The sequence below is a fragment of the Aliiglaciecola sp. LCG003 genome (assembly GCF_030316135.1).
In the GTDB taxonomy this organism is placed as follows: domain Bacteria; phylum Pseudomonadota; class Gammaproteobacteria; order Enterobacterales; family Alteromonadaceae; genus Aliiglaciecola.
This window is the reverse complement of the sequence record NZ_CP128185.1, coordinates 1,903,159-1,960,829: the sequence shown is the minus strand read 5'-3', so window position 1 is coordinate 1,960,829 and position 57,671 is coordinate 1,903,159. Positions and strand designations below refer to the sequence as shown.

The 57,671-nt window shown below is 42.1% G+C and carries 57 protein-coding genes and 2 tRNA genes (2 of these 59 only partly in view); 27 read left to right on the top strand and 32 right to left on the bottom strand.

Annotated features, from left to right (window positions below; translation table 11 throughout):
• The 3 genes from nusA to QR722_RS08420 form a co-directional block, all read right to left on the bottom strand.
• Window positions 1-127: the 5' end (the start) of a transcription termination factor NusA gene (nusA, locus tag QR722_RS08430; protein WP_286287091.1), read on the bottom strand. The gene continues 1,367 nt to the left of window position 1, outside the view; 127 of the gene's 1,494 nt are visible here — the first part of the coding sequence; its start codon is at window positions 125-127; its stop codon lies beyond the left edge, outside the window.
• Window positions 128-174: 47 nt separating this feature from the next.
• Window positions 175-630, bottom strand: coding sequence for a ribosome maturation factor RimP (gene rimP, locus QR722_RS08425; protein WP_286287089.1), 456 nt, complete (start codon window positions 628-630; stop codon window positions 175-177).
• A gap of 348 nt (window positions 631-978) precedes the next feature.
• Complete coding sequence (locus QR722_RS08420; protein WP_286287087.1) at window positions 979-3,126, bottom strand: prolyl oligopeptidase family serine peptidase; 2,148 nt, start codon at window positions 3,124-3,126, stop codon at window positions 979-981.
• 396 nt (window positions 3,127-3,522) lie between these two features.
• Between QR722_RS08420 and QR722_RS08415 the strand changes: the two genes are divergently transcribed.
• Window positions 3,523-3,669: an entericidin A/B family lipoprotein gene (locus QR722_RS08415; protein WP_286287085.1), complete on the top strand. Its 147-nt coding sequence runs from the start codon at window positions 3,523-3,525 to the stop codon at window positions 3,667-3,669.
• 259 nt (window positions 3,670-3,928) lie between these two features.
• Here QR722_RS08415 and QR722_RS08410 read toward each other — a convergent pair whose 3' ends face one another.
• From QR722_RS08410 to QR722_RS08400, 3 genes are all read right to left on the bottom strand, one after another.
• Window positions 3,929-4,822: a GGDEF domain-containing response regulator gene (locus tag QR722_RS08410; protein WP_286287083.1), complete on the bottom strand. Its 894-nt coding sequence runs from the start codon at window positions 4,820-4,822 to the stop codon at window positions 3,929-3,931.
• 89 nt (window positions 4,823-4,911) lie between these two features.
• Complete coding sequence (locus tag QR722_RS08405; RefSeq protein ID WP_286287081.1) at window positions 4,912-5,076, bottom strand: hypothetical protein; 165 nt, start codon at window positions 5,074-5,076, stop codon at window positions 4,912-4,914.
• Window positions 5,077-5,156: 80 nt separating this feature from the next.
• Window positions 5,157-5,708 carry a BON domain-containing protein gene (locus tag QR722_RS08400; protein WP_286287079.1) on the bottom strand — a complete coding sequence of 184 codons (552 nt, stop codon included), beginning with the start codon at window positions 5,706-5,708 and terminating at the stop codon, window positions 5,157-5,159.
• Window positions 5,709-5,964: 256 nt separating this feature from the next.
• Between QR722_RS08400 and QR722_RS08395 the strand changes: the two genes are divergently transcribed.
• Complete coding sequence (locus QR722_RS08395; protein WP_286287077.1) at window positions 5,965-6,954, top strand: YihY/virulence factor BrkB family protein; 990 nt, start codon at window positions 5,965-5,967, stop codon at window positions 6,952-6,954.
• Between the two features lie 23 nt (window positions 6,955-6,977).
• On the opposite strand, the gene QR722_RS08390 is transcribed toward QR722_RS08395, so the two are convergent.
• Both QR722_RS08390 and QR722_RS08385 read right to left on the bottom strand, forming a co-directional pair.
• Entirely contained in the window at window positions 6,978-7,703 is a 726-nt protein-coding gene (locus QR722_RS08390) for a hypothetical protein (protein ID WP_286287075.1), read from the bottom strand.
• Between the two features lie 173 nt (window positions 7,704-7,876).
• A complete protein-coding gene (locus tag QR722_RS08385; RefSeq protein ID WP_286287073.1) occupies window positions 7,877-8,302 on the bottom strand; it encodes a hypothetical protein in 426 nt (141 codons plus the stop codon).
• 368 nt (window positions 8,303-8,670) lie between these two features.
• Between QR722_RS08385 and QR722_RS08380 the strand changes: the two genes are divergently transcribed.
• The 3 genes from QR722_RS08380 (at window position 8,671) to QR722_RS08370 (ending at window position 10,321) form a co-directional block, all read left to right on the top strand.
• Entirely contained in the window at window positions 8,671-9,171 is a 501-nt protein-coding gene (locus tag QR722_RS08380; RefSeq protein WP_286287071.1) for a GNAT family N-acetyltransferase, read from the top strand.
• 336 nt (window positions 9,172-9,507) lie between these two features.
• Window positions 9,508-9,834 carry a hypothetical protein gene (locus QR722_RS08375; RefSeq protein ID WP_286287069.1) on the top strand — a complete coding sequence of 109 codons (327 nt, stop codon included), beginning with the start codon at window positions 9,508-9,510 and terminating at the stop codon, window positions 9,832-9,834.
• A 34-nt stretch (window positions 9,835-9,868) separates the two neighbouring features.
• Complete coding sequence (locus QR722_RS08370; RefSeq protein ID WP_286287068.1) at window positions 9,869-10,321, top strand: hypothetical protein; 453 nt, start codon at window positions 9,869-9,871, stop codon at window positions 10,319-10,321.
• Between the two features lie 348 nt (window positions 10,322-10,669).
• Here QR722_RS08370 and QR722_RS08365 read toward each other — a convergent pair whose 3' ends face one another.
• The 3 genes from QR722_RS08365 to QR722_RS08355 form a co-directional block, all read right to left on the bottom strand.
• A complete protein-coding gene (locus QR722_RS08365) occupies window positions 10,670-11,539 on the bottom strand; it encodes a tetratricopeptide repeat protein (RefSeq protein ID WP_286287066.1) in 870 nt (289 codons plus the stop codon).
• 516 nt (window positions 11,540-12,055) lie between these two features.
• Entirely contained in the window at window positions 12,056-12,688 is a 633-nt protein-coding gene (locus QR722_RS08360) for a phosphatase PAP2 family protein (protein ID WP_286287064.1), read from the bottom strand.
• Between the two features lie 150 nt (window positions 12,689-12,838).
• A complete protein-coding gene (locus tag QR722_RS08355; RefSeq protein WP_286287062.1) occupies window positions 12,839-13,990 on the bottom strand; it encodes an AI-2E family transporter in 1,152 nt (383 codons plus the stop codon).
• A 385-nt stretch (window positions 13,991-14,375) separates the two neighbouring features.
• Between QR722_RS08355 and QR722_RS08350 the strand changes: the two genes are divergently transcribed.
• From QR722_RS08350 to QR722_RS08340, 3 genes are all read left to right on the top strand, one after another.
• A complete protein-coding gene (locus QR722_RS08350; protein WP_286287060.1) occupies window positions 14,376-15,065 on the top strand; it encodes a 2OG-Fe(II) oxygenase in 690 nt (229 codons plus the stop codon).
• A 397-nt stretch (window positions 15,066-15,462) separates the two neighbouring features.
• Window positions 15,463-17,787 carry a TonB-dependent receptor gene (locus QR722_RS08345; RefSeq protein WP_286287057.1) on the top strand — a complete coding sequence of 775 codons (2,325 nt, stop codon included), beginning with the start codon at window positions 15,463-15,465 and terminating at the stop codon, window positions 17,785-17,787.
• Between the two features lie 14 nt (window positions 17,788-17,801).
• Window positions 17,802-18,482 (top strand): Fe2+-dependent dioxygenase, encoded by a 681-nt coding sequence (locus tag QR722_RS08340; RefSeq protein WP_286287055.1) that lies wholly within the window; start codon window positions 17,802-17,804, stop codon window positions 18,480-18,482.
• A gap of 113 nt (window positions 18,483-18,595) precedes the next feature.
• On the opposite strand, the gene QR722_RS08335 is transcribed toward QR722_RS08340, so the two are convergent.
• On the bottom strand, window positions 18,596-19,051 hold the full coding sequence (locus tag QR722_RS08335; protein WP_286287052.1) for a hypothetical protein: 456 nt from the start codon (window positions 19,049-19,051) through the stop codon (window positions 18,596-18,598).
• 54 nt (window positions 19,052-19,105) lie between these two features.
• The gene (locus QR722_RS08330) at window positions 19,106-19,492 is read right to left on the bottom strand and encodes a hypothetical protein (protein WP_286287050.1); all 387 of its coding nucleotides are present in this window, start codon (window positions 19,490-19,492) and stop codon (window positions 19,106-19,108) included.
• A 235-nt stretch (window positions 19,493-19,727) separates the two neighbouring features.
• Between QR722_RS08330 and QR722_RS08325 the strand changes: the two genes are divergently transcribed.
• Window positions 19,728-20,660, top strand: a complete 933-nt coding sequence (locus QR722_RS08325; RefSeq protein ID WP_286287049.1) for a 2-hydroxyacid dehydrogenase — start codon at window positions 19,728-19,730, stop codon at window positions 20,658-20,660.
• Between the two features lie 105 nt (window positions 20,661-20,765).
• On the opposite strand, the gene rmuC is transcribed toward QR722_RS08325, so the two are convergent.
• Together rmuC and QR722_RS08315 are read right to left on the bottom strand one after the other, a co-directional pair.
• A complete protein-coding gene (gene rmuC / locus QR722_RS08320) occupies window positions 20,766-22,241 on the bottom strand; it encodes a DNA recombination protein RmuC (RefSeq protein WP_286287046.1) in 1,476 nt (491 codons plus the stop codon).
• A gap of 75 nt (window positions 22,242-22,316) precedes the next feature.
• The gene (locus tag QR722_RS08315; RefSeq protein ID WP_286287042.1) at window positions 22,317-23,849 is read right to left on the bottom strand and encodes a fumarate hydratase; all 1,533 of its coding nucleotides are present in this window, start codon (window positions 23,847-23,849) and stop codon (window positions 22,317-22,319) included.
• Window positions 23,850-23,976: 127 nt separating this feature from the next.
• Between QR722_RS08315 and pabB the strand changes: the two genes are divergently transcribed.
• From pabB to QR722_RS08300, 3 genes are all read left to right on the top strand, one after another.
• Entirely contained in the window at window positions 23,977-25,398 is a 1,422-nt protein-coding gene (gene pabB, locus QR722_RS08310) for an aminodeoxychorismate synthase component I (protein WP_286287040.1), read from the top strand.
• Window positions 25,385-25,972, top strand: coding sequence for a CoA pyrophosphatase (locus QR722_RS08305; RefSeq protein ID WP_286287038.1), 588 nt, complete (start codon window positions 25,385-25,387; stop codon window positions 25,970-25,972). Before pabB ends, QR722_RS08305 begins: the two co-directional genes overlap by 14 nt.
• 136 nt (window positions 25,973-26,108) lie before the next feature.
• Window positions 26,109-27,482 carry an L-serine ammonia-lyase gene (locus QR722_RS08300; protein ID WP_286287036.1) on the top strand — a complete coding sequence of 458 codons (1,374 nt, stop codon included), beginning with the start codon at window positions 26,109-26,111 and terminating at the stop codon, window positions 27,480-27,482.
• Window positions 27,483-27,514: 32 nt separating this feature from the next.
• Here QR722_RS08300 and cysB read toward each other — a convergent pair whose 3' ends face one another.
• Window positions 27,515-28,489 carry an HTH-type transcriptional regulator CysB gene (gene cysB, locus QR722_RS08295; protein ID WP_286287035.1) on the bottom strand — a complete coding sequence of 325 codons (975 nt, stop codon included), beginning with the start codon at window positions 28,487-28,489 and terminating at the stop codon, window positions 27,515-27,517.
• 182 nt (window positions 28,490-28,671) lie between these two features.
• Between cysB and QR722_RS08290 the strand changes: the two genes are divergently transcribed.
• From QR722_RS08290 to QR722_RS08280, 3 genes are all read left to right on the top strand, one after another.
• On the top strand, window positions 28,672-29,367 hold the full coding sequence (locus QR722_RS08290) for a sensor histidine kinase (RefSeq protein WP_286287033.1): 696 nt from the start codon (window positions 28,672-28,674) through the stop codon (window positions 29,365-29,367).
• A 56-nt stretch (window positions 29,368-29,423) separates the two neighbouring features.
• Window positions 29,424-30,191: a hypothetical protein gene (locus QR722_RS08285; protein ID WP_286287031.1), complete on the top strand. Its 768-nt coding sequence runs from the start codon at window positions 29,424-29,426 to the stop codon at window positions 30,189-30,191.
• Between the two features lie 310 nt (window positions 30,192-30,501).
• Window positions 30,502-31,317, top strand: a complete 816-nt coding sequence (locus QR722_RS08280; protein ID WP_286287029.1) for a hypothetical protein — start codon at window positions 30,502-30,504, stop codon at window positions 31,315-31,317.
• A 13-nt stretch (window positions 31,318-31,330) separates the two neighbouring features.
• On the opposite strand, the gene QR722_RS08275 is transcribed toward QR722_RS08280, so the two are convergent.
• Window positions 31,331-31,591 (bottom strand): PspC domain-containing protein, encoded by a 261-nt coding sequence (locus QR722_RS08275; RefSeq protein ID WP_286287026.1) that lies wholly within the window; start codon window positions 31,589-31,591, stop codon window positions 31,331-31,333.
• Window positions 31,592-32,014: 423 nt separating this feature from the next.
• The gene (locus QR722_RS08270) at window positions 32,015-32,893 is read right to left on the bottom strand and encodes a LysR family transcriptional regulator (protein ID WP_286287025.1); all 879 of its coding nucleotides are present in this window, start codon (window positions 32,891-32,893) and stop codon (window positions 32,015-32,017) included.
• A gap of 114 nt (window positions 32,894-33,007) precedes the next feature.
• Between QR722_RS08270 and QR722_RS08265 the strand changes: the two genes are divergently transcribed.
• The 4 genes from QR722_RS08265 (at window position 33,008) to QR722_RS08250 (ending at window position 36,870) form a co-directional block, all read left to right on the top strand.
• A complete protein-coding gene (locus QR722_RS08265) occupies window positions 33,008-33,721 on the top strand; it encodes a CoA transferase subunit A (protein WP_286287023.1) in 714 nt (237 codons plus the stop codon).
• The gene (locus tag QR722_RS08260) at window positions 33,721-34,377 is read left to right on the top strand and encodes a CoA transferase subunit B (protein WP_286287021.1); all 657 of its coding nucleotides are present in this window, start codon (window positions 33,721-33,723) and stop codon (window positions 34,375-34,377) included. Before QR722_RS08265 ends, QR722_RS08260 begins: the two co-directional genes overlap by 1 nt.
• An 83-nt stretch (window positions 34,378-34,460) precedes the next feature.
• Window positions 34,461-35,555: a tetratricopeptide repeat protein gene (locus QR722_RS08255; protein WP_286287019.1), complete on the top strand. Its 1,095-nt coding sequence runs from the start codon at window positions 34,461-34,463 to the stop codon at window positions 35,553-35,555.
• A 10-nt stretch (window positions 35,556-35,565) separates the two neighbouring features.
• Window positions 35,566-36,870: a DEAD/DEAH box helicase gene (locus QR722_RS08250; protein WP_286287018.1), complete on the top strand. Its 1,305-nt coding sequence runs from the start codon at window positions 35,566-35,568 to the stop codon at window positions 36,868-36,870.
• A 115-nt stretch (window positions 36,871-36,985) separates the two neighbouring features.
• Here QR722_RS08250 and QR722_RS08245 read toward each other — a convergent pair whose 3' ends face one another.
• The 3 genes from QR722_RS08245 to QR722_RS08235 all read right to left on the bottom strand — a co-directional run bounded on the left by QR722_RS08245 (window position 36,986) and on the right by QR722_RS08235 (window position 38,886).
• On the bottom strand, window positions 36,986-37,234 hold the full coding sequence (locus QR722_RS08245; protein WP_286287016.1) for an EF-hand domain-containing protein: 249 nt from the start codon (window positions 37,232-37,234) through the stop codon (window positions 36,986-36,988).
• A 57-nt stretch (window positions 37,235-37,291) separates the two neighbouring features.
• Window positions 37,292-38,284: an oxygen-dependent tRNA uridine(34) hydroxylase TrhO gene (trhO, locus tag QR722_RS08240; protein ID WP_286287014.1), complete on the bottom strand. Its 993-nt coding sequence runs from the start codon at window positions 38,282-38,284 to the stop codon at window positions 37,292-37,294.
• A 128-nt stretch (window positions 38,285-38,412) separates the two neighbouring features.
• Window positions 38,413-38,886, bottom strand: a complete 474-nt coding sequence (locus QR722_RS08235; protein ID WP_286287012.1) for a VC2046/SO_2500 family protein — start codon at window positions 38,884-38,886, stop codon at window positions 38,413-38,415.
• A 100-nt stretch (window positions 38,887-38,986) separates the two neighbouring features.
• Between QR722_RS08235 and QR722_RS08230 the strand changes: the two genes are divergently transcribed.
• The 3 genes from QR722_RS08230 (at window position 38,987) to QR722_RS08220 (ending at window position 40,235) form a co-directional block, all read left to right on the top strand.
• Window positions 38,987-39,071 (top strand) — tRNA-Tyr (locus QR722_RS08230).
• A gap of 418 nt (window positions 39,072-39,489) precedes the next feature.
• A tRNA-Tyr gene (locus tag QR722_RS08225) sits at window positions 39,490-39,574 on the top strand.
• Window positions 39,575-39,911: 337 nt separating this feature from the next.
• Window positions 39,912-40,235, top strand: a complete 324-nt coding sequence (locus QR722_RS08220) for a hypothetical protein (protein WP_286287010.1) — start codon at window positions 39,912-39,914, stop codon at window positions 40,233-40,235.
• Here QR722_RS08220 and QR722_RS08215 read toward each other — a convergent pair.
• Both QR722_RS08215 and QR722_RS08210 read right to left on the bottom strand, forming a co-directional pair.
• Window positions 40,232-41,143, bottom strand: a complete 912-nt coding sequence (locus QR722_RS08215; RefSeq protein ID WP_353506902.1) for a DMT family transporter — start codon at window positions 41,141-41,143, stop codon at window positions 40,232-40,234. The two genes, QR722_RS08220 and QR722_RS08215, sit on opposite strands and share 4 nt — an antisense overlap.
• 35 nt (window positions 41,144-41,178) lie before the next feature.
• A complete protein-coding gene (locus QR722_RS08210; protein WP_286287004.1) occupies window positions 41,179-42,027 on the bottom strand; it encodes a DUF6279 family lipoprotein in 849 nt (282 codons plus the stop codon).
• Between the two features lie 239 nt (window positions 42,028-42,266).
• Between QR722_RS08210 and QR722_RS08205 the strand changes: the two genes are divergently transcribed.
• Window positions 42,267-43,265, top strand: a complete 999-nt coding sequence (locus QR722_RS08205) for a 6-phosphofructokinase (RefSeq protein ID WP_286287002.1) — start codon at window positions 42,267-42,269, stop codon at window positions 43,263-43,265.
• A 19-nt stretch (window positions 43,266-43,284) separates the two neighbouring features.
• Window positions 43,285-43,722: a GNAT family N-acetyltransferase gene (locus QR722_RS08200; protein WP_286287000.1), complete on the top strand. Its 438-nt coding sequence runs from the start codon at window positions 43,285-43,287 to the stop codon at window positions 43,720-43,722.
• A gap of 11 nt (window positions 43,723-43,733) precedes the next feature.
• On the opposite strand, the gene QR722_RS08195 is transcribed toward QR722_RS08200, so the two are convergent.
• The 5 genes from QR722_RS08195 to QR722_RS08175 form a co-directional block, all read right to left on the bottom strand.
• The gene (locus QR722_RS08195; RefSeq protein ID WP_286286997.1) at window positions 43,734-44,843 is read right to left on the bottom strand and encodes an efflux RND transporter periplasmic adaptor subunit; all 1,110 of its coding nucleotides are present in this window, start codon (window positions 44,841-44,843) and stop codon (window positions 43,734-43,736) included.
• Window positions 44,840-47,938, bottom strand: a complete 3,099-nt coding sequence (locus QR722_RS08190; RefSeq protein WP_286286996.1) for an efflux RND transporter permease subunit — start codon at window positions 47,936-47,938, stop codon at window positions 44,840-44,842. Before QR722_RS08190 ends, QR722_RS08195 begins: the two co-directional genes overlap by 4 nt.
• Window positions 47,939-48,322: 384 nt before the next feature.
• Window positions 48,323-49,147 carry a LytR/AlgR family response regulator transcription factor gene (locus QR722_RS08185; protein WP_286286993.1) on the bottom strand — a complete coding sequence of 275 codons (825 nt, stop codon included), beginning with the start codon at window positions 49,145-49,147 and terminating at the stop codon, window positions 48,323-48,325.
• Window positions 49,131-50,216 (bottom strand): sensor histidine kinase, encoded by a 1,086-nt coding sequence (locus QR722_RS08180; protein WP_286286991.1) that lies wholly within the window; start codon window positions 50,214-50,216, stop codon window positions 49,131-49,133. The genes QR722_RS08185 and QR722_RS08180 overlap by 17 nt, the downstream gene beginning before the upstream one ends.
• A gap of 99 nt (window positions 50,217-50,315) precedes the next feature.
• The gene (locus QR722_RS08175; protein WP_286287624.1) at window positions 50,316-50,777 is read right to left on the bottom strand and encodes an Mpo1 family 2-hydroxy fatty acid dioxygenase; all 462 of its coding nucleotides are present in this window, start codon (window positions 50,775-50,777) and stop codon (window positions 50,316-50,318) included.
• Window positions 50,778-51,046: 269 nt separating this feature from the next.
• Between QR722_RS08175 and QR722_RS08170 the strand changes: the two genes are divergently transcribed.
• Complete coding sequence (locus QR722_RS08170; RefSeq protein ID WP_286286989.1) at window positions 51,047-52,834, top strand: M61 family metallopeptidase; 1,788 nt, start codon at window positions 51,047-51,049, stop codon at window positions 52,832-52,834.
• A 108-nt stretch (window positions 52,835-52,942) separates the two neighbouring features.
• On the opposite strand, the gene QR722_RS08165 is transcribed toward QR722_RS08170, so the two are convergent.
• The 4 genes from QR722_RS08165 to yejK all read right to left on the bottom strand — a co-directional run bounded on the left by QR722_RS08165 (window position 52,943) and on the right by yejK (window position 56,284).
• A complete protein-coding gene (locus QR722_RS08165) occupies window positions 52,943-53,344 on the bottom strand; it encodes a hypothetical protein (RefSeq protein WP_286286987.1) in 402 nt (133 codons plus the stop codon).
• A 94-nt stretch (window positions 53,345-53,438) separates the two neighbouring features.
• On the bottom strand, window positions 53,439-54,266 hold the full coding sequence (locus tag QR722_RS08160; RefSeq protein ID WP_502872458.1) for a M23 family metallopeptidase: 828 nt from the start codon (window positions 54,264-54,266) through the stop codon (window positions 53,439-53,441).
• A complete protein-coding gene (locus tag QR722_RS08155; protein WP_286286986.1) occupies window positions 54,259-55,134 on the bottom strand; it encodes a 6-pyruvoyl trahydropterin synthase family protein in 876 nt (291 codons plus the stop codon). Before QR722_RS08155 ends, QR722_RS08160 begins: the two co-directional genes overlap by 8 nt.
• A 112-nt stretch (window positions 55,135-55,246) precedes the next feature.
• Window positions 55,247-56,284 (bottom strand): nucleoid-associated protein YejK, encoded by a 1,038-nt coding sequence (gene yejK / locus QR722_RS08150; protein ID WP_286286983.1) that lies wholly within the window; start codon window positions 56,282-56,284, stop codon window positions 55,247-55,249.
• A gap of 142 nt (window positions 56,285-56,426) precedes the next feature.
• Between yejK and QR722_RS08145 the strand changes: the two genes are divergently transcribed.
• Together QR722_RS08145 and QR722_RS08140 are read left to right on the top strand one after the other, a co-directional pair.
• Complete coding sequence (locus QR722_RS08145) at window positions 56,427-56,645, top strand: YejL family protein (protein ID WP_286286981.1); 219 nt, start codon at window positions 56,427-56,429, stop codon at window positions 56,643-56,645.
• Between the two features lie 6 nt (window positions 56,646-56,651).
• A protein-coding gene (locus tag QR722_RS08140; RefSeq protein WP_286286980.1) for a DUF3413 domain-containing protein crosses the window boundary here: on the top strand, window positions 56,652-57,671 show its 5' portion. 516 nt of this gene lie beyond the right edge of the window; the window shows 1,020 of its 1,536 coding nt (coding positions 1-1,020); its start codon is at window positions 56,652-56,654; its stop codon lies off the right edge, out of view.

Here is a 57,671-nt window from a genome sequence, read left to right as displayed (position 1 = left end):
TTTCACCTTCATTTTTCTTTTTAGTGGCACTGGCAATTGCAAATTCTAAAGCTTCAAATATTTTTTCTTTAGGAACTTGTTTTTCATTTGATACGGCTTCAGCCACTAACAAAATTTCTTTATTCATTGTTGCCTCACTGATCGCTTTCCTACGAAAGCCCTTGTCTGAATCTCTTAAAATGTTGGAACCAAGTTACCTTTTTCGATGTTCGCTACGGCCAACACATATTGCTGACCATCGACTTCCACCGTGACTTCGCCATTTTCTACACTGAGCAAAGTCCCTTTAAAATTACGACGTTCATTCATAGGCATGCGTAAGCGTACCGATACCACCTGCCCTACGCACTGTAAGTAGTGGTTTTCTTTAAACAGTGGCCTGTCCATTCCTGGAGAAGACACTTCTAGGTTGTACTCTGTATTAATTGGATCTTCAACATCGAGTACCGCGCTTGCTTGCAAACTCACATCAGCGCAATTTTCGACGGTGATCCCATCCGGGTGGTCAATGTACACACGCAAGGTTGAATGCTTGCCTGCACGCACAAATTCAACACCCAACAGTTCGAAACCTAACGCTTCTACAGGTGCGTTTAACATTTCAGTTAGTTTTTGTTCAAGTTGTGACAAAAATAAAGCTCCATATACGAAAAAAGGGCGAAATGCCCAGAAATAGAAAACCAAAATTAACAACAAAAAGCCCCGTACAAGCGGGGCTTTTTGTTTCTGGACCCTAGTCCACTTATTCAGCACCAAAACTGAGAAATCTCAATTTCGTGAAAGTGGTCGCAAGAACTATTTCAGAGTTTGGTCATTGCGTCACAAACGTAAAATGTATTTATATTCTTGCGTTCTCTTTTAAACTAACAGAGACGTTACTATCCAAATCAGAGGGAGCCCGTCTCAAAAGATGCGCATAGTATACGGCTGCTAACGATTGGATGCAAGGCAAACAATATTTAACCTATATATTCCGTTCTATTTCGCTTCTAAACCCATATTGTGTAAAACAAAGCCATATATGTCAGCATATTGTTGGATAGTTTTACTGGTTGGCGTTCCCGCACCATGGCCTGCGTTGGTCTCAATACGGATCAGCATAGGACGCCCTCCACTGTACTTTTGCTGTAATTCAGCAGCAAATTTGAACGAATGTGCCGGCACTACCCTATCGTCATGATCACCTGTTGTTATTAAGGTAGCGGGATATTGCACTCCAGCTTTGACATTATGCAATGGCGAGTAACCTAGCAAGTAATTAAACATTTCCGGACTATCAGCTGAAGTACCATAGTCATAGGCCCAACCTGCACCGGATGTAAAGGTATGATAACGCAACATGTCCAGTACACCTACAGCAGGCAAGGCAACCCTAAACAATTCTGGGCGTTGCAACATTACGGCGCCCACCAGCAATCCACCGTTCGAACCTCCTCTAATCGCCAAATAGTCAGGGGATGTGTATTGCTGTTCAATCAAAAATTCAGCAGCAGCGATAAAATCATCAAACACATTTTGCTTTTGCATTTTGATGCCGGCGTTGTGCCACTTCTTTCCGTACTCGCCACCACCACGCAGATTGGCCACTGCATAAACCCCTCCCTGTTCTAACCAAGCCGCAGTAGATGAGCTGAATTTAGGCGTAATATTAATATTAAATCCACCATAACCATACAAAATAGTCGGATTAGTACCGTTCAGTTCAAGCCCTTTTTTATAGGTCAAAATCATCGGAATTTGGGTGCCATCTTTCGATGCATAAAACACCTGTTTAGACTCATAAAGATCACTGTCGAAATTGATATCTGGCTTGCGGTATAAAATTGACTGGCCGCTAGCAACATCCAATTTATAGATAGCGTAAGGTGTTTTATAATTTTGGAAATTAAAGAAAATCTCGGTTTGTTCACGCTTCCCATCGAAGCCACTCGCGGTGCCAACGCCTGGCAAAGTAATCTGTCTAACTAAGTTACCTTGCATATCAAATTGCTTAACGAGGGAGATCGCATCCACCATGTAATGAGCATAAATAAATCCACCCGCTGTACTTGGGGCTAACACATCGTCTGTTTCGGCAATAAGGTCGTGCCAATTTCTAACAGAGGGCTGGCTCGCCTTTACTTTAACAATACGCTTGTTGGGAGCATTGAGATTGGTAACCAATAACAATTCATCACCTACACTATCGAGCAAATAAGTGTCTGATTTCCCATCGGTAGTAATAGGGACCAAAACACTCTCATTGCGGTTGAGTGGCATCAGATACAGCTTGTTTCCAGAGGTAATATTCGTCGCTCTAATCAATAAGTATTTAGCGTCACGGGTGACTTGCCCGCCAACATATCGGTGCTTTTGTTCTGGGATAGCACCGAAAATGACTTTATCGTCAGATTGGGTGGTGCCAATCTGGTGGTAGTACAATTTATGTTGATCAGTTTTGGCCGATAATTCACTACCTTGGGGTTTATCATAACTAGAATAGAAAAAACCTTGGTTCCCCTTCCAGGCAATGCCACTGAATTTGATGTTGTTTAATCGGGGAGTAACTTCCTGCTTGCTTTCAGTATCGATAGTAACTGCGGTTCGCCAATCACTTCCACCTTCAGAAATTAAGTAAGTCGCGAGAGTGCCATCTTCACTGAATTCTATAGAAGACATCGAGGTCGTACCATCATCACTGAACTTATTTGGGTCGAGGAATACCTCAGCTTCACCCTCTTGCTGTTGACGATATAGAACGTACTGGTTCTGCAAACCATCATTTTGATAGAAATAAGTGTATTGGCCTTCTTTGAATGGCGCACCGACTTTTTGGTAATTGAACAGTGTGGTGAGTCGTTCCTTTAAGATTTGACGCGACGGTATTTGTTGCAAGTAATTCAGTGTAGCCAGATTTTGATCCTTTACCCATTGAGCGGTTTCCTCACTCATGTCATCTTCCAACCAACGATAAGGGTCGGCTACTTTTTGGCCAAAGTAATCATCTATAGTGCCATCTTGGCGGGTGACAGGGTAACTACTCGCTTGACCAACTTGGGTCGCGAGTTGACTTGATGCGGGCTCATTTTGCTGAGCACAGCCCAGCACCAATAAAACAAAACTACTAATTAAAAGTGTACTTCTCATATCCGTCCTTCTAAGGCATCTGTGCTGGTAGATAAACCACAGGTCAGGTAAACCAGGTTGAATTTTTGTGCCCTGATATGAGTGAGTCGGATCACTCATATTGTTTTTCTTATCAATAATATTAATCATTTAGGCTCAAACAGGCCAATCATACACTTGAATATCAAGATTTCTAGCTTCGCTACTTCGCCCTTTGAAAGATTTGACTGCGAACTGCTGTGTAAAAACTACAAACCTTCAGTAAAAAATGGTTGTTAGTTCAATATCAACATTAAAGCAACCAGATAAAAACCATAAAAATCAATAGCTTGAGTATTGGCACGGTATTAGCTTGGTGAAACTAACATTCGCAATATCATTGTTTAACCAAAGACTAATATTTAAAAGGATAATCTTATGGACATTAAATTCAAAAAGTTAAAAAATTTATTTATCATTGCAATTGTAACCGCTTCACTAGGTGCCTGTGCCACTATAGAGGGCGTAGGTAAAGATGTTGAAAGTGCAGGAGAAGCTGTACAAGACGCTGCGGATGGTGAGTAGAATCAAAAAACTCATTCAAGCGCCCCCCCTTATAGCCAAAGTATAAACCCGCTACTTTGGCCATTTCACGCCCGCTGAGCTCTGCTCTTAAGCCATTCATTACATGTTTTGTGAACGCCAATTCATCCTTAATAGCGCCCATGGTTAAGAAGATTGACGCTTTGATGAGAAGATATTGGTCGGTATCAAATTAAATTAGTGCTGCTTGGGATCTCTAAAAAGAAGGATGTTAAGAAGGCTTACCGCAATGGCCTAAACCTTAACACCAACGATTTCTACCATTGTTTTTAGCCTTATATAAACTGGCGTCGGCTTTTTCAATCAAGTCCTCTGGCGTCATTTCATATTGATCATTCATAGAAGGTGTATGCACTGCAATGCCAGCACTGACTGAGACAGCAGGATGTTGTGCCTTCTTTGCCTGAACTAAATATAGCTCTGTAACATTCTGTAGTAGTGTAGAAGCAACTTGGCGGGCACCATCTATATCAGTGAAAGGCAATATAAGAATGAATTCTTCGCCTCCGAAGCGGCAAGCAAGATCTTCATCTCTGCGTTTAGATAGCTCCACTGCTAGGGCTACTTTTCTTAAACATTCATCACCTTGTAAATGGCCAAAGGTATCATTGTAGAGCTTGAATTCGTCGATATCTACCATAATAACGGCAATAGGATAACCGCCGCGAAGCGCTGAATGCCACTCTCTTCGCATTGTCGTATCAAATTGAGTTCGATTGGCCAAGCCAGTCAAACCGTCTGTGCTAGAAATCAATTCTAACTCTCGATGTTTGTGAATCAAATCCATGTGAGTTTTGACACGGCTAAATAAAATCAATGGTGTCACATCAGATGGAAAATAGTCTGCGGCACCAAGCAAAAGTGCGGTTTCTTCTTCTACTATAGTGGGATTGTGTGACATCACTAAAAAGGGGATGTTTTGAGTCAGGGGATTACGCTGAATAAACTTGCACATCTCCAAAGCAGTCATATCATTCACATTAGCATCAATTAGGATAACGTCAATATCATCCTTGAGAGCAGCTTTGAGAGCGGATCTTCCACTTGAACAACCAATCACCTTGAACTCTTGGCTGAACAGATTGTTAACCATATCGGTTTTTTCTGGACAACTACTTACAAATAAGAGACACATAGTTAATTGCCCCGATTTACCAAGGGGATGGGCTATAACAGGTTTTTGTGGAACGGACATATTATTGATCATCACGTTGTTCACTTCTGTCAGTGGCTGTACTTTTGTTTCTTGTTATCAAGCTTAGCGAATGGCTGGGAAATATGCTGATTCACTTCTGTAGCGGCATTATTGATTTTATCAAACCAATTAAAATGTTTAATTTTATCCGTACTGAACTCGTTTTTCTGCGTAGCGGTTCGCTTAAATTTCATGGCTGGTCCCTTCTAATAAATAAATAATGGTGCCTCCTAAAAGGCACCGTTATTACCACTATAACTTCAGGAACAAATCCCTAGCTGTTTGACACTTTAAGTTTATTCACCACGTTTTTAACGTCATTGGTATTTTTAGCAATTGCACCGGCTAGGTCTTTGGCAGCGTCAGAATCTACATTACCTGTTAGCGTAACTGCACCATTTTTCACTTCAACTTCTATGGTACGACCACGGACCTCAGACTCGAATAAAAGCTTGGTTTTGACCACAGTTTCTATTTTGGTGTCTTTTAACGTTTGCATGGCAGAGCTGTCTTCTTCTCTGTCTTCGTTAACAACCGTTAGCATGTTATCAACACTCTTTACACCATCAAGATTAGCAATCAGTTCTTCGGCTAATGCTTTGTCTACTTCGCTATCGACTTTACCTGTGAGGGTAACTTTACCGTTTTTGACGTCAGTGTTGATATCAAATGAGTCCAGATTACCATTTAATAACAATGTGGTTTCAGCTTTTCCATCAATCCACGCATCATTGGCAGTATCTTTCCAACTATTTTCGGCTAATACAGATGTTGAAGAGACAGTTAGGGCCGCAGCGACTAAAATCGAGCTAATTGATTTTTTCATTTTGTTCTCCTAGTTGAAAATGTTTGATTAGTTCATAAGTCATTAAGCGAATATCGAGCCATTATTTAAGCCTTTGTTTTAATTGCGAATTATAAACTTTCGTTGAACTTTGGCGTTGCTTATTGGTAATTATTGCAAAGCTAACTGTAAAAATTTCAGGCATTATTAATTGTACAAAAAGAGTAGAAATAGATTTGAGCCAAACCAGGTTAAACGAACTATTAACACGCAAACTAACAACACAAAGGTATCATCAATGACTAAGAAAGCTGGCGTCACTGCGTATCACCCAATCCAGATTCCACTATTGGGATGGTGGCAAATTAGTAAGCGTGTAGTGGCGAAAGTTAAACGAGATAACCTCTCGCTGATTGCTGCAGGGGTAGCATTTTATTTTTTGTTGGCTATATTTCCGCTTTTAGCCGCTTTGATCTCTTTATATGGACTCTTTGTTTCAAGCGACGAGTTGAGTCAACATATGAGCATTATCGTAAATATTTTTCCGCAGGACAGTCGCTACATATTACAAGAGCAAATTGAGACGGTTATTTCTACCTCAAACGCATCATTGACTTTGGGGTTTTTAGTAAGCTTAGGTTTAGCAATTTACAGTGGAGGCAAAGGTTCTCAAGCATTGGTAACTGCCTGTAACATCACCTATCAAGAACAGCAAAGCCGCAGCTTTCTTATCAATATCGCCTTTCGATTCGTGCTGACCCTTGCTGCGATTTTGTTAATTGCTTCAGCCCTTTTGTTGATCGCCCTATTGCCCATATTAATACGCAATATAAGTGGCTTAGAATTAGGCGCAGGGCAAATAAAATGGATCACCTGGGTGACCTTGCTAATATTGTTTAACATTGGACTTTCAAGCCTATATAGGTACGGACCAGTAAGAAGTAATGCAAAATGGCGCTGGGTGACCATAGGATCATTTTTCGCCTCCATTGGCTGGGTGTGTGCCTCTGTTTTATTTTCCTATTATTTAACTGGATACGCTAAATATAATGAAACCTATGGCTCTATTGGTGGAATAGTGATTTTGCTGATGTGGTTTTATATCACTGCTTTTGTCATTCTTCTTGGAGCAGAATTGAATTCATCAATCGAACTGCAAACCCGTAGAGACAGTACTACAGGACCAGACAAACCAATTGGCACTCGTGGTGCCACTGTGGCAGATAATGTGGGGATGGCACATGATAAATTAGACAAAACACCTTTTACCTCAGTTAATACAGACTGAGGGGTGACAAAGCCGTGAATTATTTAGATACCTTTATTCGTATACTGAGAGAGAATGTTGTGCCACGTTTTTTCTATTTCAGGTAACAAATCTTGAAATGCTGCTTTTTCGGTAGTGACCCTCAGATCATCTACCGCGTCACTTGTACTCCATACACTCGCACTTTTACTCTGTTTGGATGTAGCCTCAGAAAGTCCATATAAATATTCAGTGCGCACATCAAAGAATGCTGCTGAAACAGTGGTAGTTACCATGACCTGTTTATTTTTTAAAAAGCCGAGTGAAATAACGTTCAAGGGTGCAAACTTTTGCTCTCCGGCGTGAAAGGACGTATCAAAGGTATATATCAACAGAATATCTGCTTTTAATCTGGCGGATGCTGCTCGCAACGATTTGATTGAATCAAGATTAACCGGCAGTAGTATTCGACTCAGCGGCGCAATGCCAGCAATTCCTGGCAGATGAGATAACCGCGTAAAGTCATCATCAGTCGCCACATCACGCGTGGTAACAACACTGTAACGGCCTGTGCCAAAACTGCTGACTTTGTAAGATTGATATCCAGGCGCCTGAACCCTAGCGATTGAAATATTAGCCGGAAAATTCGCAGCTGGCTGATTAGCCATGAGCTGGTTAATATCCGCATCCGCTAACTCACTGAGCGTTATACTGCCACCGGGAGTGGTATAAGATGCACAGCCTCCTAAAATCAATAATATACTCAATGTCGCTATTTTATTAATACTCATTAGATGCCCATATCAGTGTGGATTATTTAATTAAACGTAATCGATATTTGTGTTTTTGCATATTGAACAGCAACACCAGTTTTAAAAATACTAACCATTCAATGCTATAAAAGTATATTAAATAATTCAGCACGGCAATGCAGGTTTAAATGGGATAAGCTTTGTTACATGAGTTATCTAGGTTGGCTATTGCTTTTAGCTGCAGCAAGTTTTTCTATTAGCCATACTCTTGCGTCATCTTGATGTTTAAAAAAACGAAATGTCTCCCCTGCCCGTTCAAAGATGGAACTGATATGCCGCTTTGCAAATTCAGGCTCATTTGATTCTTCAACCATGATTGCCGAGGCAGTTCTTCCACGTTTTTTCAATTCTTTAATCAATTCCACCAAATAGTTAGCGGCATCGGGGACATATATTGGTTCACCATATAACACTACCAGTACGCCCCATGGACCGGCACTCAGTTGACTCATAAGAGGCATTACTCGTTGTTTTGTATCAATGAGTGATTCAATATTCCATGGTCCATAACCTTCAACCCTGAGAATATTCTCATCTAGGATTAACTCGACTTTACCGTGTAATTGAAATTTACTCATGCCACTTTCCCGCGGGCTTTGCTCATTAGGGGGCGAAAGATAGCGCCTACTTAATTTATACTAAGCATAGACTATATCTTTATTTTCTTAACATATGCTGGCAGGACGCATCTTCGCCAGCATAGACTGCCCCTCTAACGTCACCACCTACTGTTTGGTTTGCTGGGTATTCTAGATTTGATAAAAGGCACAAAATTGGTGGCCAAGTACGCACAGGTTAAATACTCCTGTCGCAAAAGACCTGTATCCCTATACAACAAGCTTTTCGTGGCAGGCGCTAGTCCTGTGCGTTTAATGACTTCAAAAATAAAGTTAGGTACCTTAGACTAGTTTTACCCTGGCTAGCTCAAAATAGGACTGAATTTAACTTGCGCCAGACAATAACAATTAGAAGTTTTGAGCCTGCAAATTATCCTGCAGTAAGAGATATATACCAACAGGGCATAAATACAGGCAATGCTACCTTTCAAACCAAGGTTAAAACCTGGCACCAGTGGAACAATTCAATGCTTAGCTGTTGCCGCTTAGTGGCTATAGATAAACAGGAAGTTTTAGGTTGGGCGGCGCTTTCAGCGGTATCAACTCGAGAGGTATACCAGGGCGTAGCTGAAGTGAGTGTCTATGTGGCTGAGCATGCGCAAGGGAAAGGTGTTGGCCAGATACTTCTTTCTAATTTGGTTACCGCTTCTGAGAATAATAACATTTGGATGTTGCAAGCTTCTATTTTCCCTGAAAACACTGCTAGTATTGCTTTGCATAAGAAAAATGGATTCGTGCCTTTAGGAATACGTGAAAAAATTGCCCAATTAAATGGCCAATGGCGTGACGTGATCTTTGTGCAAAGACGCAGCGAAATTGTCGGTATTTAATCCTTAATATAATCTGTATTATGTTTTTTCTGTCTAACTTTTCGTCCGGCTATGTTGCATAAGATAATGACAAAATCGATAAATCACTGACCTCAAGCGCCAGTTAAGTATGTAAAATCGACCGATATATTCTGCAAAAGTTACCCAACCCTCTCGTCTCTTACTCCCTTTGCGTAACACAAAAGTATTTATTCCACTTCAGTTTGAATATATTAATAACTATAAATCATACACTTAGAAATAATTTTGGATTTTCTTAATTAAAGCAGTCCCTTGGCACCAATAGTGCAACTAATGATTTCAGAAACTCTTTTAATCCATTACTAAGGGACCAGAATGAAAATTTTAATATCACTGTGTTTATTGATGTTTGCCATAGGTGCGGCGGTTGCACAGACCAATTTTAAACCAGCGCACGAGTCTAGTCCTGCGACAATTGAAATACAAAATTTGGAGCAGAAATTAGACAACTTGACTTATTATCCTGCGACCAGAAATGGCAAGTTGCGCATCCAAAGAGCCCACTATTATTTAAAATCTTCTAAAAAATTACATCAATCCAATTGGCAGCAGCAGGCCCTTGATCATGCTAAACGTGGACTGAATTTGGTTGATTTACATTTGTCATCAGTCCAGCAGACAGTGCCCCGCGCTGCACTTTAGTACAACTTTTATCTTAGCTAGGGGACGTAATTGAATGCTAAATAAAACCATGATGAAGGTTAGTGCCACCGGTTTCTCCATACTATTTATGGCCTTGTCACTAAGTTTGGTCGCACTGGCAGTTTATCACTTTAACCAAGCCTTTTTTGCCGAAGAGTTTATTAGCGGTGTAATTAAAGCAATCAATGATCTCTTCATTGCATTAGCTACTTTTGAGCTAGCTATTGGTATTTTAAAAGAATATAAATTCGAAGATGACTCTAATTTATTTCTATCTATTCGCCGAACCGTCACCCGTTTTGTAAGTGTAGTGGTGATTGCATTGGTGTTAGAAGGTCTAATCATGATCATTAAGTATAGTCAGCTGGATTTAGCCGGTAATTTATACTATCCGGTCGCGGTCGTTGTTTCCGCCAGCTTATTGCTGATGTCACTTGCCGTTTTCCTGCATATGACCAAACATGAAAGCTTAGCTAATAACGCCTAAAATTGGCTTAGTCTGAAGTGTTTACTATATTGAAATGAATGCCTTTGGTGTCTCAGATTTAGTCCCCTATTTCTTCACACAATTATTTCCACGCCAAGTCGTGCGAATTACTTGTTACTCTTTGTGATTAGAAAATAGGCTAAAGATGCAATCGTAGATACTTTGGGAAGCTCCCAACTTCCATTTTACTAAAGAACACTCTGTCTATTTTGCTGGGAATAGCGCTACAAAACAGAGTGTCGTTCTCTTGGCTGGATTAGATGCGGTGACCTTCAAGAATATCCAAAAAAAAGGCCAAGTATAAAGTTGGCCGTGTATTGCTCAGTAGGCTCTAGCTTGCCTCACTTATCATTCGACAATCCTGAATTTGCTGGCGATCAGCCTACCAACCGCTCGCTGCACTTCAGAATGCAATTGCTGAGTTTCAATGCTACCAATCGTACCGCAGGACATCATTTTCTCACAAGTTTGTCCTGAAATACGACTACCAGTGCCGACTTTTGGGGCTGGTGTATTAGCTAGTATCTCTAATTGGTCATTGAAAAAGACTTGGATATCTTGCGGGTTAACCACAATACGTTCTATATTTTCATCGCTACCCGGTGGTAAGGGTTGATTTAAGGCTTTGAGGCGGTCTCTGGCGGCTTCAATTTTATAAGCAGCCTTATTGTAAAGAGGAATGGCATTCGGTTTCTGATCTTCACCAAACAATGCGGTTTCATACATTTTCCCCAATAAATAGGACGCCTTAGATACCTTATTTTCTGAAGCTAGTTCAAGCCACTCTCTGGCTTGTTCATAATCTTTCGGTTCTATATCACCTTCTAAATAAATCACCCCAAGGATATAAGCGGCATCATAAACTTTGTTGCTAGCCGCCTTCTTCAAGTAATTTATCCCTTTGCTGGCGTCATCATCTGCCATACCCGAAATATACATCAGCCCAACTTTATATTGTGCACTAGCCTGATCCCACTTGGCGGCTTTCTTATACATTCTCAGCGCCTTGCCTGGATCCTTATCAGTGCCATAACCCGTCACATAAAAGTTGCCCAAAGCTTCCATCGCGCTGGGATGGCCTTTTTTGGCATATTTTTTAAAGTCTTTGAATGTTCTAACACAATGATCTTCACTACATGGTTCAAAATCAAAGGCAACTGACAGTGGAGCAAAGGTGGTGAATATCACCAGGATTAGAATTTTTGTTAACTGAAACATTTTGCATATTCTCCTTGTATTAAAACTATATGCTCATCTTTGAGAGCAACACAGACGCAAAACAACCATTGAAAATAATTTAACTTATTGATTCTGTTGAATTTCGCCATATTAATATGGACTGTTAAAATATATTTGTCACCTTGTTTATTAAATGGCTTTGAAAAAAAGGCATTGTATACAGATTTTAGCGACTGAGTTATACATAGAAATGGAGAAGAATTCCTAGCCCAGTAGACAGTCAAAATTGTGCACAAGTTGCGCTAAATTCCGGGCAATATAGCTTAAGATTCAGACTAAAAATGTAAAAATGACCAATACGTTTATCGATCATTTTGTGAAGATTCGATGTTTAACCCCTTCTTCGTTCCAAGCTCATGGGGATTTCAAGAGAGTTAACTATCCTGTGTAGTGTTAGTGATTATGGGCGAACCGCTACAGGAACGTTAATTTGGGAAAGTTCATTCTGGCTATCCTTTTAGACGTTTTGGCATGAGCTGGAACTACCTTTAAGCGTCATTTGTCTTCACTTTGCGGACCAATCCAACCTCGGTATTTGAGATACCTAAGCACAAACAATGTCAAAATTGCCCAGCCTACCCCTAACAACCATCCTGCAAGTACATCAGTTGGCCAATGCACCCCTAGATAAATACGGCTTATACCTATAGAGATCGTTAATAGTGTTGCAACAAAAAAGAAATAGCTTTTCACTCGCTTTCTCAATTTTATATGTGATAACAATCCTGCAATTGTAAAGTAGACTAGGGCTGACATCATGGCGTGTCCACTGGGAAAACTACTGGTGTAAACGTAGCTACCGTGAGGCACCAGATCTGGACGCGGGCGAGTGATGCCATACTTTAACGTGAAACTAACCGCCATACCTGAAGCAATAGCCACAAACAATAACAGTGCCGCTTTGTTATATTTTTCCATCAGTAAATAGACGAGTACGATAAATGTCATAAATACCAGCATCCCTACCCCACCCAACGCAGTAATATCCCGCATCATTTCTTCGACCCACTTAGGACCAATGGGATCACCTACATCGGTCACAATACGAAAACTGAGTAATATCTTTTCATCAAGGGCTGCCGTACCGCCGTGCAAAACAACTCCGGCAAGTTCAACAAAGATTGCCACCACCGCTGTGAGGATGAAAAAAAGTGCTAACTGTTTAAAGTCTTTAAATAAAAATTTAATGTGATGTGCTCCTCATTTTCTGTGTTTTCGCTCAGCTTGGGACAGCAGAGTCTAATTCGGCCACGTCCTTTATAACTTGCTGTGCTTTACTTACCCACCCGCTTCTATAACCTTTATCCAACTGGTCCATATTTTCATATGAGACAACACCAGCTTTAAGCAAACCAGCAGTGGTACTGCCAGTAACACGCCAACCGCTCCCCACAACCAGCCCCAAATTAGCAACCAAACGATTACCACTAATGGATTTAGTCGCATATTGCGGCCTAAAATTGTTGGTGTAATAAATTGTGCTTCAATTAGATTTAACGTTATGTAAACCAATGGCGGAATGGCAGCAGCGTATACCATTCCGAATTGCAGCATGCTGGCAGCCGAGATGATAAATAAACTGATCAAAGAGCCTAGGTAGGGAACATAGTTAAGTAAGCCCACCACTACCCCCCATAACAATGCGTCTTTCATTCCCAACAAATAGAACACCAATGCGGTCACCAGCCCCAGGCACGTATTGATAATGCTAATTGTCACTATATAGGTCGAAAGCTCTTTTTGAATAGTATTGAGTAGTGACAATGCGCGCTTTTGCTGGGTGAGTTGAGGCAAACCATTGATGTAGGCTCTGAATAAATCCGGACCATAGATCAACAGAAAAAGAATTAATATAATGCTTGTGAGGATTTGCGCTAACAAAAAAGGCGTGGCGCTGAGTACCGAATACATTATCTCGATACCCCCTTGTTTAATTCTTTCCTTAACTACATTCGTCTCCTCTATGGGCTTCTCTGGCTCTTCATCACTGAACCAGCCAAAAAAGCTAAACGAAGAATCGCTCTCTTTGGCCTGCTCGGCCGATTGATTTTCCCCGTTGATAACATCACTGATGGAATCTAATTGATCGGTCAGGTGTTCGGATAATTCAGGGATCATTTTAGCCCATTTTTGCACTGGCTCTGCCAGTTCTACCGACAAAAAACTAAAGGGCGCCACCAAGGCACAGACTAGTACTAATGCTGAAATAGGCCTAGGAATATGTAGGCGCCTCATTAAATTCACCAAAGGGCTTAACAACAAAGCAGTTAAGATGGTAAGAACCAGAGGGATCAGCAAGGTTTGTGCGAAATACAAGGTGTATAAGGTCGCAAAGAGCACCAAAACTCGCAAATAATAAGTACGACCCTCGGATACCTTAGGGCCGTTATTGCTTTGTGCTGGTTGCTCATTAGCCTGTCTTGTTGCCATCTTGTTTCTCTTCAATGTTGAATATATACATTAATGTTATGCATTGTGGGGATGAATTTCGTTTAACAATAACGCGGTAGATATCATTAGTGCCAAATTTGCCTAACGAGTATGACACCAGATCCCAATAGCGTATTGATAAGACTACTCTGTTTTGCAGAATGATACCAATATGTTTCATGAGTTTTTTTCATACAGAACAACAACATACCAAAACGATCAGAAGATATCCTACTATTTCCGGTTGGCCAATGTGAAATAGTTACATTGTGTAGGGTAAAATTCGACGTGCTACCCACATTCGATAATATGTAAACTAATTAAACGGTTCAACAACATCAATAATTGTTGCTAATTGCTCTGTATACGTATAAAAAGCGGGTTCATGTTTAAACCGAGAATACTAGTGTATTTAATCCAGTCTAGCCAAGAGTTAATCACGCAACAAAATCTGCAAACCTATAATCTTATTGCAGAGGATATATACGCTAATGGGATGGCCGTTATACCGAATGCTCTGCCTATTGAATTAATTGAGGGTTTGTGGAGCCAGGTGCACGGAATGTCGTCCGAGCAGTTCGATCAAGCCGGCATAGGCCGCGAAAATGAACTGATGCAAAATCACTTTGTAAGACGGGATGAAATATGTTGGATAAATGGTAGCAGCCCAGCAGGACAAGCATGGTTAGACTGGACTCATCAACTTCAACAATTTCTGAATAAACGCCTTTTTCTCGGTTTGTTTTCTTTCGAAAGTCATTTTGCCCACTATGGACCAGGTGACTTTTATAAACGCCACGTCGATGCATTTAAGGGCGATACAAATAGAATTTTATCGGTAGTTTTATATTTGAATCCTGGCTGGGTTACCGACGATGCAGGAGAACTAGTTATCTATCAAGACGAATTTGACTTGGTTGGTACTAAAATACTGCCTCATTATGGCACCTTAGTGACCTTTTTAAGTGACGAGTTTCCCCATGAAGTTTTGGCTGCAAACAGAGACAGATATTCTATTGCCGGTTGGTTCAGAGTAAATACCTCTACCGCAGACAAAGCAGATCCCCCACGTTAAAATCACTACCGCCAAGCTAAGGGTGTTTGGATGCACTTGATACCCTGCTAAAACTATTTGTCCCTTTCAAAATATTGCTCAAGCTCAGCAAATCGGGCTGATGATAGGTCTTTTTTCGTAGACCGATACTGTCATTTTCTCTTTTGATAACCCCGTGTCATCCCGCCTCCCTTCTTCATACTGCATAGCCTGCCATAGTCTTAATGATTAGTTCGGATGGCATATGCTGGGCTTCACTTTGTGTAGCTAAGCTTGTGTAGACTTTATCCCAAGGGCAAATAACACTAACAACCCAAATGATAACTATTATCATTACTATTTACAGAAATGGAAACTTTATATATCATTCTGCTCAGATTTTTAGGAAAAACACAAAAACACACTGGAGAATAACTTAATGCGTCACACTAAAATTGCTGAGCAATTGGGTTCAAAAGCACTGCTAGTAGCACTTTCCGTCACACCTTTTGCGGCCAATGCCGATACAACAGACTGTGAAAAACTTGGTAATGCAGCCCAACAACAAGAATGTAAAGTTAACCAAGACGAAACTAAAGAAATCGAACTTGTTGAAGTTTATGGTATGGCGTTTTCCCCATATCGTGTAACCCGCTCTGGAGATATGCGTCGTGGTGCTGATTTGGCAGACACGCCTCAAACAATGACGATTTTGACCCAGTCACAAATTTTAGATTCGGGAAAGTCTGACTTAAAAGAAATTTTGGCTAGTCAATCTGGTGTAACCATTGGAACAGGCGAAAACGGCAATGCTTTTGGTGACCGTTACATCATTCGTGGCCATGAAGCCCGCAGTGACGTATTTGTCGATGGTTTGCGTGATCCTGGTATGACAACCCGTGAAAGTTTTGCTACCGAACAAGTCGAAATTACTAAGGGTCCAAGCTCTACTTTCGCTGGACGAGGCTCTTCAGGCGGTGCGGTTAACAGCATCACTAAACAAGCCTCTCCGAATTATAATTTTAACCGCTTAGATGCCAGTGTTGGAACAGACGATCACTATCGTGTTGTCGTGGATTCAAACGTAGCAATCAATACTGATTCCGCGGTGCGCTTAAACGTGTTGAGTACCGAAGAAACGGTTCCAAATCGCGATGGTATTGAGCGTTCCCGTCAAGGTGTGTTGTTATCAGGTTTTCATGCTCCTACTGACAAATTATCTTTTATCGCTGATGCATACTACTTAAACGCAGAAGATGTGCCCGACTTGGGTAGTTATTTTGACCGCACCACACGTCAGCCTATCAGTGATATTCCTGTATATGCGCAAAATGAAGACTTCCTTGATACTGAGGTAAAGGCCTTAACACTCAGAACCGAATACGAGTTCAGTGACAGCCTTAAATTTTACAATGCGACCCGTTGGGGTAAAACCTCCAATGGTTATATCACTACCGGTGTAAGCGGCGCAGTGCGAGATGTCAGTGATGAAACAGCCCCTGGGGCTGACACGCTAAGAATAAGTAACCACCAAGGTTGGCAAGATGTCGATTATTTAGCCACTCAGTTTAACTTCTTCCTCGAAAACAATACCTTCGGATTTAAAAACCAATGGGTATTCGGCTTAGATTATAGTCACGAACAGGTGGATAACGGTGTTTATAACATTGACTACCTAGGTGAAACCAATTGTCGTGTAGGCGGACGCAGAGGAGTATCTGATTCTTATTGTATTCTAGATGGTTCAGGAAACATCTTAGACAACGCCCGGTCACTGATGCAGCGAGATTATTCCAGAGGTGACAGCGATGCTAAAGCAGACGTAGAAACCACTGCCCTTTACATCATGAATAATATGGAACTAAACGATGAGTGGAATGTGTTCTTTGGTATTCGTCACGATAGATATGATTATGAAAATACGGTCAATAGTAGGGGTACCCTGACATACTTTGACTATTCAGACGGATTTACCAATGGACACTTGGGCTTAGTGTATAACTTGACTGACGAAGGCAACGTTTACCTAACCTATAGTACTGCTAGCAATATTAATGGCGGAGAATCTGATGTCGGCGGAAGTTGTGGCTACGGCGGATTATGTGGTTCACCAGAACAGGTAGACCAATCAGATCCGGAGCGTGTAAACAATATTGAATTAGGCACGAAATGGCAATTATTCGACCAGCGGCTTCTAGCCACTGCCGCATACTTCGAAATCACTAAAAGTGATGTAATGGAAAGTGTCGGTGACGACTACTCGACCCTAGGTACCCTTAACACCGGTAAAAACCGCGTCAAAGGAATTGAAGTATCCTTATCTGGTGCCATCACTGATGAGCTGAGCATACAGTTGAGTGCTTCTATGATGGATTCCGAAATACTGGAGTCACATAGTGAAGATTCTATTGGCTTGGCGCTAAGTAACTTTGCTGATGACAGCTTGTATGTGCAATTGCGTTATCAGCCAAATGATACTTGGGCTTTCGGTACCTCATACACATACAAAAGTGAAATGTTTGGTGGTCAACCTGATACCGCTGCCGGTTATAGTCAAGAAGCAGGCGAATATAGTATAGTGGTACCTAGCTACAGCGTGGTAGATATCTTCGCCAACTATTACTACTCCAACGACGTCAACTTCCGTTTAAACGTGGGTAATGTATTCGACAAAGAATACTGGACTGCGGCTTATCGTTCAGGTTCTTTTATGTACTTGGGTGAAGCTCGTTCAGTACGTGCATCTGTAACGTGGAATTTTTAATCTAGGAGACATCAATGGTCATTATCAAGCAATTGTTTTCAACATCTGAAGTTAAGCATTACCGAAACACCCTCAGTAATGTTAAGTGGCAGGATGGGAAACAAAGTGCCATGGGAATGGCCGCTGATGTCAAATCCAATAGCCAAGCTGATCCCGCAGATGAGCAGGTAAAGCACTTGGCCAATGGATTACTATCAAGACTGGGGCAAAACCCTGAGATTATCTCAGCGGTGTTGCCCCATAAAATTTTCCCGCCTTGTTTTAATCGCTATGTTAAAAGCGAAACCTACGGCTTTCATGTGGATGCAGCCATCATGCGCATTCCCGGCACGCAAGACGTGTTACGTAGTGATATGTCGATGACTTTGTTTCTTAGTGAGCCTGAGGAATATGAAGGTGGCGAGCTAATCATTGCCACCGAATTTGGTGAGCAGAAAATAAAATTAAGCGCAGGAGATGCGCTGGTTTACCCTTCAAGCAGCCTGCATATGGTTACTCCTGTAACCAAAGGACAACGCTTAGCGGCAATTTGTTGGATGCAAAGTTTAGTGCCAGATGCGAGTTTGCGGCAAACTCTTTATCAACTTGATAGAACCATTCAGCAGATGTCGAGCCAAGGAAGCGCACCTCGTGAGCAACTCGATAGTTTGCATCACGTTTATCATAATTTGATCCGTCAATACTCTCAATTCTAGTTGAGTTTAGTGCCGGTCTCAGCCGTTCGAATTCAATCTATGTTTTGGTCTAAAAGTATTTCCAGCCAGCTAGTATAATAGTTTTTAGATTCAAAAATAAAAAGCGCATAGAGTTAATGCAATGCGCTTACCCTACCCGCCTGAACAACTTGAGCATATCCTAGCATTTCAAAATTAGCCTCTGTAATCGCACTTCGACAATGTCTGAAAAAGGCGACTTTTGTGGCATAGCCTTCGGCACAATCGATGGCACATTGTAGCTTTTGCTCAATACGCACCAATGTCTGCTTACCAAACTCAGCTCTATTCAATCTTGCGTAAGTTTGTGCCAGCATGATGGCTAATGAGGTTAATTTAGTAGTCAATTGTGGCGATTCGAGACGATTATCAAATATGATCTCTACCGTTTCAAGTGCGGTGCCTAAATAGGGTAATGCTTGGGTGTACTGGTGATTATGTATCAGACTTTCAGCTATTTTTGACATCTGGATGACACTATCAAAAGCTTCCTTGGGATTTGCCTCTACCCAATCAAAGTGATGCTGACATATAAATTGCAGTTTCGACATATTAGTTGTCCTTTCTATTACAGTAAAATATTAATTTAACTACCAATCAGCGGGTTAGTTTGCATTACGCTGATGCGTTAACGTGCCTTTCGGCGCAACCACGTTAGTCGTGGGTAGCAAAAAATACTCACTGAGCATTTCTATTTCGGCAACCTTTGAACGGTACGTCTGCTCATCTAACATTTCATAAAGCAGCGGTTTTAGCTTTCTAAGAAAACGGTGGCAGCGTTCGCGCCAATAGAGAGGGATACAGCCGTCACACATAGTTTCAATCAACGTGTTGACCATGTGCATATGCATACGTCTAGTTGTATTTTGACATGTAATTGTTTGGGTCCTTTCCAACCCCATATGAACATACATGCCGATTGTGTCTAAATCAGAACTGTTACCAGCTGTTCTGACCGCCATCTCGACAGAGTAAAATGTGAAACAGTACATATCACCTCGCTTACCATTCAAATGATAATCATTATCATTTACATTAATACCTACTTAGCCTTACGTCAACTAATAAGCTTAAAAAAATGTAAAATGGACAAAACTAAGAGTTTAATGAGTGTTTCGGACGGGGTTGTAGTTATCGTCAATGACTCAATTCGATCACCTTTGTTATCAGGTAAACGCTCCGGCGGTTTCAATAGGCAACAGTAATTATTAAGGTGTGTAAATTACTATGAGTATTAATATTCTTTATCGGGGACCGAGGGATAGAGGACAACGTTGGCAAGCACTATTTGCATCGACCTTACCCGAGGCAAACTGGGAAAACTGGCCGGAGGTGATAGATCCCCTAAAGGTTGATGTTTTAATAGCATGGAAGTTACCGCGAAATTATCAAACAGATTATCCTAATTTGCAGGTTATTTATTCGGTTGGCGCAGGCGTAGATCAATTTGATTTAGCCAACATTCCAGAGTATGTACAAGTAGTACGTATGCTTGACCCCACCATCACCCAAATGATGACTGAATACATTTTGATGGCTGCTTTGACCATTCATCGCGACACAATTGCTTATCGCAATCTTCAAAATAAGGCGCAATGGCTTGCCCTACCCGCCTGTACAACTGCCCAGCGAACGGTAGGAATAATGGGCATGGGAAACCTTGGTCAAGCAGCTGCACAGTGCTTAAAAAGCAATGGATTTAATCTACTGGGTTGGAGTCGTACTGCTAAAGCTATAGAAGCGATGGATTGTTTTCATGGACGTGAGCAGTTAGAACCGTTTTTAAGCCAGACTGATATTCTGATTTGTTTACTTCCACTAACCGAACTTACCAAAGGGCTGCTCAATCGAGATATCTTGTCGTTATTACCTCCAAATGCCAGCGTTATCAATGTTGGTCGGGGTGAACAGTTAGTCGTTGATGACTTGTTGGCACTACTAGACAATGGGCATCTGAACTACGCTGTACTGGATGTATTTGAGCAAGAGCCACTGGAAGAACAACACCCATTGTGGCGGCATCCCAAGGTATTGATCACCCCTCACATTGCCGCAGTCACCCAAACCCAGAGTGCGGGTGAGACCTTATTGGCAAATATGAAACAGTATGCAAACCAACAACCCATGACGGGTGTCGTAGACCGTCAACGTGGCTACTAACCCCAGCAAAGGGTTGAAATATCATATTGCGACTGGATAAATTATTAATTTTGCAGCTATCGTCTACGAAATGGAAGTGTATTGTTGCGAATTGGTAATTTCAAGTTACTCTGACCCTCTTGATCCTTCGTCGTTGTCTTGCAGTATCTGAGAATCTAGTTTCTTGTTGGTTTGCACCCCTAACTCGCGGAATTGTTCGACCTGACGGACTAGGTTTCCTTTACCATTACTGAGCTTGTTCATTGCGCCTAAATAGCTTTTGTCTAGGGTTTCAATGCTGCGACCAATTTTTTCCATGTCGGTTATGAAACCATGAAATTTATCGTACAACTTTGCAGCGTTTTGGGCGATCCGCTGGGCATTTTGATTTTGATATTCATACTGCCAAATGTTGTTTACAGTGCGCAAAGCCACCAGCAGATTAGTTGGGCTAACTAACATAATATTGTTGTCTAGCGCCATTTTCACCAGCTCTGGGGCCTGATCAATGGCGAGTAAAAAAGCCGATTCTATGGGTACGAACATCAAAACATAATCGAGGGTACGAATTCCTTTTAAATCTTGATAATTCTTCTTGCCTAACTCACGTATGTGCTGGCGTAACGAATTAACATGGGCTTTGAGGTGTTCCTGCCGAGCGATTTCATCACTTTGTTGATTGAAATAGCGTTCGTAATGGGCGAGGGAAACTTTTGAATCAACCACAATATCTTTTTCATTAGGCAAGTGCACCACTACATCGGGTTGATAAAGCTTACCAGCGTCATTTTTCAAAGACTTTTGAGTTTCAAATTCATGGCCTTCCCGTAAACCGGATTCTGTCAGAATACGTTCAAGGATAACTTCGCCCCAATTGCCCTGCTGCTTGTTGTCACCTTTTAGCGCTTTAGTAAGTGCAGCGGCCTCTTGGGTGATTTGTTGATTCAGCTCTTTCAGGCCTAGAATTTCAGTTTTCAGTGAGGCTCTTTCTTGCCCTTCTTTGACATATTGATCTGTCACCTGCTTTTTAAAACCTTCAATCTGCTCTTTCAAAGGTGACAACAACGCATCCAATCCAGCTTTGCTGGATTGGGTAAACTTTTGTTGTTTATGTTCGAAAATTTTATTGGCTAAATTTTCGAATTGTTGTTGGAGTCTTAATTCGGCGCTAGCCAATAGATCTAATTTGTCTTGTGAAGCAATTCGTTCTTGCTCAAAAGCCGCGGCCTGAGACTCTAACTGCGCAAAGTAATGATTGGCTTTATCCTGAGTGGTTTGAGCTTTGTTCTGCCAACTTAGTAATTGTTCTTGATAGTGACTGACTTGTTGCTTTTTTTGCTCCAGTTCACCTAGTTGTCGTTGCGTTTGCAATTGCTCTTGATGCGCCAGCTCTAAGCGACGCGATTGTTCTGTTAAGCGGTCTTTTTGCCCTTCAAGCTGTTGCTCTAATAACTGTATCTTTTCATTATATTGACTGACGATTGATGCAAGCTGTTGCCGGTTTTTACGCTGTTGAGTAAAACTACTGAACATCATCCCTATTAAAAGACCGAATAAACCTGCGAGGGCAATAATTAAAAGCATGGTTTGGGATAACATCATAATACATTGATTTCTATTAAGCTGGGCGGAACACAAAGGAGGATGGCAGCACATCGCTGCTGCCATCATATAACACTATGAAGGTTGTAAGGCTTTGTTCAAGTCTTCAATTTTAGCTTTCCAAATTGCAGGGCCTGTTTCGTGGGCATTGGCACCCGTGCTGTCTACCGCAACCGTCACTGGCATATCTTCTACTTCAAATTCGTAGATAGCTTCCATACCTAAATCTTCAAATGCAACCACGCGAGATTTCTTGATCGCTTTAGACACCAAGTAGGCTGCTCCGCCTACCGCCATCAGATACACTGCTTTGTGCTTCGCGATGCTTTGAACCGTTGCTGGTCCACGCTCAGCTTTACCAATCATACCGATCAAGCCTGTCTGCTCTAACATCATGTCAGTGAATTTATCCATCCGTGTGGCGGTAGTTGGCCCTGCAGGTCCCACTACTTCATCGCCTACGGCATCAACCGGCCCGACGTAATAGATGAATCGATTAGTTAAATCAACGCCTTCTGGCAAGCCTTCACCATTGTCTAACATGGTTTGAATGCGCTTATGAGCAGCGTCTCGTCCGGTCAACATTTTCCCTGAGAGCAGTACTGTTTCACCAACTTTCCATTCTTGGATGTCTTGCTTAGTCACCTCATCTAAATTTACCCGGCGAGTGTTCTTGCCCACTTCCCACGTAATGTCAGGCCAATCTTCAAGTTTAGGTGGGGTAAATTCAGCAGCGCCACTGCCATCCAAATGAAAGTGCGCGTGTCGTGTTGCAGCACAATTTGGGATCATCGCCACAGGTTTTGACGCCGCATGAGTAGGTACCGATTTGATTTTGACATCTACTACGGTAGTTAAACCACCTAGCCCTTGCGCGCCTATGCCAAGATCATTTACTTTCTTGAAAATATCTAAGCGCAACTTTTCTTCAGTGGTTACCGCGCCGCGATCCATCAGTTCTTGTATATCAACTGGGTCCATCAAGCTCTCTTTAGCAAGCACAGCAGCTTTTTCTGCTGTACCACCAATGCCTATTCCTAACATGCCAGGTGGACACCACCCCGCTCCCATAGTCGGCAAGGTTTTGACTACCCATTCGGCGATGTCATCACTTGGATTTAGCATCACCATTTTTGATTTATTTTCAGAGCCACCGCCTTTTGCAGCAATCATCACTTCAATGCCTTCACCTGCAAAAGTGTCAATATGCACTACCGCTGGGGTATTATCTTTAGTGTTGACCCGAGCACCTGCAGGATCGGCAACGATAGATGCTCGCAATGGATTGTCTGGATTCAAATAGGCGCGACGGGTGCCTTCATCAACCATCTGCTGGACCGTCATATCGGTTTTGTCCCATTGCACTGCCATACCGATTTTAACGAAGCAAGTCACTATACCGGTATCTTGGCATAAGGGTCGTTTGCCTTCGGCTGACATTCGCGAGTTAATTAGGATCTGCGCCATCGCATCTTTGGCGGCTTCACTTTTTTCCTGATTATAAGCTTTTTCAACTGCCTTAACGTAATCCAGAGGGTGATAGTAAGAGATAAACTGCAGTGCATCTTCGATGCTATCAATGAAATCCTGTTGTCGAATGAGTGCCATAGGTGCCTCGTTATTAAATTGAAAGGACATTTTTTATGTCGTGCGTAAAATCACATTATGATAACCTTTTGTGATGTCTTGCTCCATCGCTAAACGCGCATATTTAAAAATAGCCGGTTGAAATCAAATGCTGCACTGCACACCCAAACACTATCGTATTCAAACACTTGCTGTACCTGAACAGACTGATATCACCCAACTATTTGCGCATTTCGCTGACACGCCTTGGTCAATGCTGTTAGATTCAGCCAATAGCCAACACAAAAATGCCCGCTTTGACATTTTCGTAGCTGAGCCTGTGGCAACCATAACCGCAAAGGGTAACCGCTGTGTCATCAGCACCTTGTCCCAACCCCAGCAGCGGGTTGTTGAGCAAGACCCTATAGATGCCTTGCAGGATTTATTGCTGGCAACAATTGGACAAGAAGCCCAGCAGCATGACTGCCAAGCGCCAAATTTACCTTTTCATGCTGGTGCCTTAGGCTATTTTGGCTATGACCTAGGCCGTTGTTTTGAAACGCTACCGAATCATGCCGTAGATGATTACTGCTCACCAGATATGGCAGTCGGAATTTATACTTGGAGTGTTATCAAAGACAATAGAACAGGAAAATTCTATTTAACCAGTGTGGATGACTTCACCGCCCCCAGCGCAGATTTTATTCAGGCTTTGGTCTATCAACCGCCTGTAACTGATCAGCCCTTTCACTTAACCAGTGATTGGCAATCTAATATGAGTCAACAGCAGTACTATGAAAATATCGACCGGGTATTGGCGTACTTGCGCGCCGGAGACTGCTATCAAGTAAATTTAGCCCAACGCTTCAAAGCCAGTTACCGAGGCTCACTCTGGCAAGCATACCTCATCTTGCGTCAGGCTAACCAAGCTCCTTTTTCAGCTTTTATACAATTACCAAGCAATGCCATTGTGAGTATCTCACCAGAGCGATTTTTATCAGTCATCGATAAGCAGGTCGATTCGCAACCCATTAAGGGTACTCGACCTCGAGATAAAGATGCGGTGCGGGATCAACAGCAAATCCAAGATCTACTCAATTCAGAAAAAGACCGTGCTGAAAATTTAATGATAGTGGATTTACTACGAAATGATTTGAGTAAGGCCTGTGAAGATGGCTCAATCAAGGTGCCTGAACTATTTAAAATCGAAAGCTTCAGAGCGGTTCATCATATGGTGAGTACGGTAACGGGGATATTGCGTGCTGACCAACATGCCCTTGATTTACTAAGAGGCGCTTTTCCGGGTGGATCAATAACCGGTGCGCCGAAAATAAGGGCAATGGAAATTATTGATCAACTTGAGCCTCAGCGGCGTAATATTTATTGTGGCAGCATCGGGTATATCGATATAAACGGCAATATGGATACCAGTATTTGTATACGAACTTTACTCGCTGAGAAAGGTCAACTATATTGCTGGGCTGGAGGTGGTATAGTGCTTGACTCTAAAGCGAGCAGTGAATATCAGGAAAGCTTTGATAAAGTCTCTAAGATTTTACCCATATTAGCCGAAGCCAATGAACAAAAATGACTTTCTATCACGTTTTCAACATGCACGCCTAGTCACACCTGAGGCCGACTTTCCGCTGTTGAAGCCAGGAAAACCTGCTGCGGTTTTAATCCCGATAATAGAGCGAGAGCGTGAGCTAACTGTACTATTTACCCAACGGGCCAAGCATCTCAAGCATCATCCGGGTCAGGTCAGTTTCCCAGGGGGCAAGCAAGAAGATTACGATGCAAATTTGATGCAGACCGCACTGCGTGAAACTGAAGAAGAAATCGGGATAGGCGCGGATAAAATTAGCGTAATCGGTACTTTGCCCATGTTTAGAACCGTTAGCCGTTTCGCTGTCACCCCTTTTGTCAGCTTCGTGACTCCAGAATTCCACCTCAAATTGGATAAAAATGAAGTCGATAATGTCTTTGAAGTACCCCTTAGTCATTTAATGGATCAAAGTCAGCATTTGATCCATTGGGTAAATCGTTCGGGACGTGAGCATCCTATTTATTTTATTCGCTGGCAGGACAAAACAATTTGGGGGGCGACGGCTGCATTTGTGCGGTTGTTATCCAATCATATTGATTTGATGGCGTTAACTGACTAATCAATTGGTCTTTATCAAGTTTTCTTTACGCTTTACAGCAAAATCATTTTAAATTATCTGCGCTAATTTCCTTGCTCCGCTACTCAACTATGGCCATAGTTAGCGCCATTGAAGATAAGTATTTTTTGAGATAGTAATGATCAGTGTATTTGACATGTTCAGTATCGGTATTGGCCCCTCGAGTTCTCATACAGTAGGACCCATGCGCGCGGCGAAAGCCTTTTGTCAGCAGCTAGAAGAACAGCAACAAATTGAAACCGTGGATAGGGTTGTTGTGGAGTTGTTCGGATCCTTAGGCCAGACAGGTAAAGGTCACGGAACCGGTAAAGCCGTAATTTTAGGGTTAATGGGCTATGACCCTGAGTCAGTAGACGTTAGTCTGGTCGATGGTTTGTTAAGTGAAATAGCCAGTAACAAAATCCTACGTTTAAACCAGCAATTCCCGGTGAAATTCCCCAATGAAGGCGCAATTATTTTTCACCGTCGCAAAACCCTACCCTTGCACGCTAATGGTATGACGATTTTTGCCTACCAAAAAGATCAGGAAATTGCTCGTCAAACCTACTATTCCATCGGCGGGGGTTTTATCGTCAAGGAACAAGATTTCCAGTCTGTAAAAAATATGTCACTGGCTGCGGAGCAACGTCCTCTGCCCTACAGTTTTGCAACTGCGGCTGAGTTGATTCAAAAATGCAAAGACAACGGCCTGAGTATTAGCGCCTTAATGTTGGAAAATGAGGCCACAGTGCAACCGAAAAAAGATGTCATCGATAAATTGTGGCACATCTGGCAAGTCATGCTTGAGTCCGTTGACAATGGTATTCACAGTGAAGGAATACTGCCAGGTGGATTAAAAGTTACTCGCCGCGCACCGGCTTTATATCGTCGCTTAGAAACGGAGCAAACCTCAGATCCTATGCAAGCCATGGATTGGGTAAACTTATTCGCTCTGGCCGTTAACGAAGAAAATGCCGCCGGCGGTCGCGTGGTTACCGCCCCTACCAATGGTGCAGCGGGCATACTTCCTGCGGTGCTGTGTTATTTTGATAAGTTTGTCAGAAAAGTGGAAAAACACACCGCCGCTAGATATCTGCTGACTGCCGCTGCCATAGGTATTTTATATAAAAAGAATGCATCTATATCTGGCGCTGAAGTGGGTTGCCAAGGTGAAGTTGGCGTGGCCTGTTCTATGGCTGCGGGTGCATTAACTGAGATTATTGGAGGATCAGTGGATGCAGTAGAAAATGCAGCAGAAATTGGCATGGAACATAACTTGGGCTTAACTTGCGATCCAGTAGGAGGGCTGGTACAAGTCCCCTGTATCGAACGTAATGCAATGGGCGCGATTAAAGCCATCAACGCATCTCGGCTGGCATTAAGAGGCACGGGCCAGCATAAGGTATCGTTAGACAAGGTAATAAAGACGATGTGGGACACAGGTAACGACATGAAGTCTAAATACAAAGAAACCGCCCGTGGCGGCCTAGCGGTCAACATCATTGAATGTTAACTTCAATGCATATGCTCTAAATACTTGCCGGTTTATTTAACCGGCAAGGTGAGTCCTTTGAACATCTTCTCGACTTCATCATTATTTTTTTGCATCATCGCCCGTTCTACCACATCCTTGGTTAAGTGCGGAGCGAAACGCTCAATAAAATCGTACATATAACTGCGTAAGAAAGAACCTTTGCGGAAGCCTATTTTGGTTGTGCTGTAATCAAATAAATGACTGGCATCAATTTTAACTAAATCACCATCGAGTTTGTCATCAACGGCCATAGACGCGATCACCCCAATACCCACCCCTAATCTTACATAGGTCTTGATCACATCCGCATCAGTTGCAGTGAAGACAATTTTCGGCTCGAGTCCTGCGCGGTCAAACGCTTGATCCAACTCAGAACGACCGGTGAAACCAAACACGTAGGTAACCAAAGAGTACTCAGCAATATCTTCAATGGTGATTGAGGTTTTCTTAGCTAAAGGATGATCACGATTAACAATAATACTGCGATTCCAGTGATAGCAAGGAAGCATCACTAAGTCGTTGTAGAGGTGCAGTGCTTCTGTTGCAATCGCAAAGTCGGCTTCACCTTTGGCAGCCAAATCACTGATCTGTGAGGGTGTGCCTTGGTGCATATGCAAAGATACTTTAGGATATTTATTCATAAAGCCTTTGATTACATCTGGTAAAGCATAACGAGCTTGGGTGTGCGTGGTTGCGATGTTGAGCTTGCCTTGATCTGGCAGCGTATGCTCTCTAGCAACAGCTTTGATACTTTCTACCTTGGCAAGTATTTCGCGAGATATGTTAATTACATCTTGGCCTGCGTCAGTTACGTGGGTCAAGTGCTTGCCGCTTCGTCCAAAAATTTGCACTCCAAGCTCATCTTCCAGCATTCTTACTTGTTTACTGATGCCCGGCTGAGAGGTGTACAAATTTTCCGCTGTTGCTGAAACGTTTAAATTATTGTTTAAGACTTCGACGATATATCGCAGCTGTTGTAATTTCATTTTTTGACTACATACTTCTCTAAAATTTTCCTATATTCAAAATATATATACCTAAGCGAAGATTAATTCCATAAAATTTTAAATAAAATTCCGATTTTCTGCTATTTAGACGACTTTTTTTGGTAAAACCGTCATTCTTGATAGATACTGGCAAAACAAATATCCGATCAGTGGTTTGGTGAATGGCTTCTCAATCAGGACAATTAATTGATTTTTCTACCGTGCTCGCATCTGCGGTACACGATATGAAAAGCTCGTTAAATTTGTTGCAACAATCAATTGACAGTCTTAATGCGACCGTATCTGATGAAGATACTAAAACAAAAACATTTTTATCCACCGCTCATTATGAATCTGCACGACTCAATACTGGATTAGTGCAACTTTTATCTTTATATAGGGCGGAAATGGAAAACCTGCCGATACATGAAGATGAGTGCCATATTGAAGATCTAATCGATAATATGTTGCTGACCCATCAGGGCTACTTCGGACACAAGAATTTAACCTTCAGTGTGGAGCAAGCACCAGGATTGGTTCGCTATTTAGATGAGCAAATGGTCACCTTGCTACTCAACGATATTTTGGTCAATGCCATGCGCTATGGTCAAAGTAGATTGCTACTAAGTGCATATGAGCAAGACGGGTGGCTAATAATATCGATAGAGGATGATGGCCCTGGTTATCCCAAGGACATGTTGCAAGCGAGTAGTTTGGACATGCGCGACATCGTTATTAGGGAAGGTAGAACAGGCTTAGGATTGTTTTTCGCTCGGGCTATTGCAGCCGCTCACCATAGAGGTGAACGCAAGGGTGAAATCAATCTTTCTAATGGTGGAAAATTAGGAGGGAGTGTTTTTACACTCAAATTACCTTAATATAGCAGCCTAGTGATTTTTCGCATTTTATTGTTTTTACAGGATTTTAGAGTTAGATGATTTTTCCAATAATAATAATATTGATTGTTTCTTTAGTGGTAGTTGCCATTGTGGTGAATGCCTTGCAACAACATAGAGAAAAAATTGAAGCGGAAAAGCGCACTGAGATTGCCAAACAAAAATCGGTTATAGATGAAACTGAAAATGTGTTGTCTGCCATTGATACTATCCCTGTGTCTGCAAAACTGATTTCAATCTTACAAATCCGAGTACTCAATGCGTTGAAGGTGATTTATCAACTCAACCCGTCTATGCCGGATATCAAGCAGCGTTTAAAACAATGCCAAGACCGAGTTAAAGCTATTGATATGGGCGCCCCGACTCCAACCCAAGAAAACTTCACTTTACCCGATAGTGATAAATTGGTGATTAGATATATCCAAGTAGTCAAAAAATTCAGAGTGTTACTTCGCTCAGAACACGCCAAAGGCAAAGTTGACTCGCAGACTTTCACACAGGAAGACCGCGTAATGGCAGCATTACAGTTGCGGGTTAATGTAGAAACCCTGGTGAAACGGGGTAATGCGGCGCTGCAAAGCAACATGTTAGGTTCCGCTCGACAATATTTTGAAAAGGCTATTGCGGCATTAGAGAGCCAAAATCAACCGGATCAATACAATCAGGAACGTCGTGTGCAACTTGCCGATCAACTTAAATCTATTCAGGAAAACCTGCGAAATGCCAATGCCAAAGATCGCGCCAAAAAGCAGGAAGAAGAACGGGACGAATTGGACGAATTGTTTGCCCCGAAGAAAAAGTGGTAGTAGTTACTTAAGCAATAGATGCACTTACAAAGTTAAAACCTAAAACACCTAGACCGTTCCAGCTAAGTGAACGTCTTGCCTCGTGAATTCTATTCAATCCATAGTCCTACTTTAGCAATTAGTTTGCCGTTTCTGATGTAACTGTCGAGCCTTTAGCGCATGCCACCAATTAATTGTTTTACGTCGACTTATGGTGATATAGTCTAAGTTAATCAATGAGTAAGACCCAACCACAGACACTACGTAGATATTAATCTGCTTTGTTTTTTAATAAATGGATACCGCTAAAGTTAAGGAAGAAGGAAAAAGCATGAAAAGTAATGTTTTGAATATTGGCATTGTATTAATTGGAATTGTGTTTTTAGGCGGTTGCGCTTTCAAGCCCTATGCCATTATTGACGGGACACAAAGTAAAGAATCAGACTTAGATAATTATGATGTCTCTATTGTTTCTATAGATGGAAAAATAGAGTTTGGTAAACAGATTAAAAATGTCAAACCGGGCTTTCACTACATCAATATACTGACCACTAAACAGATAAGAAGCAAAAGCTCTAAACCACAGATGTTTCCGGTTGATGCTAAAGAATGCATGAGATATGTGGTGACCGCTCAACACACCAACGGCATGAGTGACGAATGGGAAGTGAAATTGCTCAGGGAAGTACCGATACTGTCTTGTACTCCAAGCGAAAAGACACAAGAAGAATTACAAATTCCCACTTATTTAGCATTCACTCAGGAGCCAGTTTGTATCGATAAAAATACCCTCACTGGTGATTATAGTCCTGTTGTTTTATACCCTTCCCTAAAGCAGTGCGTTGTCGACGGCCAAGATGAGCAGGCTATCAACTTGATCCAAAAACATTCTATTTGGACACTCTCAGCGCTGGAGCAAAATCAATTCCAACAAAAATTAAATGCATTCATTGATACGCCAGAATTGATGCAATCGGCCTGTGCTTTCGTGCAATCAATTGGCAAGCCCAATTACGTTCCAACTTATATGATTGAACATGGTGTTAAAAAACTAACTGAGCAAAACCCAGATGGTTTAGTGAGTAATTTCTCTGAGGATCCAACTTGGACTTCAATTTTAAATAGTGAGCTCAAGTGTAAACTGTAAAATAGCGTTCTGATTAGCAACCCCGACTCTGGCGATTCTTCATTGTACGTATTAATTGACGCCTTGAAGCCACAGAGCTCGGGTATTTCGGAAGGATCAGCCACAACACCAGATATAAAATTATTGGCAGGATAAATAACATAGACATGATGAAAAAGGCTGCCCGCACACCATTTTTCCTCAGCCCATAATAGTCAGCTAATCCGGAACACACTCCGGCGAAGAGTTGTGAATCCCCTCGGGTCAAAATTGCGGATTGTTTTTCGACTTGCATTACTTATCCTTATCGATGCATGTGGTTATCTAAGGATTCGTTGAGCATCTTGAACTGGGCTCTGCACTTTTCATTTTCTTTTGCAAAACCCTTTGCACGCGATGACTTAGCAGCCTCCCCAATCTTATGAGAGGTTACATAATAAACGCAAGATGACACTAAGAACGAACAAGCCATCATACACATTGACGTCATTGTGTTCTCCGTGACATAGGGTTTGAAACAACACTAGCTAATTAATGCTTTGTTATTACCTAAGTTACAATGCTGACTAAGGGACTTAACTCTACACATTGTAGTTACTTTAATATGCATTTAGCAAAAAAATTACCCTTACCTTACAAAGAAGGCTTTATAAATCCTAACCGTATTTAGCTGCAACTATCTGTATCTTTGCCTTTATTTGGACAGTGTTGTTTAACACTACCTTTCAATCAAGCTATCCCACAACGCTTGAGCTGGTACCGATAATGATTTCCTAGATGCCCTGATGATACCAATGTTCTTTTTTAGATTGCCATCACTGATAGGTAAACAGACTAAGTCATTGCTGGAAAATTGTGCTTCACAGATCCCGGGGACTACAGATATACCGAGTTCATGTTTAACAAATTCCCCTAATGTCGCTAACTGATTAGCTTCCGCCACTATATTGAGCTTGATTTGGTTGAGCTCAGTAAACTGCTCTATCCACTTGCGAATTGACGAGCCGCGATTCATTGCCACGATTGGGAATTGGCTAATTTGCTGCCATACAACCTGCTTATGCGCACTTAGCGGATGTGATGATGACATAACTGCTACAAACTCATTACTCATCAATGAATGGAAGTCTAAGCCTTCTAGCTGTTCAGCTTCAAAGGTAAACCCTAATTCAGCCCGTCCCTCCCTCACTAGGCGAATTACCTCTTCCATCACCACATCCCGCACTGAAATATTAATATCACTCCAGCGTTGATGGAAGGTTTTCAGCATCGCTGGTAATACGCTACTAGCAAATGATGGCATAGCGGCAATAGTTAATTTGCCGCGCTGCATGGCAAAAAGATCCTGCATGTCCGCAATAGCGGATTCCCAATCATGGGACAGTCGCAGTGCTACCGGTAAAAATTCACGACCTTCATGAGTCAATTGTACTTTGCGGGTGGTACGTGAGAATAAGTTGCCACCTAAAAATTGCTCTAACTTTTTAATCGCACTTGACAGAGCCGGTTGAGAAAGATGAATTTTCTCTGCTGCTTCCGCGAAAGTCGTGGATTGTGCGAGGGTTATGAAGGCCTGCAACTGTTTGTATGACAACATATTAAAAACATCCAACTGATTAATTGATTAAATTTATTAATAGGTATATTAATTCAATTTTACTTTATTTACATATCCATCAATACTAAAGTCGAATTTGACCAAGGAGCAAATATGAGCGGCTTTAATAAGATCGTAACCAGTTACGCAGATGCGATGGCTGGACTTGAAGATGGAATGACCATTATCGCGGGCGGATTTGGCCTATGCGGAATTCCCGAAGGATTGATTGCCCAGATTAAAAAAATGGGTACCAAAAATTTAACTGTAGTATCAAACAACTGCGGTGTGGATGGATTTGGTTTAGGTTTGTTGTTAGAAGATCGACAAATCAAAAAGATGATCTCTTCTTATGTAGGGGAAAATGCACTGTTTGAGCAACAACTGCTAAATGGTGAACTTGAGGTTGAATTGACCCCTCAAGGTACACTAGCAGAAAAAATGCGCGCTGGCGGAGCGGGTATTCCAGCGTTCTATACTGCCACCGGTTACGGCACTCCGGTAGGTGAAGGTAAAGAGGTTAAAGAATTTAACGGTCGTCCTTATATTATGGAAGAATCGATTACCGGTGATTTTGCCATTGTCAAAGCATGGAAAGCGGATGTTTTTGGAAATTGTATTTATCGCCATACCGCCCAGAACTTTAATCCTATGGCAGCAACAGCAGGCAAGATGACTATCGTCGAAGTGGAGGAAATCGTACCACCAGGCGCCATTCCGCCAAGCCAGATCCAAACCCCGGGTATTTATGTTGATCGGGTTATCCAAGGCACTTTCGAAAAGCGCATCGAACGTAAAGTCGTTGCAAAAACTCAAGGAGAAGTATAATGGCATTATCTCGTGAACAAATTGCAATGCGGGTTGCTCAAGAGTTTCAAGATGGAGATTATGTCAATTTAGGCATTGGTATCCCTACCCTAGCCGCTAATTACGTTCCAGAAGATATCTCGGTGATGCTGCAGTCGGAAAATGGTCTATTAGGTATGGGTCCATACCCTACCGAAGAACAAGTAGATGCAGACATGATCAATGCAGGGAAAGAAACCGTTACTGCAGCGATTGGTGCTTCAATATTTAATTCTGCCGAAAGTTTTGCCATGATCCGTGGTGGCCATGTTGATTTTACCGTGTTGGGTGCTTTTGAAGTAGATGTTATGGGCAACATTGCCTCTTGGATGATCCCAGGGAAATTGATTAAAGGTATGGGTGGTGCAATGGATTTAGTCGCTGGAGCCAAAAATATCATTGTCACCATGACTCACGCTGATAAGCATGGTAATTCAAAACTGTTGGCCAATTGCACCTTGCCTCTTACCGGGGTTAATTGCATCAATAAAATCATCACCGATTTAGCTGTAGTAGAAGTTAAAGACGGTGCATTTCATTTAGTTGAATTAGCTCCTGGTGTGTCGATTGAAGAAGTCAAAGCTAAAACCGCTGGTAAGCTAGTGGTGCCAGAAACCGTAGCTGAAATGGTATTTTAACCTAGGCATTAGACCTATGGTTAATGTTACAATAGCGCGCAATATAATATTATAGACATAATTTTATTTAGCGCGGAGTGGTTTTGAAAAAAGGACTTTTAATCCTGTGGCTTTTTTTGTTGAGCGTTAGCACCACAGAAGGCCGCTATCAAGATATGGATACCAGCGAGACTGTTGCGGCTTTGCTCAAAGAAGCCAGTGATCATTTAATTGTTTTACCTGAGAAGTCTGTCGAGCTTCTCAGTGATAACATCACTACACTTTCCTACGCAACCAAAAATGAACAGGCTCAGTGGCACTATATTACATTGGTCGCCACTGTGCGCACTTCTGATTTGCTAGCACTTCAACAAACATTACTGTCTTTGGCAGAATTACAGACCACACAGTTTTATCAGTCCCATTCATCGGTGATATTAAATGGGTTAGGTGTGTGGATGAGACGTTCCGGATACCTCGAAATGGCCAAGATGAGCTATTTCTGCGCACTTGAAGATGCGACACTTCCAATAGATAAAGTCAGAGCTTTAAGTAATTTGGCGGTAGTTGAAAGAAACCTTGGCCATAACACTGATGCTGAAAATGTTTATCAAAGTGCCATGCAACTTGCCAAGGAAAATGAATTTGATAGTTACCTCGCGATTATTCAAAACAACCTAGGTATTTTGAGGCTTGTAAATGAGCAGTACAGCGAAGCATTGCAGTACTTTAGCCAATCAATTGAAAATTTCCAGAAAATAGATCATAGAGCGGGAGAGTTGCTCAGCGGGATCAATTTGTTACATGTTTTTTTATACCTTGAAGATGACTTGATGTTTGATCGATTGGATGGCCGTATAGTCAGGATGTTAAAGCGGTCTCCTGCTGGCTCAAGAACAGCATACTACAATATCTTAAAAGCGGTACAAACGGCTAGACTACAACCAGACAAATTAGAATCTTCAATTTTCACCATTAAACAAAACTATGCGTTATTAGACGATGTGGCAATTCAAAAGTTGTTAACACCATTGGTTCGCCAATTGGGCATTGATACCGAGGAGTTGCCCCCTATGGTAGCTAGAACTTATAACGATGAATTTTTACAACTATACGCAAGCTGCAATTGGCAAAAGTATTCTGATGAAACTTATATGTCTGTGTTAAAATCACATTCAATTGAAGATATTAACCCATAAGAGACTGAACTTGCTTTTTACTGACTTGCCACTGGATCACAGAATTCTTAAGGCGCTAGAAAACAAAGGCTTCACTGAGCCCACAGAAATCCAATCTTTATCCATTGGCCATGCACTACTTGGCAAAGATTTAATGGCGTCCTCTAAAACGGGCTCTGGCAAAACTTTAGCTTTTTTATTACCCGCACTACACCGAATACTAAAAAACAAACCACTAAGCAGAAAAGACCCCAGAGTGCTGATTTTAGCGCCCACTCGTGAATTGGCCAAACAGGTATTTCTGCAATTGAAGTGGCTTATTGCCAATCAAAATGTGACCGCCACGTTGATATTAGGTGGCGAGAACTTTAACGACCAAGTTAAAGCGTTAAAACGCTACCCACAGTTTGTTGTAGGTACAGCGGGTAGAATAGCCGACCATGTTAAGGACAAAAGCTTGTACTTGAATGGGCTAGAGCTGCTTATTATGGACGAAGCTGATCGCATGTTAGATTTGGGGTTTAAAGAGCAGCTAATGTTAATAGACCATTGTGCTGATCATCGAAAACGCCAAACAATGATGTTTTCCGCCACACTAGACTCTGCTGAGCTGCATTATCTAACCGACAGAATGCTTAAAGCCCCGCAACGTATCAGCGTAGGCAAATCAAACGCTCAGCACAAAGATATTCAACAACAATTTTTCTTAGCTGATCACCTTGACCATAAAATTAAATTACTGTTTAAATTACTCAGCAAAACTGACAATCAACAGGCAATTGTATTTACCGCAACCCGAGAAGACACCGATAAACTTGCCACCCTTTTATCTGGGCAAGGATATGACAGTGTTGCCCTAAATGCGGGATTAAGTCAGCCACAACGCAGTAACATAATGAATGCATTTAGCCGCGGACAACATCAGGTGTTGGTAACAACCGATGTAGCATCACGGGGTTTGGATTTGCTAAAAGTGCAATGGGTGATAAATTTCGACTTACCGCGGATGGCCGACGAATATGTTCATCGCATCGGTCGTACCGGTCGAGCGGGCAATCTAGGATTTGCAGCATCCTTAATTGGACCAAAAGATTGGGCCAGCTTTACTGCGGTAAAAGCATTTTTGAAACAAGATATTGTGTTCAGTGAATTCACTGGACTCGAAGCTAGCTTCAAAGGCCTAAAAGAAGAGGTTAAGAGAAAACCTAAACCCACAGCCAAGTCAGTCAAAAAGCCTCAAAAACAACAGACAAATGCCATGCCAGTGAAACGAGTCAGATCTCAAGATGGGGTTGAAGTAGGCGATACGCCTATGCGCAAAAAAATCACTCGTTAATCATTAGGTTATTGTTGCGCACACAGAGATAGATTAATTGATGGTTGTAGATATCCCAATTAATCGTTGAGGATATTTACAACGATTAATTGGGATCAGTCAGAATACGCCAGCGTTAGTATTCCCACCAAGCTTCTTGCCACCATTCCAGAAACTCTTCAAAATCAATAAAACCATCGTTGTTTTCATCAATTAGTGAAAAGCCTTCTTGAACGTGACTCATCTTCGTTTTAGGCGAGAGTATGGTGAGCAATTCAATAAACTCAGGCAAATCAATTTGACCATTATTGTCTTTATCAAAAAACTCAAACTCTTTGCGGATTTCCGCTACTTTACTGTCATCCATCGGTGTATTTTGCGTCATAGTGTTACTTACTCATTAATTGAAGCGGAGAGTTTACCGTTTATTCTGTGTCGCTGTCTACGCTGATTTACCCGCGGCGATGCGCCGCTCTCTGCGTTCTGACGCTTTTTGCTGGCGACGTAATTTGGTTGCTTTACGCGCTTCAGAACCCACGTGCTCCTCATTGCGCATTTTAGCCAAGTTAACTTGCTTTTCCCGTTCACGGAAGCGCTCAATCTGATCAACAGTGTGAGTGCCGTGACAACGGGGACAACTCACTCCTGCTTCATACAGTTCGCTCTGAGTATCTTCTTCTGTAATTGGCAACCTGCATGCATAACAAGCTTGATAGTGGCTTTTCTGTAGGCTGTGATCAACGGCCACTCGGTTATCAAATACAAAACAATCACCCTGCCAAAGGGTATTTTCTTGAGGCACTTCTTCGAGGTACTTTAAGATACCGCCCTCTAAGTGATATACCTCATCAAAACCTTGCTCTTTAAGATACGCGGTAGATTTTTCACAGCGTATCCCGCCGGTGCAAAACATCGCGACTTTTTTGTGTTTTTCTGGGTCTAGATTGTCTTTAACATACTGTGGAAACTCACGAAACGAATCGGTATTCGGATTGACTGCGTTTTTAAAAGTGCCAATATCAATCTCATATTTGTTTCGGGTATCAATAAGCAACACTTCAGGATCAGAAATTAACCTATTCCACTCTTGTGGTTTCACATAGGTACCTACTGTCTGCTGGGGATCTATTCCTTCCACACCCATGGTCACAATTTCTTTTTTTAGTTTAACTTTAGTGCGGTAGAAAGCCTGACTATCGTCTAACGATTCTTTAGTCGAAATCGGATTGATACGGGGGTCAGCATTTAAATAACACAGAAGAGCATCGATGCCCTCCCGTGTACCTGAGATGGTGCCATTAACACCTTCAGCGGCCAACAACAGCGTACCTTTGATATCATTTGATTCCATTACATCGAGTAACGGCTGACGCATTTCTTTATAATTTTCAAGCGCGACAAATTTGTACATCGCGCAAACAATGAATTTAGACATAAATAACCTTATTGCGAATTGGAACGTAAAACCAAAGCAAACTTTTTTGCGGCGCGCAGTATAGCAAATAATAATAGGCTTGCAAAAACCATGATTTTTAGATGGGTATTAGGCAACTGCCTGAAAGGTTAACTCAGTTGATTTAGCACATCGTATAACTTAGTTTCATCAACTTGAATTATTTTAGCAGCTTGACCAGAAAGTCGCTGCTGAGTACTTAAGCCACAATTGGCCAAAACTTCTGCTTCAATATGTTTAGCGTCATCGCGCATTGATAACGGCTGAGGATGAAGGGCATTCCACAAAACTGCATCATAAGGTTTACGTTGGAACATTTTTGCTCCGGTATCTGCAAGTTGCCAATCTGCAACTGTGGCTTGTAGCGCAGGTGACCGATATAAACCCCGCAAATTAGCTAATGGATCTGTTTTGGGATCGCTATCTTGGGTTTCAATAATTTCGGGGCGATTTAAGAAGTCCCCCTCTAACATAGACATCAGAAGGGCAAATTTGCCACCATGACCTAATGAGCGATTAACCGACCCAGACCATTCTAAGTCATGTATTTTTACCGCGGAGGCTTTAAGTTGTTCAGAATTCACGCATTTATTCCTTTACTACTACTTTTTTATCGTTTTATATCTAAAAAACTTTAATCTTTATTTACAGCATGGAATTTTCTGTTAGTATACGCGCCTCTTTGGAGGGGTACCCAAGCGGTCAACGGGAGCAGACTGTAAATCTGCCGGCTCAGCCTTCGCAGGTTCGAATCCTGCCCCCTCCACCACATTGCAAGTAGCCGACCCTCAGTCGGCTGTTTTATCAAATTTCAACTTCGTAAACTCCATTCAAAATTTAAACATAAATCTACTTACCCAAACCCGTGTTCATTTGAATCACAGTTTTGCTATGCCATACCCCATGATTACACATCAAGATTGCGATGCCTGTCCACGCAGTGCCAATTGAATCACAGTTTTGCTATGCCATACCCCATGATTACACATCAAGATTGCGATGCCTGTCCACGCAGTGCCAATTGATTGGGAAAAAATAGCGGTGGGAATAGCGGTGGGTGTCCACGTAGTGTGGCGGTGGGTGTCCACGTAGTGAAACCATGCCTGATGCCTGTCCAGGTTATTTCAACTACTTTTCAACATGCTTATTTACACCGTGGAATTTTCTGTTAGTATACGCGCCTCTTTGGAGGGGTACCCAAGCGGTCAACGGGAGCAGACTGTAAATCTGCCGGCTCAGCCTTCGCAGGTTCGAATCCTGCCCCCTCCACCACATTCTAAATAGCCGGCCTTTAGTCGGCTATTTTATACAAGCTAAATCTCAATCAGCAGTTCGAATTGTAAGCCCTGCCCCCTATTCAATCCCATAGCGTTTTAAGTTTATCTCCCAGCTATATTTTTCAATACCTCACGACAAGTTGATTTTGGCATGCTGGTCCAGATAACTGTGGTCAATTTGATGTCATGCCTGTCTGCACAGCGACGGTCACTTAGCGGTTGTCTAGCGCGTAATTTTAAATTGCGAAGTAGATTTTTGCCTTACTGTCAGCTATTGTTAGCCCAATCTGAAATATGTTAAATCTCATCATATTCTTACCTAAGAGAAGTAAATGACCATTAACTCCCCCCTGACTACTATTTCCAAAATAACTTTTGTTAGCACTATTATCTTAATGTTGGCTGGTTGCGCAAGTAAACAAAACCCCTGTGAAGAAATTTTAGAGGTGAAGCAACAACATCAAGAATGTGAAAGGTTGCGCAAGACCATGGAACGTACCGAGTACCCTCAACAAGCCTTGACTGCAAAATTGCGATATGAAGAAGCTTGTTTGAACTTGCGCTACTATCGAGATGAATACGATACCATATGTAAAAAAAATGAAACTCCAATAGGGGCTGAGGCTAAAAAAGAACAACCCTCCAAAAAAGATTAAATCCGTGGTTTTTGCTTAGCCAGCGCTATGGTGATAGAGCCCATCACAACACATAGCGCTCCACCCACCACCACAGCGCTGAGGGGGATCATGGCAAATTTATCTGGATATAATCGCTGAGCAATATGCATACTCAAAAAGGTGAAAAGTGGACCGGTCGCCACTACAGCACTTACCTTTGAAGCACTCCAAATATTAAGTGCTTCTGTGAAACAGCCATAAGCAATCACCGTGTTTAGACAACAAAAAATCAGCGCAAATAGTTGCACAGGACTGATATTTTGCAATCCTGTCAGCTCAACAAAAGGCAGTAAAGTTATGACACCTAGGCAGTAAATTAATAGTGTGAGTTGCTTACTGCTATAGGTTTTCAGTAAGACTTTTTGCAATAACGCATAGGCTGCCCAAGCGCCAGCTGCAAAAATGATTAGGAAAACACCAATCGCATAGTCACTTGAAGTATTTGTTATTAGGCCTAAATTCGGGCTGAAAAACATCGTTAACCCACCAACAAGTAACATCACACCGAGCATTTCAACGCGATTGAAACGTTCTTTGAAAAATACGATCCCCCCCAACATTAGCATCAATGGTGCGACCTGCATCACCACCTGCACAGTTTCTGGATTGACATAGACAAGGCTTTTTACATTAGCGACATAGTTTGCGACTAAGGCTAATGCTGCAACCAGCAAAATCACTTGAGTCTTAGAAAGGGGTTGCAAGATAATTGGCAGCTTTCGTTGCGACAGGAGTAAAATAAATACAAATATCGCTGCAAACAGAAAACGTATCCAGGTGATACTTGGGCTATCTAATACCTGCAAACTTATTTGTAAAAATATCGGTAAAACACCCCATAAAACTGCAGTAATAAGGGACAAAAAAATACCTTTCCACTTGACCAAAATAGACGCCTTGAAATACCTAGTTCACAAAGGCGCTAATCATTTATCAAGTCTGTCAAATCGTCAACTAAATCGTCAATTTCATTTACTGCATGCTTCAGTTGTTTCGGCGACAATGTTTGGTTTAATTCAGCCAATAATTGGGCGAATACCAAGCGGTTCTGTTCACTGGCTTGAATATATTCTGCCGACCGAAACTGATCTGGATTTTCCATCACCTGATACAATTGTTGAGCGTAGTCTGGATTATCATGGCGCTCCAGCAGCAGTTGCTTCGCATAACTCTGCGCTTTACGACGGGATGCAATCCAATAGTCAAATGTCGTCTGGAAGCGTTCGACGTGATTGTCAATCAAGTCCTTTTGCTGTTGGCTGAGCTTACCAAAGTAGTCTTTTATTTGCTCACGGGTTTTTTGCTTAGTTTCTACCCAGCGCTGCTGTGGTGTATCTTCGTTACGTTCTTCTATCTCATCTAGATTATCTTTTTCTAAATAATCAAATAAGTCGGTTATCTGTTGATCGGAGAGCTCCTTCGCCAGCTCAAGCAACTCAGGCCCCACCCGCTCGCGAAAGCGATGCCAATGTTGATTGCCCCGGTTCAATTCGTCTAGCCAGTTTTGTTCGGTCATGGGGCCAGATTGAAGCTTACTTCTCAATTCTAGTAACTGCTGTCTGTACTCGACTAATTCAGTTTGGCGGTGCCAACGATGCCACTTTTCAATTTTTGCATCCAGCAACGATTTTTGCCGCTTATCCAATTCAATATAATCATCAACATACCAATACAGCATCCAATCAATGTTGTTGTAAGCGAATTTTGATGAGCATCCTGTCATCCATAAGATGACCAAAATAGCTAAAAGTCCATGGTGCTTAATGTTCATATTCTCCCCTTGAGTCCCAAACCCCCTGTATATGCAAAGTTTGCCCGTTAAATAAAATAGACACAACCGTCGCTTATGTTTGCTTACAATTCATAAACCTTGGGATCTTGCTAAAGATTACTCGCTAACAGCATAAGTGGTTCATTTAAAATTATAATTTCAGCTAAACTATGTTCAATCAGTAATTGCACTGCTAGTCTGTATTGATAATTAGATTCCGTCATTTAAGGTATAAGTGAATGCGCAAAATTGCTTTGTTAACATCCGGCGGCGACGCGCCGGGCATGAACGCATGTATTAGAGCTATAGTATTAACGGGTTTACATTATGACTTGCAAGTGATCGGATATCGCCATGGTTACAATGGCTTGCTGGACCAAGAGTATCTGAATTTACGCTCCAAAAATGTACATAATATTATTCAGCGCGGTGGCACCATTTTACATAGCGCGCGATGCAAAGATTTCTATTCTGATGAATCGGCTAAATTGGCCGCCAAAAACCTAAACGCATTAGGTGTGGAAGCCTTGCTGATAATTGGCGGGGATGGTTCCTTCAAAGGTGCCCAGCACTTAGCCAAGCATTGGCAAGGGCAAGTCATTGGCTTACCCGGAACCATCGATAATGATATATATGGCTGTGATGCGACCATAGGCTATTATACAGCCATTGAAACGGCGCTAGAATCCATTGACAAGGTACGAGATACCGCCGATGCTTTCGAGCGCGTATTTTTAGTCGAGGTAATGGGACGCCATGCTGGATTTATCGGCTTAAACGCAGCGATCGCTTCGGCATCGGATCAAGTGATGTTGCCAGAACTCAGTCAAAAATGTGATGACGAGTTAGAAAACATTATTGCTCACATAGAGGCAGGAAAAATACGTCGAGGCAGTACCAGCTATATAGTAGTTATCACTGAAAATCTTTGGCCAAATGGAGTGACAGATCTCGCCAAAGTATTAACTGATAAAACAGGTGTTGAATGCCGACCAGTAATACTTGGCCATGTACAACGAGGTGGCTCGCCAGTCTCCCAAGACAGAGTCCTAGCCACTAAACTAGGAGCCTATGCGGTAGAATGTGCTTTGGAGGGCAAACGAGACATTATGGTAGGCGAACAAAACCAGCAACTACTATGTTTGCCCATCGCTGATAGTTGGCAAAAGCGTAAAGAACTAGACCCTTACTTGGTCAAAATTCAGCAGCAATTGTTCGATATTTTACAACGACCTTAATTGCCTTGAAAATAGTCAAATGAATTTTACTCAGCGTCCCGCCACACCATTAGACTTGGCTTTTTTATTTGAGTTGAGACGATTAACTATGGACGAGTACTTGCGTCAGGATGGATTGTCTACAGCGCCTGAGGAACACCTAAAGCGTATAGAGTATTGTTTTGAAGATGCAAAAATAATCGAATTCAATCAGCAGCCCATAGGATTATTCAAACTAAAATATCATGCAGATGATAATCAATGGGTCGTTATCCAAATTCAAATTCATCCCGACTTTCAGAACAAAAAAATTGCTACCCGTCTACTCTCCAGTTTGATGGAAAAAGCCGGTCAATCCCATGGGAGTATAGCGTTGAGCGTATTAAAATCGAATCCAGCTATAAAACTCTACAATACTCTTGGCTTTAAACAAGTAGCGGAATCGGACGCAGAATACCATTTGCTGTATGAAACTTAACAACCCTAATGTCATAACTTAGCCACGTCTTTAGCTTTATCTTGGTAGCGTACTTTTTGACCTTCCCGCAATCTTTCAGCCCCGCGAATAACCACAGGCTGATGGCCGTTTAGCAAGCCTGTGACTTCGATCCTATCCCCCACGCCTACACCGGTTTCGACTGCAATTTGTCTGGCAGTCAAGTTACTGTCTACTTGATATACATAGGCACCTGACTTGCGTAACACTAGTGCATCTCTAGGCACAGTCAAACCGTGATGATATTCACTATTTGGCAGCGCCACCCTAACCGCCTCCCCAATAGCGTAATCACCAGACTTAAGCGCTACTCTTATTTCCATCATACGAGAAGACTGATCTCCTACTGGGACTATACTGCGAATTGTCTGATTACTTTGCCTATCACCTACTTTTACCACTACTTCCAAGCCTTGAGAAATATAGGGCACCGATGACAAAGGCGCTTTTATACTGGCTTCAATGTTATCAATATCAACTATTCTCGCTAACCTTTGACCCACAGCAATATACTCCCCCGGACTTTGCAAGCGCTCTACGACCATTGCTTTGAATGGAGACTTGATATTGCTTTGTGCTAATCTGTATTCAGTTAACTTCTTATCGATTTTGGCTTGGTTGAATTCCTGTTGAGCTATTTCTAATTCAGATACCACTTCATCTAATTGATCTTTGGCCGTATTTGCTTGCATTACCATAGTGTTGTAACGCTGTAACTTGCGCTCCAGTAACGTCACCCTAGCCTGCCATTTGGCAATGTTCGCAACATTTTGCTGATAATTGAGTTGTAGCATGTGATCATCAACCTTTGCAATTATGTCCCCCGCTTCGAGCATATCCCCCACTTCAGCCAGCCAAGTAATTCGGCCTGGGACCTCAGACGCAATATCCGAATCGGTGCGACTCAATACGGAACCCGGCACCCATATATGCTGAGCTATCATCTCGGCTCGCACCTTGTCTACTTCCACTAATGCAGGAGTGGGTTCATCTTCAACTTGCTGAGCGCGCGACTCAAAGGCCAACAGATAACAGCTGAGTAAAACCATTAGGCTCGATAACTGTAAGTTTGCAGTAGTTTTATTCTTGGAATACCTTCTCATGATCGCTGTCCTGCCATTTCGGCCTTGTTTGCTGATGAAGTTGAAATAGAGCTTAATTTAGCGGTTAAATTCAGCATGGTCGGCAGCAGCAACAAGGTGAAAATAGTGCTGACACTCATGCCACCAACAATGACAGCAGCCAAGCCTCGATAAATTACACTGCCAGTTCCTGGCATCAATAGCAGCGGCAGCATGCCGAAAATCGAGGTTAATGTGCTCATAAAAATTGGCCTCATTCTCAGCAGTAATGCTTGCTCTACCGCTTGCTCGCGGGTCATACCTTGCTGCTGTGAGATACGTGTTTGATGAACTAACAAGATCGCATTATTGACCACTAAGCCAAGTAGGATAATAAAACCAATCATGGTTAATAAATCCATCGGTTGAAAACTGACAAAATTAAGTAGTTGAATGGCAACGATCCCTCCCACTGTGGCTAGGGGAATACTCAAAATAACCAGCAGGCTGTCGGTTAATGACCTAAATAAACCTGCCATCAACACAAATAACAAAGCCATCGCAAACAGAAAATTTTGTCCCATGGTCCCGATTGCCGTATTCAGACTGTCAGCACTTCCTGCATAGTTAATTACGCCATCCCTAGGCATTACCGCCAACAATTTAGGTTCAACTTGTGAGGTTATTATTTCCATAGCCTCTTCCAGAGACATATCTTCTGGTGGGTTTATAGATAAATTTAAGGTGCGTCGTCGATCAATACGCTGGATCTGGCTTGGTCCTACCGTTCTCGTCAGACCCACCAGCTCTCCCAATTGCACAACTTCTCCACTAGGCGTCACTATAGGCATCACCGCTAGCTGTTCCGGATCTGACCATTGCTGCGACTTGAAAATGATATTCATCCGCTTAATACCATTGACATATTCACCAACATACAAGCCGTCACCTAAAGACCTAACGAGGCTTGCCACCCGATCGCGATCCATTCCCACTTCCATCATGCGGGTATCTTGAGGGGATAATTGTATCTCTGGCTCTGCTTGCTCCAAGCTCGGATTAGCCCTTACATTAGCCCCTGGAAAGGCGTCTTTTAATAAATCCATACCATGCTGCGCCGCTATGGCCAGGCCCTCCTGATCGATGCCTTGCAAGCGAATATCGATACTACGACCATTGCCAAAGCCGCCGAATAGATTACCCTGCATGGTGAATGTTTCAGTATCTGGCAGATCTTTTAAAATCTCGTCACGGACTAAATTTTCTAAATCTCTCACCTGATTCTGATTTAACGCTCGAACTCCAATAGTGCCGCCATTGGGCCAGGTAATAATGTAGTAATTTTTAAGGGCTGGTTGTGTGTCTCCTGACATGTATGGCGCTAACCGTTCAACGACTAACGACATAACTTCCGTCTGGATAAACTCATCGCTTGCTCCGGCAGGAAAATTAAAAAATGAATCGATGGCATCTCGTTTAACTGGGGGTAAATAGTCCAGCTTGGGGATGAGTAAGAATGTCAATCCTATAGGTATAATCATCAACAGCAAAACTGTCGTAATTGCGCGTTTAGTCGTCTTGCTTAGTAGCATAATATGGCTTGCAATACGTTGCCATAATCCCCTGTGCCTATCTTCTGGCAATTTTTTTTGCAAGTAGCGGCTGGCAACTACTGGCAAAACAGTTACGGCCACAACAAAAGAAATCATCACGGCTATGGCTATGGTCAAGGCCAAATCGGCAAACAATTGACCTTCAATATCTTGGATGAAAATAACCGGAATAAAAATTGCGACTGTAGTCGCCGTTGATGCTAGTAGCGCACCAAATACTTCTTTGGTAGCTTTCTCAGCAGTTTGAAGATCGCTTTGCTGAGTATTCCTGTGCCTGACAATATTCTCTAACACGACGATAGCAGCATCTAACACCATGCCGACAGCAAATGCTAGTCCTGCTAATGAAATCACGTTAAGGGAACGGCCCGTAAGCTGCAACACCACAAAGGTCGTTAATAATGAGATGGGGATGGCCAACGCAACTATTAGGGTGGCACGGGCCTGACCCATAAACCACCACAGGATCGTCACCGACAACAAGATACCGATAACGAGATTACTGGTAACTAGGTTAATCGCCCGATCAATAAATACTGATGCATCGAACGACTGCACCATCGTTAGTTGTTCCGCAGATAGGATATCGCGGTTTATCTCCTCCACCCTATTTTTGACCGCTTCTAATGTGGCCAACACATTTGCTTTGTTCTCTCGATCAATACGAATAGAAATAGCGGGATTACCATTTTGAACACTGACATTTGTCCCCGTCGGCCGCTGGATGTTGATCTGTGCGATGTCTTGCAACTTAATTGGCCTGCCGTCACGCCATTCTAAGATCATCTCACCCATTTGTTCAGGCGCATATTTACCTTGAAAACGTAAGGTATATTTCCGTCTGCCTACATCGACAAATCCACCTGACACATCATTTGACGAGCCTAATAAACGAGAAATATTAGTTAGGTCAATACCTAAATCGGCAGCCAAATAAGGGTCAAATATAATTTGGAACTCTTCATTTGCACCTCTACCGCTTTGCATTCTAACTCTGGCTACCCCTTCAATGGATTCTAATTTCGGTCTGATTACGTCTTCAAAAAAGCTGACATATTCACTGATATTGCGGCTATTGTCGGGTAATTGCTGAAGGAAAAAATAGGTTAAAGCGGGTGTGCCACCGCCACCTCCGCCCATAATAATATTTGGCGAAAGCGCATCTCTAGGCAGAGGCGGCACCCTGTTCATGCGGCTAATGACTTCAATTAATGTGCTTTGCATGTCGGTGTCTAAACCAAACTCAAGATTTATCCAGGCGTTGCCTTGATTTGCCCAAGTGCTCATTGAGCGTAAACCGGGGATGCCCTGCAAAACTTCTTCTTGCGGTTCGAGTATTTCAGACTCTATTTCTAGAGGGGACGCTGCTCGCCAGAATGTTTGAATGGAAATTCGAGGCCGCTCAATATCAGGGAACAACTGAATAGGTAATTTCAGCAAACTGTAAAAGCCTAAGAAGACTAACACAAGCACACAAATGGCAATGCCGGTCGGATTTTTTAATGCGGCTTTTGTTATATCCATGAATATTTCTTCAGGGTAAATGAGTTGCGTATAACTATAGGTCGCAGCGCAAGCTAGAAAAGTTTAATTCCACTAGCCAATGAATTTATGCGATCAACAACCGAGCCAAAAAATGAACTGCATATTGATAGGACGAATGACGGTTTGAGCTAAACTAAATAGTTGAGATTGAGGTGAATCGCGCCACATAACAGGTTTATTTTTGCTAAATGGGTATGCAGATCAGATAATTATTTTAGCGGGAAGACGGGACAATACCCGCGCAATAAATTCCCAATAAGCGTTAATTAAAGTTTGAAAATTTCCCGGCAGGTATTCTAAGATTTAATCTAGACGCAAATTAGCAGCTGGTAATAATCAAAAATTTATACTGGTCCGGCATCGCTATATTTTTATCATTTGCTTAACTTTGTCTCTATGGCTACGACTTACTTTCAACTCTGTGCCATTGGATAAGACTAAATGGTATTCGCCGCTTACATGGCTGACCATTTTGCTAACAAACTGTATATTGACGATAGCCGAACGATGGGCTCGCACAAATTTACGGGGATCTAATTCTTCCTCAAGCTCTTTCATGGTACGACGCATGATGTGGGTACCATCATTAGCATGCACGCACATATAGTCACCGGCGGCATCTATCCATTGAATTTCATCAACTGCCACGCGAGTCACTTCAGAGCCATCTTTAATGGCTAAAATGTTCGGGTACCTTTGCCCTTCTAACGCTTCACCTGATGCCAATCGTTGTAAAATGTCTTCACAATCATCACCAGTGAATTCCGCCACCAATTTAGCTAGTTTAACTTTGTGCTGACCTTCTTGATTGAGCCTAAACACTTCGGAGACTTTTTTGATGGCCGATTTTAGGCGCTTTTCGTCAATCGGTTTAAGCACATAATCCAGTGCGTGGATATCAAACGCCTTGATAGCATATGAATCATATGCAGTAACAAAGACGATTAACGGAATGGGTTGTTTCAGCTCTCTAAGTTTATTAATCACCTGAAAACCATTCAGCCCCGGCATTTGAATATCGAGAAAAACCAAATCGGGGCGCAACTGCGGGATAAGTGACACGGCTTCCAAGCCATTTTGACATTCGCCTACCAGCTCCACATTTTCAAATTCTGCCAGCCTCACTGCTAACCCTTTTCGAGCTAGAGGTTCATCATCAACAATTAGCGCCTTAATTTTGGCTGTCATTTTCACTTACCTCGAATGGGAGCCGAATACTTACTTTAATCCCTGTGGGTTGATTTTGAGACACCACAAATGAATAGTTGTTTGAATATAGGGAATTTAATCTTTCTTGAATATTGGGCAATCCAACGCCATTGTTACGCTTCAACTGCCCGTCATCAATGTTAACACTGGGTCCATTATCCGAGACCTCTAACATCAAATCGTTACCAAAAGATTTTGCGATAATTTTTATCCGCCCACCTTTTTCCATTTTTGAAATGGCATATTTAATAGCGTTCTCGATAATCGGTTGCAGTATAAGACTGGGAACTAGTGCCTCGTTACAATTTTCAGCTACATCCCATTCCACTTCGAGACGCTCATCGAAACGTACTTTTTCAATTTCAAGGTACAACTCAATGGCTTGAATTTCGTGCTTTAGGAGAATTTTTTTAATCGGATCTTTGTCCAGAGAATAACGCAAAAAATCACTCAGCCGACTCACCATTGCTTCTGCGGTTTTGTTTTCTTTGACCAGAATCAAGGTACTGATGGCATTTAAGGTATTGAATAAAAAATGCGGGTTGAGTTGGTATCTGAGCATTTTAAGGTGGGCTTGATGAGCCATTGTAGAGGCTTTCAAAGCATTCTGTTTCTCTTTTTGTAACATCTGGAAGTTCTTGATCCCAAAATACAGACCACTCCAGCACACCACCATAATCAATGAGTTAATCGTGTTGGTGAAATACATGTACCACACTTCTGGCCGGTAACCGTGCTTGTATATTTCCCAATAATTGATGTTTTTAAGTACTGCCCAAAGCAAGGCAACCACATAGCAACTGATCGCTACCGTGGCTATCATCTTCCAGACGTTTTGTTGATGGGCCCAGCGGTAGATATAGCGCAAAGGTACGGTCAACAACCATCCTGCCATCGCGTTTAAAGCAATAACAAAAATCCACACACCACGAACATCATGTAAAAATGAGCCTATATAATAAACAACTGCGAATCCGGCCCAGCCGCCGCTGTGCAGGGTCCAAAATAAGCGTTCACGATTTTCGAATAATTTTTGCCACTGAATCAAACGATGTCTCAAATTGTCTAGACTAAAAGTTGATTATACTGCCACTTAGCCAACAAAACTTGTTGCTAATCTCGGCTTTAGCTCTGTTTACCGCAAATATTAATATTGGATATTGAGTCGTTTTAACCAATGTCCCCACCACCAAGCCGGTCCAACTAACAAAAACTGCAGATCTTTGAAGAAGGACGGTTTTTTGCCTTCTATATGATGTCCTATAAACTGTAGAACCCACATAATAGCAAATAAAATCAGACTGAATTGCCACACTGAAATGTTCGCTGCAACTAACAATCGAATGCCTGCGAAAGATGCTATGGTCAGCAGGGTCATTGCAGCACCTATAGGTCCAGATAACTTAAAGTAGTACCACAACATAGGGATAGCTATCACATGTGCCCAGGTCACATTGAAGTAGTCTAAAAATCCAGGAGTAGGAATGGACCAGACCAGCCCGAGGGATACAAAGAATATTGCAGGTACAGCAATGGCGTGAATATATATGTTAGTTTTATTTTGATGACTTTCACCGTACTCATTCAGTAACACATCGACTCTACGCATATTTAGCTCCAACTTTGTTTTTGTTTTTGTTTTTGTTTTTGTTTTTGTTTTTGTTTTTGTTTTTGTTTTCAAGGGTACATCAACTGATGTCATTACCAGACACTCCGACGCTGTTGATCCTAAAAAATATGTTTATCCTATGATTTATATCGTTTTTAGCATGATAAGCAAGCCCTCACAACCTTACATTAACGATCCACCTTTACGGTTAATTCACTAATCGGTTATGCTCAGGTGAGCACCAGTCAACAATTACAGAGATATCAAGTTTGTCAAATCCAGAAAACGTCCACTATAGTGTCGAAATAGCTTCGCTAGCAGGCCATCTATTCAACGTTACCTTAACTATCCCCCATCCCGATCCCCAAGGACAGATACTTTCTTTACCTGCTTGGATCCCAGGCAGTTATATGATCAGGGATTTTGCGAAAAATATTGTTAACTTCGCTGCTTTTAATCAAGCGGGTGAAACACTGAATTATCAAAAAATTGATAAGCAAACTTGGAGAATTGCCGCAAACAGCGGACCTATCGTAATTAAGACTCAAGTCTATGCCTTTGATTTTTCAGTGCGTAGCGCATACATCTGTGATGAATATGCATTTTTCAATGGCACTAGTCTGTTTCTCGAAGTCGAAGGATACCAACAGGCCTGCGACCTAAATATCCATATACCCAAAGATACCGCTAAATCTTGGCAACTCGCCACGGCGCTTCCTCCTAGTAACTTATCAACATGCAGCTTCACCGCTAACAGCTACCAAGAACTTATCGATAGCCCTGTGATTATGGGTGAACTAGATATTAGTTTTTTCACAGTGAAAGGTATTCAGTTTGAATTTATCTTAACCGGCTCCCATCAAGCCGATACACAGCGTATCTGTAAAGATTTAGAAAAAGTATGTTTACATCATATGGATCTTTTCAGCCAAAGATTACCAATCCAACGATACTTGTTCATTACCCTATTGAGCCAATCTAGTTTTGGTGGCTTAGAACATAGCGCCTCAACGGTTTTACAGTTCAGCCGTGATGATTTACCGCTGTGCAGCGAAGTCAATGAAATGCCAGACGGCTATCGCACATTTTTGAGTCTATGTAGCCATGAATTTTTGCATACTTGGCATGTTAAACGAAGTAAACCTGATGAGTTTTTACAGTTAGATTTAAGCAGGGAAGTCTACAGTGAGCAACTATGGATTTACGAGGGGTTTACGAGCTATCTAGATGATTTAAGCTTAGTTAGATGCGGCTTGATTACGCCAGACAGTTATTTAGAAGTATTGGGACAGACTCTGACTCGCTTAGCTAGAAATCCTGGAAACAAAAAGCAAAGCATAACAGCCTCAAGTTTCGATGCCTGGACTCGTTTTTATCAACAAGATGCCAGTGCTGCCAATAACATCGTGAGTTATTATACCAAAGGAGCCGAACTTGCCCTTTGTTTAGACTTGATGATCCGCCAACAGACCAAGCAAAAGCATTCATTGTTGGAATTGATTGATCTGATATGGAGAGAGTTTGGACTCAAAGGGTTAGGAACTGCAAATGACAGTATCCAGGGAATAATCAAACAACATTTCGAGATAAATTTAGATGCATTTTTACACCACGCACTCTATACAACCCAGCCTTTGCCTACTGACAAACTGCTAGCAGAGGTTGGCGTAAAACTTATGACTCGAGCCCGCAGCGGTGCAAAAGATAAAGGCGGAAAAGCTAGCATGAAATTAGCCAAAGTCGACGTTGGGGCGACATATGAAGACGCGGCTACTGGGGTAAAACTACTGCAGGTACTTGAGAGCTCAGCGGCTTATCAGGCTGGATTGCAGGTTGGCGATATCATTATAGCCTTAAACGAGTGGCAGGTTAATGCAGATAACTTTCAACGGCATTTAGATGCAATTGCCAAGCAAAAATCAGCCACGCTATACCTGCTACGTGATGGCAAGCTTAAGAATTTTTCGATGCCTGTACTTTGTGCGGTAAAAGACTGTGTATTTTTGCAAACAGTTGATAGTGAAAAACTCCAGCTTTGGTTAACCAACCCCAATTGAAACCTATTTCGGGATAACCGCGCCCATCGATAAAGTAAGCTTGTTATTTGCCGTTCGGCAGAGCATAGAAACTCAATATCGGGCGCTTTTCTGCAATTTGTACACGCTTTAAAAGTAGCCACCGTGCTTATTAACAATTGCCGAGAGCATGAAGCCAATAGTACTGCTTAATAACATCAGACCGAGGATAAAAAAAGGCGTAAATTTAGCTATCGCAACTCGAACATTACGTCTTTCAATACTGTCAATAACCTCGTCAATATTGCCATTATTATAATAGTGACGATTGACAATGAAGCGGCCTGAATCACCAACTTGGGTAAAGTAATAATGATATCTTTCCAGTAGGTTACGCAACCTTATGGGTTCGATTTCAGTTTTGTTTAACACTTCATAATATGGCACGCCACCAGGCTCGTGACCGTCTAGTGCGCGATGTATTTTCACCACTTCAGAGGACTTCATTGGTTTGAGACCAACAATTGAGTGCATATGGAGATCGACTTCCATTTTACTGTTCCGTTATTCTACATGCTCAAAAATATAGCACTTTGTAGAACAGTCCGTGGTACAGTTTTTAGATAAATTGGCTAGATGATGTTATTTAATCCATTTTCGAGGCAGAGGGCTTGGGCACCAGAAGCGCAGGATCCAATCGTTCGCTCAACCAGTTCATACGCCAATCTAAGTGTGCACCGGTTACTCTGCCAGTGGCGCCAATCTCAGCCACTAACTGGCCCTGTTTAACCTGACTGCCTACCTCAACATGACCTGCATGTAAGTGCAAAAAGGTCGACGACACCCCAAAACCGTGGTCGATGATCATAGTACCACCTGAATAATACATATCAGGTACCCAAAGCGTGACTATGCCATCTGCTGGCGCATAAACGGGTGTGCCCACAGGAGCCGCCACGTCAACACCATAATGTGGACGCTTGGGTACACCATTCAACACTCGCTGACTACCGTAAACCCCACTGATCGGCCCATCTGCTGGCCAAATAAAAGGCTGCCAGAAATCCAACCGCTCATCATCACGTTTTCGGGCTGCAGCAACTTGACGATTGTCTTGCGCGATCCTAGTTAATACCTCTTTTGGCGGACTAACCATTTTGGGGGCTAAGCCCTCGATATGCTGAGTCGCGTATTCCCGTTTACTCAGCACTATTGTGCTGTTTTGCCGCTTACCGTCCTTTAGCGCCCAACTCAACTGATGTTCCAAGGGAGCATCCCGTCCAAATCCAATTGCGAAATGACCATAAGGCGATACTTTAACTTTTTTGTCGTCCAGCCACACGTGGGCACCAGCAGGGACTTTGCCTCTTAACAGGCTGCCTTGGGTTAATTCCCCCTGTAGATCGATTGCAGCTATGGTTTGGATACTTAAAGTCATCAACAGTATTGCTATCGACGCCAACAGATTACGCATTTGCGATAGCTCCCTTACCAACACCTTCGAACGCGAAAACTTTGTAGCAATGTTGTGGGCTGAGCCTTTTTTGTTCATCAGCCATATACTGGGCTAAACACTCCACAGTTGAATCGGTATCGACCATTTCACATTCTGATTTAGGCAGTGCTAAGGAAAATTCACCCTGCGAGGATTCATAGGTAAAACAGTAATAATCTGAACCGACTCCTTGCCTATCGGCAAATACCGACAATGATGGTTCTACCAAATCTTCATAGGTACCTATGTATATATCTTGCCAACGGGTTGCCCAATACTGTTGCCATTCATCATTTAATTCATCATCTTGATAAATAATTACTTTAGAACGGTGCCCATGGGCAATCCGCTGACAATTACCATCGTGCTTTTTAAGTCCATGGGTGTAGTGATAAAAAGGTGTTTCTATCACCTCTGGGCGTAAAATCAGTTCTATGCCATTTACATTAGTCGGTAAGTGAGTGGCCAACACTTCTTTCAAATATTGGCCCACTGATTCAATATTAACGCTTTGCGCGTAGACGAAAGCATAGGCTTCAGCTGGACATAACAAGTGAATAGAGCGGCCATCCGGACGCATGAAGTCAACCATCACCTGATCGCTATTTCTATCACGGGTAACCATAGAATATGAATGCTCAGCAGGGACTAATAATTTGTGATCGACATATTCATCTATAAGATATTTAAGCTCTTTTTTTACCTTGCCAAAATCCAGTACCATGCTTTCTTCATTTAGCTCGCCATTTAATATCACATCGACAATCCAGCTTTCCCCTACCATACCCCGCTCAGGACACAGATAAGAAAAATCCATTACGGTGAGATCATTTACGAAAAGCTGCATAGTAATTTATTGTCCTGCTATTAAAGTGATAATGTTTGGGTCTGGTAAGTCTTAGGTATAAGTATATCGCAATCGTACACTGAGGCATATTGCCATCAGCAGCGCCGGACAATTATCCGTTCCAGCGAGTCAATTGATCTTTCAAATTAGGTGGGATCCCTTTTATAATCAAGGTATCAGTGCCAATATCGTATTGAATCCGGTCGCCATACAAAACCCGATCAAAACTTAAACTTAGCCCACCGCCTTGTCCGCTAAACTTCGCCAAGGTTTTCAGAGCGCTGCGATCCGCTTGAAATGACTCTTCTAAGGGCGTTTCGGTTTGTTGGTTAAACTGAACAAAATCTCGACCACTTTCTTTGGGTAAACTGTCGGCCAGTTCTGCAATGTTAATATCCTCCCCCTCTTCAAGCTTGGCCTTATAATATTCAGACACGATCTGACGAGTTCGATGTTGCTCTTGTTTATCGAGTTGCTCGGATGCAATGAATTCATCGACTGATTTTAACAATTGCTTGTTTTGTTGTTTCACATCGACTAACTCTTCACAGCCCATAAAGTGCATGAAGAAATCAGATACTTTGCGCCCCATGCGCCCTTTTATAAAACTAATATAACGATTTTGCTCAGGACTGACTCTTAGCTGGGTTAAATCAATCCGCACTGCAAGTTGCATCTTAGCCAAATCCAGATGGTCGCTGTAGGTGAGTTCTAAACTGTCGGTTATCTCTACGTGTTGCTTGGTATTTAACAAAGCCACCATCAAATATTCTGTGGCCAAAAATTCATAATGACTGAAGATCACAAATCCGGTTTCAATACTGGCCATTTCAATCATGCTTTTCTTCAATTTATCACAACTGGCAATACTAAAATCCACAAAAGTATCGGGGGCATCAAGCATATCTTGTAACGCCGTTTTGAACTCGAAACCCGCTTCTTTTATCCCATCATCATCGCTAGCAGGTTCGGCTACAAAGGTCCCCACACCCTTACCAGGCTTTTGATTGAACGCGTGATTAATTTGTTGCGCCAGCATTTCAATTTCGGGGCTGATATCGAAACAACTTGCTTTGGGCAATAGTGTAAGTTCTTGTTGTTCGTTAACGCTAAGTTGGTGCACGACAAAATGATGAATAACTGCGCTCATTAAAAACCTAACCTTCTATTTAATATGAAATTTATACACATTGCTGATTAATCCAACAACACCAAGAGCGAAAATGCTTCCACTAGTTACTATCGGTTCGAATGCTGTTACTATTTACCTAAATTAGTTTTAAGGTTCTGACATGCCTCAACAATCCAAATTTTCAGACGTTGAATTTGAAACTCTGATGAACGACATTGTATTCGCTCTAGAGAAAAATAAAGCAGGTAGAGACCTGTCCTTAATGGCTCTTGGTAATGTTATTACCAACATTTTCCAGCACCAGGTAAATAGCCAACAACGCCAAAAAATGGCCGAACAGTTTACACAAGTATTAATGAAAAGTATCAATGGAAAATAAAAATAAATGATACTCAGTGAAACGCCTCGCCGCATAATGGTTACCAAGTTAGTCACTTGGGGACATTGGTTTGCCTTGAGTAACATTCTCATCGCATTAGTTATTGCCGCTGTTTACGTGTTTGCCTCACCTCTTCCAGAAACCTTATTGGGTATCGTCTTTCTGTTGGTCAATTGGCTGAGCCATATAGGCTTTCTAACCTTCTTTGGTTTTGTCATTTTTGTATTGCCATTAATTTATGCCCTGCCCCGGTCTCGGGTAATCAGAGGAGCAGGATCAACCATAGCTGCAATTGGTTTGGCCCTACTGGCGTTTGATGCATTGCTTTACACCAAGTATGGCTTACATCTGAGTTTTGGTAGTGCTGATTTAATCAAGAGCGAAACCCAAACCGTAATCAATGCCTTTGGATGGCAACAGTGGGGCTTTTTACTGCTACTTTTCGTGGTTTGGTTGGGCTTTCAGTTAGTCTTAGCTAATGCACTGTGGAAACGGATTGAACGCTTTCAGAGATTTCGTCTTGGCATTCCGATCAGTTCAGTTTTTGTGACCTGTTTCGTCAGCAGCCATGCATTGCATGTTTGGGCTGATGCGAACCTTTACCATCCTATTCTGCAACAGGACAACCTGTTCCCGCTATCTTATCCCGCCACCGCTAAGACCTTGATGTCAAAATACGGTTTATTGGATTTAGATAGCTATAAACAACGTAAAGCGTTGCAATTTGAAAGTGGCATCAAGGGCATCAATTACCCCACTAATCCTGTCTACTGCAGTATAGACAACAACCAGCAACTCGTGTTGTTGCTGCAAACTGACAAGGGCCAGATAAATACCAAAGGTAGTACATTGGTGCGCTTTGAAGACCATTATGATCTTAGTTCCAATGACCCGTCTGCTCGATTAACCAGCCTGTTTGGATTGCCTGAAATTTATCTCCCCCAACTCGCACAGAAAACACCCCTAGTACTTGAGTTACCAGAGAAATTAGGTTTACCGGTTTGGTTATATTCCGACAATCCTATT

Coding starts and splice junctions, on each gene's coding strand:
- QR722_RS08420 (WP_286287087.1), bottom strand. CDS start 3,126: ATGAGAAGTACACTTTTAATTAGTAGTTTTGTTTTATTGGTGCTGGGC.
- QR722_RS08415 (WP_286287085.1), top strand. CDS start 3,523: ATGGACATTAAATTCAAAAAGTTAAAAAATTTATTTATCATTGCAATT.
- QR722_RS08410 (WP_286287083.1), bottom strand. CDS start 4,822: ATGTGTCTCTTATTTGTAAGTAGTTGTCCAGAAAAAACCGATATGGTT.
- QR722_RS08405 (WP_286287081.1), bottom strand. CDS start 5,076: ATGAAATTTAAGCGAACCGCTACGCAGAAAAACGAGTTCAGTACGGAT.
- QR722_RS08400 (WP_286287079.1), bottom strand. CDS start 5,708: ATGAAAAAATCAATTAGCTCGATTTTAGTCGCTGCGGCCCTAACTGTC.
- QR722_RS08395 (WP_286287077.1), top strand. CDS start 5,965: ATGACTAAGAAAGCTGGCGTCACTGCGTATCACCCAATCCAGATTCCA.
- QR722_RS08390 (WP_286287075.1), bottom strand. CDS start 7,703: ATGAGTATTAATAAAATAGCGACATTGAGTATATTATTGATTTTAGGA.
- QR722_RS08385 (WP_286287073.1), bottom strand. CDS start 8,302: ATGAGTAAATTTCAATTACACGGTAAAGTCGAGTTAATCCTAGATGAG.
- QR722_RS08375 (WP_286287069.1), top strand. CDS start 9,508: ATGAAAATTTTAATATCACTGTGTTTATTGATGTTTGCCATAGGTGCG.
- QR722_RS08370 (WP_286287068.1), top strand. CDS start 9,869: ATGCTAAATAAAACCATGATGAAGGTTAGTGCCACCGGTTTCTCCATA.
- QR722_RS08365 (WP_286287066.1), bottom strand. CDS start 11,539: ATGTTTCAGTTAACAAAAATTCTAATCCTGGTGATATTCACCACCTTT.
- QR722_RS08355 (WP_286287062.1), bottom strand. CDS start 13,990: ATGGCAACAAGACAGGCTAATGAGCAACCAGCACAAAGCAATAACGGC.
- QR722_RS08350 (WP_286287060.1), top strand. CDS start 14,376: ATGTTTAAACCGAGAATACTAGTGTATTTAATCCAGTCTAGCCAAGAG.
- QR722_RS08345 (WP_286287057.1), top strand. CDS start 15,463: ATGCGTCACACTAAAATTGCTGAGCAATTGGGTTCAAAAGCACTGCTA.
- QR722_RS08340 (WP_286287055.1), top strand. CDS start 17,802: ATGGTCATTATCAAGCAATTGTTTTCAACATCTGAAGTTAAGCATTAC.
- QR722_RS08335 (WP_286287052.1), bottom strand. CDS start 19,051: ATGTCGAAACTGCAATTTATATGTCAGCATCACTTTGATTGGGTAGAG.
- QR722_RS08330 (WP_286287050.1), bottom strand. CDS start 19,492: ATGTACTGTTTCACATTTTACTCTGTCGAGATGGCGGTCAGAACAGCT.
- QR722_RS08325 (WP_286287049.1), top strand. CDS start 19,728: ATGAGTATTAATATTCTTTATCGGGGACCGAGGGATAGAGGACAACGT.
- rmuC (WP_286287046.1), bottom strand. CDS start 22,241: ATGATGTTATCCCAAACCATGCTTTTAATTATTGCCCTCGCAGGTTTA.
- QR722_RS08315 (WP_286287042.1), bottom strand. CDS start 23,849: ATGGCACTCATTCGACAACAGGATTTCATTGATAGCATCGAAGATGCA.
- pabB (WP_286287040.1), top strand. CDS start 23,977: ATGCTGCACTGCACACCCAAACACTATCGTATTCAAACACTTGCTGTA.
- QR722_RS08305 (WP_286287038.1), top strand. CDS start 25,385: ATGAACAAAAATGACTTTCTATCACGTTTTCAACATGCACGCCTAGTC.
- QR722_RS08300 (WP_286287036.1), top strand. CDS start 26,109: ATGATCAGTGTATTTGACATGTTCAGTATCGGTATTGGCCCCTCGAGT.
- cysB (WP_286287035.1), bottom strand. CDS start 28,489: ATGAAATTACAACAGCTGCGATATATCGTCGAAGTCTTAAACAATAAT.
- QR722_RS08290 (WP_286287033.1), top strand. CDS start 28,672: ATGGCTTCTCAATCAGGACAATTAATTGATTTTTCTACCGTGCTCGCA.
- QR722_RS08285 (WP_286287031.1), top strand. CDS start 29,424: ATGATTTTTCCAATAATAATAATATTGATTGTTTCTTTAGTGGTAGTT.
- QR722_RS08280 (WP_286287029.1), top strand. CDS start 30,502: ATGAAAAGTAATGTTTTGAATATTGGCATTGTATTAATTGGAATTGTG.
- QR722_RS08275 (WP_286287026.1), bottom strand. CDS start 31,591: ATGCAAGTCGAAAAACAATCCGCAATTTTGACCCGAGGGGATTCACAA.
- QR722_RS08270 (WP_286287025.1), bottom strand. CDS start 32,893: ATGTTGTCATACAAACAGTTGCAGGCCTTCATAACCCTCGCACAATCC.
- QR722_RS08265 (WP_286287023.1), top strand. CDS start 33,008: ATGAGCGGCTTTAATAAGATCGTAACCAGTTACGCAGATGCGATGGCT.
- QR722_RS08260 (WP_286287021.1), top strand. CDS start 33,721: ATGGCATTATCTCGTGAACAAATTGCAATGCGGGTTGCTCAAGAGTTT.
- QR722_RS08245 (WP_286287016.1), bottom strand. CDS start 37,234: ATGACGCAAAATACACCGATGGATGACAGTAAAGTAGCGGAAATCCGC.
- trhO (WP_286287014.1), bottom strand. CDS start 38,284: ATGTCTAAATTCATTGTTTGCGCGATGTACAAATTTGTCGCGCTTGAA.
- QR722_RS08220 (WP_286287010.1), top strand. CDS start 39,912: ATGACCATTAACTCCCCCCTGACTACTATTTCCAAAATAACTTTTGTT.
- QR722_RS08210 (WP_286287004.1), bottom strand. CDS start 42,027: ATGAACATTAAGCACCATGGACTTTTAGCTATTTTGGTCATCTTATGG.
- QR722_RS08205 (WP_286287002.1), top strand. CDS start 42,267: ATGCGCAAAATTGCTTTGTTAACATCCGGCGGCGACGCGCCGGGCATG.
- QR722_RS08200 (WP_286287000.1), top strand. CDS start 43,285: ATGAATTTTACTCAGCGTCCCGCCACACCATTAGACTTGGCTTTTTTA.
- QR722_RS08195 (WP_286286997.1), bottom strand. CDS start 44,843: ATGAGAAGGTATTCCAAGAATAAAACTACTGCAAACTTACAGTTATCG.
- QR722_RS08190 (WP_286286996.1), bottom strand. CDS start 47,938: ATGGATATAACAAAAGCCGCATTAAAAAATCCGACCGGCATTGCCATT.
- QR722_RS08185 (WP_286286993.1), bottom strand. CDS start 49,147: ATGACAGCCAAAATTAAGGCGCTAATTGTTGATGATGAACCTCTAGCT.
- QR722_RS08175 (WP_286287624.1), bottom strand. CDS start 50,777: ATGCGTAGAGTCGATGTGTTACTGAATGAGTACGGTGAAAGTCATCAA.
- QR722_RS08165 (WP_286286987.1), bottom strand. CDS start 53,344: ATGGAAGTCGATCTCCATATGCACTCAATTGTTGGTCTCAAACCAATG.
- QR722_RS08160 (WP_502872458.1), bottom strand. CDS start 54,266: ATGCGTAATCTGTTGGCGTCGATAGCAATACTGTTGATGACTTTAAGT.
- QR722_RS08155 (WP_286286986.1), bottom strand. CDS start 55,134: ATGCAGCTTTTCGTAAATGATCTCACCGTAATGGATTTTTCTTATCTG.
- yejK (WP_286286983.1), bottom strand. CDS start 56,284: ATGAGCGCAGTTATTCATCATTTTGTCGTGCACCAACTTAGCGTTAAC.
- QR722_RS08145 (WP_286286981.1), top strand. CDS start 56,427: ATGCCTCAACAATCCAAATTTTCAGACGTTGAATTTGAAACTCTGATG.